Here is a 57,671-nt window from a genome sequence, read left to right as displayed (position 1 = left end):
CCGTTTCTTTGAAGAGGTTAAGAAGCATGATATCAGCGGACTGATTATCCCGGATTTGCCGGTAGAAGAATCTGCCGAGCTGACGAGGCGGGCCGAGACGGCTGAGATTCATGTCATCCCTTTGGTGGCGCCGACATCCAATGAAAGAATCAAGAGCATCGTGGCGGGTGCCAAGGGCTTTGTATATTGCGTGTCCTCGCTGGGCGTTACGGGAGAACGTTCCAGCTTCTTTGTAGGCGTAGAAGAGTTTATTGGCCAGGTTAAGCAATATACGGACATCCCTGCTGTTGTAGGTTTTGGTATCTCGAACCGTGAGCAGGCTGAGAAGTTTGCCCGAATCTCCGACGGTGTTGTCGTAGGCAGCGCTATCGTAAGGCAGATTGAAGAAGCGATACCTCTTCTGCAAAATATGGACACCCGCCAAGAGGGGCTCTTGCAAATACGCAAGTTTGTGGCACAATTAAAATAGTTTGAACTAAGGCTATAACGATGATCACAACTACGCACTTTGCATTGCTTTAGTTCATTCTTTTTTAAAAGCATAAATTTGCCGAAAGTGAGTGGTTATCATGAAACCAAAATCCCATATTGTAAATCTTCCAGTATATCAACCGGGAAAACCAATCGAAGATGTGAAAAGAGAACTTGGGCTCGATGAAGTGATCAAACTGGCCTCCAATGAAAATCCGTACGGAGCCTCTCCCAAAGTGAGAGAAGCCATTTTGTCTGAGCTTGAGAATATCAGCATTTATCCCGATGGCGGAGCTGTTGAGCTCACGGCCGATCTTGCGAAGGCGCTTGGTGTAAGTTCCAACCAGATTATTTTTGGCTGCGGGTCTGATGAAATTATCGCGCTGCTTGCGCGTGCTTTCTTCGTACCGGGTGACGAAACCATCATGGCAGACCAAACGTTCTCCGTATACAAAAGCAATGCGGATATTGAAGGGGCCATCAGCATTGAAGTGCCACTTGTAAACGGAACCCATGATCTGGATGCCATGCTGGCTAAGGTCAACGACCATACGAAAATCATTTGGGTGTGTAATCCGAACAATCCAACTGGCACCATTTTGTCCGAGCAGGAGTTGACTGCATTTTTGGATAAGGTACCCGCAGATGTGATGGTTGTTCTAGACGAAGCTTATTGTGAGTATGTTACAGACCCTTCATATCCAAACAGCATTCCATATCTCGGGAAATATCCTAATGTTGTGATTTTGCGTACGTTCTCCAAAATTTACGGTCTTGCTTCACTGCGAATCGGTTACGGCGTCGGACAGCCTGATGTCATTAAATTGATAAACCAGGTTCGCGAGCCGTTTAATACGACTCGAGTTGCTCAGGCTGCGGCTAAAGCGGCTCTGAAGGACCAAGAATACATTGCAAACTGCCGTACGGCCAATGCAGCCGGAATCGTACAGCTCCAAGCAGAATTCGATCGACTTGGATTGAAATACTTCCCTGCACATGGCAACTTTATCATGGTGGATGTATGCAAACCGGCAGGTGAAATATTCGAAGCATTGCTTCGCAAAGGCATTATCATTAGAGCGGGTCACAGCAAATACCCAACGTTCATCCGGGTAACTGTAGGCTCGCAAGAACAAAATAAAGCATTTATTCATGCTCTTGAGCAGGTATTAGAAGAACAAAAAGCTCAAGTGTAATCGATGCGAACAATCAAGTGAGGTAACATGACTACGAAAATTGCTATTTTCGGAGTGGGACTCATCGGCGGTTCCCTGGCCCTTTGCTTTAAAGGCAAGCCGGGGATCACCGTCGTGGGCCATGCCCATCGTCCTGTCTCTGCAGAAAAATATATCAGCTGTGGCGTCGTTGATGAAGCCACACTGTCAATCGAGGAAGCGGCACTCGGTGCTGACTTTATTTTTTTATGCGTACCAGTAGGTAAATTGGATGAATACCTGACCAAGCTCAGCTCACTTCCATTAAAAAAGGGCTGCATCATTACAGATGTAGGCAGTACCAAAGCTAGCATTACAGCAGCGGCGGCCAAGCTGCAGCTTCAGGATGTACATTTCATTGGCGGACATCCGATGGCTGGTTCGGAGCGCTCCGGTGTTGAAGCGGCCACGCGTCTGCTGTTCGAGAACGCATATTATGTCCTGACGCCTCCGCATGGACTCCCGGATGAGGTATATGAATCGCTGGTACAACTTTTGGCATACACACGTGCACAGATTGTCAAAGTCGATCCAGTTGAGCACGACCGCATTGTCGGCGCAATTAGCCATCTTCCGCATATTATTGCGGTTGCGCTGGTTAATCAGGTGTGTGATTACAATGAAACCAACTCCCTGTACCGCAGTCTCGCAGCCGGTGGTTTCCGGGATATCACACGGATTGCTTCCAGTGATCCGGTTATTTGGCGTGATATTCTGCTGAACAACCGTGAGATTATGCTGCAGATGCTCTCAGATTGGAATGAGGGTATATCGTCGTTTGTTCAGATGCTTGAGGCTGAGGACGGTGAAGGGATCACGGAGGCCTTTGCCAAAGCGAATGACTTCCGCAGTGAGCTTCCTGAAAGACGCAAGGGTATGATCTCTTCGTCCTTTGATCTTTATATCGATGTACCGGACCATCCGGGTATCATTGGTAAAATTGCGACCGAGATTGGTATGAATAATATCAATCTGAGCAATATGCAGATTATTGAGAGCAGAGAAGATGTGCCTGGCATCATGAGATTGTCTTTCCGTCAGGAAACGGATATGGAGCGTGCTAAAGAACTGCTTAAAAATATGGACTACAACATTTCGGAGTAGCCCGTAAAACGTTTACAAATCAAGTTGGAAATATAGGGTTGACAAAATGAAAACGTATACATATAATAAAAGTACAGTATGGTTTCTCTCCACTCCTATCCAAATAAATGGCACTATGTGCAGCCACCCTTTAAGGGTGGTTTTTTTTTGTTTTTTTTAAAAATTCGCATACAAAAAAAATTTGAATATTCTAGTAACTTTTTTGAGTGTTGTTTCGTCTAATAGATGGTTGAGTATATTCATATATTGGCAAGGATCATCATACAGCAGTAAAATTCGGCAATTTGTGCAGTCATTAACTGACTATCAAACGTGAATATGTTACAATAAAAAAGGTATTTTCATAGAATCGCTGGAGAAAATTCCAATACATAGTGTTTAACGACAGGTACCAACGCAAATATTCAACCGCAACTTTTTATTAACTGTTCGGTACAAATATACAACCGAATCGAACGAGGATGTTTTTGGTACGGGCGAGGAGGCTACATAAAAATGACGGATTCCCAGATGATAAGGGAAATCAAGAAGGGCAACGTTGAGCTCTTCTCTGAATTAATGCGCCGTTATCAACGGAAAATTTTGGCTTTTGTTTATCATATGCTTAAAAGTTCACACATGGAGCTCATGGCTGAAGACCTATGCTCCGAGACATTCTATAAGGCTTTTCGCAGCTTGCACTCTTTCCGGGAAGTGGATGCATCGTTCTCGACCTGGTTGTATACAATCGCACGGAACACCGTGCTCAGCGAGCTGAGAAAGCAAAGGGGCGCTCATGTTCCGCTTGAGGAAAGCGGGGTTACCCCTGTGGCGCCTGACGAGATTGCCCCGGAACAAGCCATTCTGCGCAGTGAGAAGGTGGAGCTTGTCCGCGAGGCCATCAACAATTTGCCGGAGAAACAACGGTCTGCCTTAATCCTGAGGGAATATGACCAGTTAGATTATCAGGAAATAGCTGATATTTTGGGACAGACTGTTAGCTCGGTCAAATCCTTGCTGTTTAGAGCCCGATCCAGTGTCAAAGTACAGCTGGAACCGTATTTTTATGAGAATAACTATGAACAATACGAAGGGATGAAAAGCAGATGACTTGTGATGAGGCTCAAGAAATATTCGGACTAGTCCCGGATATGAAAGAGCATGATCCAAGACGGCGGCTGCTTGAGGAGCATTTGTCTACATGCAGCGATTGTACGGCCGAGTACGAGTTATGGGTGGAGAGCCACAGCTTTATGATGAGCATGCAGGAAGAAGTCTCCGAAGAACAAGCTGAGGAGATTAACCGGAATGTCATGGACCGGATTTATCGTGAATCCCCATGGTTGATCCCGGATCAAAGCAAGCCTTTTGAAGTACCGGCTGCGACCAGAAGACATTTATCACTGTGGATAGCGGGCTTTGTTATGGTTTTTCTATGCAGCGTTCTCTATGTTGTGTTTATGGACAAGCCGCATGTAAAAGAAACTGCGGAAGCGGCAACAGGTATTTTGCCAACTGGAATTGCCGGGAATGCAAACCTGGTATCGGATCAATTCAGTTACGATATTCCTGCTGTAAACAGCGGGATCATTGAACCCTTTGTTGTGGGCATAGGACCATCCCATCCACAGTATTGGATGATATTATCAGTGCTTGGTGTTGCGATGGCACTATTTTCACTAAGAAGATTGAGCCATATGCGGAAATAGAACGAATCTTCCTTGAACTTCAGACAGAAAGTGGGTTCGAACATGAGAATTGGCTTAATCCGGCATGGTTTAACGGACTGGAACATGCTTAGCAAAATTCAAGGCCAAAGTGACATTCCGCTGAATGATGAAGGGCGAAAGCAGGCGGAACTTTTGGGAGATCGTCTCCTGAACGAGGAGTATAGATGGGATTTTGTCATCAGCAGCAGACTGTCCCGAGCGGAGGAGACCGGGCGGATCATTGCCTCCAAGCTTAATATCCCTATGCTTGAGCCTGATCCGAGACTGAATGAGCGTTCCTATGGACAGGTGGAAGGCCTGACGCTAGCTGAGAGGGAGAGCAAATGGGGACGCGATTGGCATAAGCAAGAGCTAGGTCAGGAAAAGGATGACGAAATTCAGGCCCGTGGTCTCGCTTTTTTGGAAGATATGTGGAATACACACCCGAATAGTAATATGCTTGTCATCACACATGGCGGATTCTTAGCCCAGCTGTACCGTTCATTGTACAAAGATCGATACACTGAAAGGATAGGCAATTTGTCCTTAACCATACTTGAGAAAAAGGATCTGGATTGGGTCCCGCTTCTTTACAACTGCACACGGCATCTCTTGGAAAACAAGGCATAACCCGAATTCGTTCGGGTTATTTTTTTGTTTTTACCGAATAAAAATTGTAATAATTCCCATAATGGTATTAAAACGGCGAGGCGATCAGAGATGAATTTAGCGGATATGCTGACATACGCGGATATCGGCCAGCTGACTACCATTGCGGAACATTACGAGTGCGAGTGCAAACGGAATTCCAAGCATGAACTGATTCAGAGCATTCTGGTTATGCTAAGCCGCAGGGAATTCATTGAACAACAGGTGAACCGCTGTTCGGCAAAGGATTTACGGTTTCTGAACACGCTTTTGTTTGACAACCGCACTTCCTACAGCTTGGAAGAGCTCCAGGCCATGATTGGTCAGACGGCGTTTGATACTGAGCAGCAGGACATGGTGAAAAGTGAGAGCCCGAGAGAAGCTATAGCCAGGTATAAGCGGAGCGGGTGGTTGTTTAACGGAATGACGCAAAACACAAAATTTTTGTTCCAGATGCCGAGTGATCTGAAGGAAAGATTCAGGCAAGAGCTGGGAATGACGCTCCGCAAGCCGATTTGCCGGACAAGCGAACCTCCGGTTTACAGAGAGGAGCAGAAACTTTGTGCAGAGGATTTGTTGTTGTTTCTTCGGTATCTGCGTGATCAGGACATCGAGCTTAACCAGGAACTTGTCATGTACCGCCGTCAACAACAGCAAGTTATGGAGCTGCTTCATGTAAGCGAGCCTTTGGTTGTAAAGGGCGGCTGGCGCTTTGGCTATGGCCGAACCTTCAGCTCCTATCCAAGCCGGTTTGCGCTGCTATACGATTTTGCTTATTACCATGAATACATTGCCGAAGATGGGTTGAAGCTGCGATTAACGAGCAAGGGAGCAGAAATTCTCGAAGGCGGAATGAACGAGAGCATGGTACAGATTTTCCGCTTCTGGTTAAGGCTTTATAAACAAGCCGTGCCGAACCTTTCATCATTGGTTTATTGGACAAGCGAGTGCGCAAAGGATTGGATAACCGTCGCATCACTGCATGAGGCTATTGTGTGGTTGATTAAGCCATACTACTATGATACAGCAGAATCCATTTTGAATGAGCGCATTCTCGGGATGATGCTTCATTTGGGAATGCTGCGGATCGGGGAGAGTCCGGAGTACGGAAAGGTTGTCCAGATGACTGCTTGGGGTCAAAAAGTTGCAGGCAAAAGCTCTGTCTTGGGTGGTGGCACGCTGCATGCGTCCATTGACAAGACCTAAGCGGTGTTGCTAAAATCACTCCCAAAGTAAGGAGTGATGAGAATTGTTATTGAGATATGGTCAACATATGCCCAAGCTCCATCCTTCAGTTTATGTAGGAGAGGGTGCGAAAATTATCGGGGACGTTTCAATTGGAATGGACTCAAGCGTTTGGTTCAATGCCGTACTTCGGGGTGATATGGCACCGATTATCATTGGTGACCGCTGTAATATTCAGGACGGAACTGTGGGGCATGTGAATACAGGTGAGCCGCTCTTCCTTGCAGATGACGTATCCGTTGGACATTCGGCAATCATTCACGGATGTACGATAGGTAAGGGTACATTAATCGGCATGGGGGCTATTGTATTGAACGGGGCCGATATTGGAGAATATGCTTTAATAGGAGCAGGTTCAATCGTTACTGAAAATAAAAAAATTCCACCCTATACACTTTCCTTGGGTTCTCCCGCAAGAGTGGTCCGTGAATTAACGGAAGCAGATTTGCAAAGAATGTACCGAACTACTCAAAATTACGTGGAGAAGGGGAAGGAGTACAGGATGTTCTAAACAAAAGCTTGGAGGTGCATCCTATGGATAAAATGAAAGTTACGTATGAAGTCATGTTGGGGCTGGCGGCTGAAATGGTATGGGACGAAGCGTTGCGCAAACACCGGAGCGAGGAGTTATACCGAGAAATAGATCGGGCGCTTGCCTCCGGAGACGAATCGGCTTTCCGCAATCTTACGGATGAACTGAGGTTGCTGAACTGAAGATTAAATGAAAGAATATGCAGTTTTTGCACGCTGCATATTCTTTTATGAATAAATAAGAGAAAGGAAATGCAGAAAATCACTGCATTTCTTTTTTTGCTTCATTCTTGGCATAATTTGAAATATAATGGAGAAAAATGATGGAAGGATGAAACATATGAAATTCAGTGAGGTGGACGAGGCTACCTGGGAAGAGTTGCAGCCTTATTTTGACACCTGCCTCATCCCCTATACCGGGCTGACCGGCAAGGAAAATCCGATGCAGGCCACGGCAGCTCTGGAGCGGCTGCGAGATTTTATGGATCTGGTAGAGATTCCATTCAAGGGAAGAATCATTACATATCCCGCATTCCAATATGGATTGCAGCAAGATTTATCTCTTTTCAATGAAATATGTAAGCACGTGAAAAGTACGGGTTTTAAGCATGTGGTGGTGATGTCTGCTGACAGCATTCTTCGGGAAGCGGATTTACCAGATGTTGATTTAATATTATTGCGGTCAGAGATGAACGAACAGGAGGGGAAGGAGCTTTCCACTGCAGTGCAGGCGAAAATCCAAAATGTATGGAATTCGGCACACTGATGTAAATGTGACAGAATTTCAACATTTTAATTGGATAAATCTTCTTGAATTTATAAAAAGATCTGGATATTCTTGACGGTCTTATGAGGCTAATATATTATTAGAATGTCCTAGTAAGTCCTGTGATAATAATCATTGAAAGCACTTTAAGAATTGGTTGACAAAGGGGGTTGAAGACATTATGAGCAACCAAAATGACCACCATGATCCATCTGGCAAACCGCCTGGGCGTAAAGAAATGTCCCGTCGACAATTTCTGGCTTATACTTTAGGTGGTTCAACTGCATTCTTGGCAATGGGACCTGTCCTGCCAATGTTGCGATTTGCCGTTGATCCTATTCTGCATAAAAAAGGTGAAGGCGAATTCATTAAGGTCGTGGAAACAAGCAAAATTACGGATGAACCTCAGGAATTCACTTTTGAACTCGCACAGCAGGATGGATGGTATGCGAGCAAGGCGACATTAACAGCATGGATTCGTAAGGATGAAAAAGGGAAAATCTACGCGCTGTCTCCGATCTGTAAGCACTTGGGCTGTACAATCGGTTGGAACAATGATAAAAATTTCCCGGATGAGTACCACTGCCCATGTCACGGCGCACGTTACAACAAACTCGGCAAGAACTTGGCCGTAGCTCCTAAGCCACTCGACACGTACAAATTGCAAGAAAAAGACGGTTGGGTATACTTGGGACAGCTTGAGCCAAACACTGAAGTGAAATAGGGGGCGTAAATTCGGATGTTTAAGAATGTCTACAACTGGATTGATGAACGTCTTGATGTCACGCCGATTTGGAGAGACGTTGCTGACCACGAAGTGCCTGAGCATGTTAACCCGGCTCATCATTTCTCCGCATTCGTATACTGCTTTGGCGGATTGACGTTTTTTATCACGGTCATTCAAATCCTGTCAGGGATGTTCCTGACCATGTATTATGTACCGGACATCATCAACGCTTACAACAGTGTTGAATACCTGCAAACGCAAGTTGCCTTTGGTCAAATCGTTCGCGGTATGCACCACTGGGGCGCAAGCTTAGTTATCGTTATGATGTTCCTGCACACCATGCGCGTGTTCTTCACAGGTTCTTACAAAGCACCTCGTGAAATGAACTGGGTCGTTGGTATGCTTCTGTTCTTTGTTATGCTGGGTCTGGGCCTCACAGGTTACCTGCTCCCTTGGGATAACAAAGCTTACTTTGCAACAAAAGTTACCCTGGAAATTGCGAATTCCGTTCCTTGGATCGGGCCAATTATTAAGGAATTCCTACAGGGCGGAACCATTGTAGGTGCAGAGACGCTGACACGCTTCTTCGCACTCCATGTATTCTTCCTCCCGGCCGTTTTGCTCTTACTGATGGTGGGACACTTTATCATGATCCGCAGACAGGGCATTTCCGGTCCATTATAATAAGAAGGGAGGAATATCGATGGCACACGGAAAAGATTCGAAAGAAAAAGTTGTATTTGTTGGCGATTCCCGTGTTAAAAGAGGCAGCGGATTTATTACGCCTCCTGACTACACTGCGTATCCGGGTAAATCGGAAGCGTTTATCCCTAACTTCCTATTGAAAGAATGGATGGTTGGTGTTGTCGTACTCGTAGGTTTCCTAGTACTGACCATCGCTGAGCCTGCTCCACTGTGGTTCCCGGCGAATCCAAGCGCGTCCATTATTCCGATGCCGGACTGGTACTTCCTGTTCCTGTATCAATATTTGAAGCTTCCGTATGCATCCGGAGATTATATCGTTCTTGGTACGATCGGCGTCACAGGTGTAGCTTTCGGTTCTCTGCTTCTCGCTCCGTTCCTTGATACCGGTAAAGAACGTCGTTTCTATCGCAGACCGATTGCTTCATCCCTGATGATTCTTTCATTGCTAGCTATTGTGTACTTGACAAACACTGCTTGGCATCATTATAAGGTGGAAATGGCTGACTCCGGTCAAATCCCTGAGAACGTTCAGCGTGAAGAAAAAGCGGCTGAAAACCGGGCTAAGGGCCTTCCAACAACAAGCGGCAATCAACAAAAAGAAGTCGCTATTGTGGACAAAGAGAATCCAGCTATGGAATCCTTTAAGAAAGCGGGCTGTGTTTCCTGTCACGCTGCTGATTTGAAGGGTGCCAGCGGACCATCGCTTCGCGGTGTCGGCGACAAACATAATAAGGATGACATTCTGAAAATTATCAAAGAAGGCTTTAACGGTAGAATGCCAGCGCAGTACGACAGTGCAATTGCAGCAGGCTTGACTGACAAAGACATTGATAATTTGGCAGATTGGCTGTCCAAACAAAAGGCTGAAGCAAAATAAGCCGAAAATACTTATCCAAAAACCTGGTCGTGAAAGCGATCAGGTTTTTTAAGATTATAGAATTTATTATACAATCTATGATCATCAGGTTCAAATCTCTCAGATTCGTTACTAGGAGGGACAAGTGTGTCCATTTCTTTTTTTTGGAGCCGTGCATTTTTGACTAACCGGTTCATGCTGTGGCTCCTGTTCTGGTGCAACCTAGTCGGAACGATTTACGGCTATAAGTGGTACGGCGATCAGATCGAATATACCATTGCCCATAATCTCATATGGCAGGTCATCTTTGTTCCTGATAGTCCAACGGCAAGCCTGTTTTTCACGATCAGTGTTCTTTTCCTGTTATATCCTCCCAAGACGCCAGCTTTAACAGGTTTCAGTTACTTAATGGAATCTTTGGCGGTGGTCACTTCCGTTAAATATGGAATATGGGCGGTTAGCATCATATTTGCTGGAGCAGCGCAGGGAGATCATCTGGTGTGGCAGGATTGGATGTTAGTGGCATCGCATCTGATCATGGCTGTTGAAGCACTGTTGTTTGTTCGTTTCTTCCGATTTGGAGCCTTCATGCTGATTCCAGCAGCGGCGTGGACTTTTTTTAATGATATCGTAGACTATACCTTTGGCGTCTATCCGTGGCTTCCGGATGAACTGCAAGATCATCTCTTAGGTGTTGAATATTTCACAATAGGGTTGACGGCATTCAGCGTATTATTAGCGTGGCTCTTTCTGCGGCTTGCCAAACGCAAAACCATATAGCTTGTTCTACTCGCATCCCTTCTGCCATACATTTACGGTAGGAGGGATGTCCTATGCGGCGGAGTATTTTATTAAGGAAGAGAATTCAATGGTTATTTGGTTTGCTAATGGCCATATGTTTCACAATACACCCCCTTCAGATACATGCTCTTGGAGCAATCCAGGATTCCGGAAAATCCGCAGAGGCGGTGGAGCAGGCTAAAGCGCTGTATTCGACCGTAGAGCAGATGTATCAGCATGTGCTTGAAGGGAATACCAACCTGGTGAATCAGGACCTGAAGCAGGTTACTTCCATATTTGAGAATTCTGCACTGCAAAAACTGACTACAGTTGAAGGTATACACGCACTTTCAGAAAGTATTATTGAAATGAAGGCAGCCGTTGCTAGGGTGCAGGTGGATCCCGAAGATTGGCTTACTGCATCCGCGAAGCTGAGAATGGCAGCTGACAGCCTGTACAACCAGAAGAAGCCTTTATGGCTTCAGTATTACAAGCTGATTCGTGAAGAGCTTAGCGAGATGAAATCAAACATAGAAAGAGGAGATTTACTGGCCGTAAAACTGGCATACGAGCAACTTCATAATCATTATGAGATTATCCGCCCGGCCGTCATCATTCAGCGCAAGCCAGCTGACGTGACGATGGTGGATTCCTGGCTTTCCTATACGGGTGGCTTGGTCAATGCTGTGTCACCAAAACCGGAACAACTACAAAACATGATCAAACAAGGTGAAGAAATGTTTAACGGCCTGTTTGGGAAGAGAAAGGATTATCCGGCTCTCGCTCCACTGAACCAGGTAAATGGTTCATGGCCTTGGGTACTGTGGGCTGCAGCATTCATTTTCGTTATGCTTGCATATACGGCTTTCCGGAAATATAGGGGAGAGCGGGATAGCATTAAGAAAATAACACCAAAATGAATCAATTAATTGATTCAAATGGTAAAATAATAAAAGCTCCCTGAACGTTAGGTTCAGCGGAGCTTTTTGCTTTTATATGCAGCTTACCCTAGGATTCCTTGAAGCCTTCGCCGAGTACATCATGGACATCATTAATAATGACAAACGCGCGCGGATCGATGGACTTGACGATCTCATTTAATCGCCGGATTTCTTGCCTTGCGACTACGCAATAGGCCATATGCTTGGCCTGCTTGGAGTATGCCCCGATCGCAGGGATGAGTGTTACTCCCCGATCCATCTCTACGGTTATCAAGTCGGCAATTTCCGGAGCATGATCACTGATGATAGTAAAGGCTTTGGCCGCATAGGCACCTTCCTGAATGAAATCAATGACCTTGGATGAAATGAAAACAGCGACGAGGGTATAAAGTATTCGTTCTCTAGGGATGAAGAAAAGGGAAGCCGCGATGATAATGACATCAATAGCCAGGATAATTTGTCCCATGCTCCAGCCGAATCTCCGGTTGCAAATCCGCGCTACAATATCCGACCCACCTGTGGTTCCGCCAAAACGAAAAACGATACCAAGTCCGGTACCGAGCGTCACACCTGCATAAAGAGCGGCGAGTATGTAATCACGTTCCGTTTGAAAAGGGATAATCCAGCCAGCGTTGATTAATTTTTCGAAAAGCCACAGAAAAAAAGTCAGTGATGCGATGCCCACACCTGTATATATCATCTGCTTCCCGCCAAGAATCTTCCATCCGAGCATAAAGAGCGGAATGTTAAGCAGCAGTGTTGAGAGAGCCGGAGGTATGGCAAATGCGTAATTCAGAAGGACTGTGATGCCAGTCACGCCGCCTTCCATTAACTGATTGGGAATAATAAAATACAGCAGTCCAAAAGCATAAATCGCAGCGCCGAGTATGATCGGCAAAACCATTTTCATTGGTGCTAACCATTTAAATGAACTCATGAGACCCCTCGCATAGCTAAAAGTAGGAAGAATTTGTTCTTCGCTCCAATCTTAGTATACCTTTTTCCATGTCGAATTAAAAAAGATTTGTTTTCAAATCTGCTTTACGATAACATATGTAGTAAACAAATACCCGGTTTGACCGGTAAACAAATCATACTTAAAAGGGGGGTCAGGTCATCGAGATGGAGAAGTCTTTGGCAGATATGCAAAGGGAAGTTGACCAGTATATCTCCCAGTTCAAAGAAGGGTATTTTAGTCCGCTGTCCATGTTGGCAAGAATGTCGGAAGAAGTCGGCGAGCTTGCGCGAGAGGTAAACCACAGCTTTGGAGAAAAGCCGAAAAAGGCATCCGAGGAAGAAAACTCAATTGAGCTTGAGCTTGGGGATATTTTGTTCATTACGATCTGCTTTGCGAATTCACTTGGAATTGATCTGACCGAGGCACATGACAAGGTCATGCATAAATTTAATACACGTGACGCGAATCGGTGGACCAAAAAGAACACCGAATAAGCCCGTCATACATATGCTGTACAATAGCCCGTAATAAGAGGGGGGAGTACAGCAGAATGAAATCCGAACAATTTGTCCGGAATGCTTATTACTGCATATTGCAAAATGATTTTGAAGGAGCGTTGCAATGGTTTGAAGCAGCTGTCTTGGAAGATCCGGAATCCGCAGAAATTCACTACCGCTGCTCTGTGACCTATGCAAGAAGCAACAGGCTTGAAAAGGCGCTTGAGCATGCCCATAAAGCCTGCGCGCTCGCCCCTGATAAATCGGAATATTTGCTTAATCTGCAGCATTTGCAGTCTATGAAGCTGGTGCAGGATGTAAAAAAAATCATTGATTCCGGAAATGCAGTGCCTGCAAGCGAGTTATACCAGGCGGTATCTATGCTGAAGGAAGCTGTGCGGCTCGATCCATTGTACGGAGAGGCGTACATTTGGCTTGCATTGACGTACAGCCAGCTGAATGAACATGCGCTCGCTATATCTTCATTAAAGGAGGCTATTGCGCTTCAGCCGCAGGATCATGGACTGCATGATATGCTTGATCAGCTTAAACACAGGCTCAGCACATATTTGCATGATTGATGAATTCAAGCTTTAGGAAAGCGGGGAGAAGCTGATGTCAAATCAGATTAAAGTTGCAGTTGCCGGTGCGGCTGGAAGAATGGGAAGAGAAGTCGTGAAGCTGGTATTGGAGGATGCGGATCTGGAGCTAGTGGCTGCCGTAAATCGCTCGCAGGAGGGGACGGATGCGGGAACGCTTGTGGGCTTGCCTGCTTGTGGAGTCAAGCTGACAAGCGATCTGGAGATGGCCCTGGTGGAAACCAAACCGGATGTACTGGTTGATTTTACGACGCCTCAATTTGCTTATCCCAACACGGCGCTTGCGATTTCTCATGGCGTTCGGCCGGTTGTAGGTACAACCGGGTTCACTCCAGAACAAATCGAAGAGTTGGACAAGCAGTGCCAAAGCAAGGAGCTTGGCGGCTTGATTGCACCAAACTTTTCCATCGGCGCCATTCTTATGATGAAATTCGCGGCTCAGGCCGCTAAATACTTCCCGCATCTGGAGATCATGGAGTTTCATGGCGACCAGAAGCTGGATGCTCCATCCGGAACGGCTATCAAAACAGCCGAGTTGATCGCACAGAACCGCGAAGAAATTCGTCAGGGCAATCCCGAGGAAGAAGAGACCATCGAGGGTGCTCGCGGCGGTTATTATAATGGCTTCCGCATTCATAGCGTCCGGCTTCCCGGCGTGTTTGCGCAGCAGGAGGTTATTTTCGGAGGATTCGGTCAGACCTTGAAAATCCGCCATGATTCGTACGAGCGGGCAGGGTATATGCCAGGCGTTAAAATGGCAATTGAAAAAGTGATGACCTATTCCGGCATGATTTATGGATTTGATCATTTTATAGAGTAGCTTCTAAAGGAGTGGAACGTAAATGAAAATCGCATTTATCGCACATGACCGCAAAAAAGACGAAATGGTCAATTTTGTAACGGCATATGAAAAAGTGTTTGAAGGACATGAGCTGTACTCTACCGGAACGACAGGTAAACGGATCATGGAAAATACAGATTTGAAAATCCATCGTTTTATGTCAGGGCCGCTAGGCGGCGACCAGCAGATCGGAGCACTTGTCGCCCAAAACGAGATGGATCTGATCATATTCCTGCGCGACCCACTGATGGCCCAGCCGCATGAGCCGGACATTAATGCGCTTCTGAGACTTTGTGACGTGCAAGGGATTCCGCTTGGAACCAATATTGCAACGGCCGAAATTTTAGTGAAAGCACTGGACCGCGGCGATTTCGCATGGCGTGAGCTGGTACATAAATACAAGCCTGGTGCTGAAGAATGAGTGAATCTCTAGATATTCTAGTATTCGGAGCACATGCAGATGATGCCGAAATCGGAATGGGCGGTACGATCATCAAACATGTGGAAGCCGGATACCGTGTAGGTATTTGCGATTTAACCTTTGCCGAGATGTCTTCTAATGGTACGGTTGACCGTCGCCGGCAGGAGGCGGAAGCAGCCGCAGACGTTCTTGGACTAACCATGCGAAGCAACCTTGGACTCCCGGATCGTGGTCTGTATATGACGCCAGAGCATGTGGAAGCCATCACGGCCGAAATTCGTAAAGTTTCTCCGCAAATCGTGTTTGCTCCTTACTGGGAGGACAGGCATCCGGATCATGTCGCATGCAGCAAGCTGGTTGAGGAAGCTGTCTTTAATGCCAAGCTTCGCCGTTATATGCCGGACAAGCCTGCGGTGCTTGTGAATCAGCTGTATTTTTACTTCATTAATGATATGGGCAGGGCTGATTTGATGGTGGACATTACCGCGCAGCAGGGGAAGAAGGAACAGGCGCTTCTTTGCTACCGTTCACAGTTTGAGAGCGCGATGAATGGCGAGGATGCCGTTTCGACACCGCTGAATCAAGGGTATATTGAACGTGTGCGTTCTAGAGACAAGCTTACCGGACAGCGTAGGCTGGTTCCTTACGCGGAAGGCTTTGCCACTCGTTCGCCTTATCTTGTGGATAAATTTATGAAGGATTCCCATTAAAAAGTCAGGGCTGATCTTTATTACTTAGTAGAGATCAGTTCTGGCTATTTAACGCTTTTGGGAACAATATGATAAACATATAGTGATAATCAGTAAGGAGGAGGGTTACGCTTGAGCCAACCATTAAAAATCGGCATCACATGCTATCCGTCTTTGGGCGGGTCAGGTGTTGTGGCAACCGAGCTTGGAAAGCTGCTGGCTGAAAAAGGACATCAGGTTCATTTCATTGCACACAGCATACCGTTTCGCCTGGGCGGAACGTTTCATAAAAATATTTTTTATCATGAGGTGGAAGTCAGCGACTATTATGTGTTCCGCTATCCCCCTTATGATATGTCACTTGCTACGAAGATGGCTCAGGTCGCAAAAATGCAGCAACTCGATATTCTCCATGTCCATTATGCGGTTCCGCATGCGGTATGTGCTTTTCTTGCCAAACAAATGGTGGGGGATAACTTAAAAGTGGTTACGACTCTCCATGGTACGGATATTACGGTGCTTGGGCAGGACGAATCCTTGAAGGATTTGATCCGGCTGGCAATTAATGAGAGCGATGCGGTGACTGCCGTATCTCAGGATTTGATCCAGGAAACCCGCGACGTGCTGGAGATCAGCAGAGATATTGATTTGACCTATAACTTCGTAGATAAAAGAATCTATTATCCGCGTGATACAACCTCACTCCGCAGCGATTTTGCCGAACCTAATGAAAAAATACTGATGCATATTTCCAATTTCCGTCCCGTGAAGAGGGTAGTAGATGTTGTTGAGATTTTTGCAAAAGTGAACGAGAAGGTACCTTCCAAATTGCTGTTTGTCGGAGAGGGGCCAGATCTGCCAAAGGTGCAATGTAAAATCATGGAACTCGGGCTTCAGGATAAAGTCTTTTTCCTTGGAAAGCAGGATGAAATTGCACAGGTCATTTCCTTAGCGGACGTGCTGCTGCTTCCATCGGAGAAGGAGAGCTTTGGACTGGTTGCGCTTGAGGCCATGGCCTGCGGCGTACCAACGGTCGGATCACTTGCGGGAGGCATTCCGGAGCTTGTGGTTCACGGGGAAACCGGATTTTTGGCTCCCATCGGAGATACAAAGCGCATGGCAGATTACACGAAACAGCTGCTGTCCAACGATGCACTCGCTGCGAATTTCAGGGAAGCATGTCTGAAGAGAGCATGCCGTGATTTTGCAGACGGGCTGATTACACAGCAGTACGAACAAATTTATTACCGCGTATTGGGACAAGAGGTTCCAAAGCTTAATCCGGTTTGCGGCTGATGCCAAGCGGGAAATGCTATAGGCGGGAGGTGATATCATTTGGTACGTTGGAAACAAGCGGACACTGCAATGGCGCTGCATAGCGAAGAAGTGATCATCAAGCTGCTTGAGCATGGATTTGAAGCCTACTGGGTGGGCGGATGTGTGCGCGATGAACTCATGGGTAGACCGGTACATGACATGGATATCACCACTTCCGCACTGCCGGAAGAAGTCGTATCCGTGTTTGAAAGAACGGTTCCGACGGGGATTCAGCATGGGACCGTTACGGTGCTTTGCAGATCATATGCATATGAAGTAACTACATACCGTGTGGAAGGTGCCTATGAAAATCACAGAAGACCTGCAGAAGTTGAATTTGTACGTGATTTGAAAGAGGATCTGAGGCGGAGGGATTTTACGATCAATGCCATTGCCAAGGCGGTAGATGGAATGATTGTTGATCCGTATCATGGAATGGAAGATTTGGAGAAAGGCATCGTCCGCTGCGTAGGTAATGCCAGAAGCCGGTTTCAAGAGGATGCGCTGCGGATGGTCCGCTGTATCCGGTTTGCCTCGGTGTTCGGATTCCGTATAGCCTATCGCACCTGGAAAGGGCTGCTGGAAGAGCGGGATAACATAAGCTTTGTGGCCATGGAGCGGTTTCGGGTGGAGCTCGAGAAGCTGATGGAAGGCCGAAGACCTTCCAGAGGACTGCGTTTGCTTCACCGGAGTGGTCTGCCGGCAAATGCGAAAATTCCTTTTATATATAAACCGGACACCGATTTGATTCCGATTGTGGATGAAATTCCTATGGAACAGGTGGTCATCCGTTGGGCACTGCTTCTATACGCTTGCGGACTGAGCGCCGAAGAGGCACACCGAGTGCTGCGCCAATGGACTTTCGCCAATATTATACGGGAGCAAATCGCGGATATCTTAAGCGTAGGTGAAGAGGTCGCAGCCTTAAATATACATTCCCCTTACAAGGAACAATGGATTTCGATCGTCCTGAAGTACGGCAGGGAGGCCGCTGAACGGTGGCTTAGCATGGCTGGTTATATTTCCTCGAAACAATCGGGTGTCTGCCCTGTTGAACTGTTAAGCAATGGGTATACATGGACCGAAGAGATGCGCATTTACCGTTTATCGGAGCTTTCTGTTTCAGGAAAGGATTTGCTTAAGCTGACAGGCCGCAAGGGCGGACCTTGGATCGGAGAAATCATGAACAAGCTGCTTGTAAAGGTGGCATCCCAAACTCTGCCGAATGATAATGAGACATTAATTGATGAAGTGAAACGGGTGATAAGCTCAAATGAGTGAAAAGGAAACACTTTTGGATGTGCTGCTAGCGAGCTCCCAGGAGTTCGTATCGGGTGAAGAGATCAGCCGCAGGCTGTCGATCAGCCGGGCAGCAGTTTGGAAACAGATCAATAAGCTGCGGGAAGCCGGGTACGAGTTCGAGGCTGTTCCGAATAGAGGCTACCGGATTTTGCGCAAGCCTGAACGTTTGGAAGCATTATCTTTGCTTAAAGCATTGAAGACATCCGCCATCGGCCGCAAGGTGAAGATGATTGAATCTACTGTGTCCACGCAGGAGGAAGCCAGAATGCTGGCTGAAGAAGGTGCACCGGAAGGGACTCTCGTCATCGCAGAGGAACAGACCGGCGGCAAAGGAAGAATGGGACGCAAATGGTATTCGCCTAAAGGTAAAGGGATCTGGATGAGCCTTGTGCTCAGACCCGAACAGCCCATGCATTATATGCCGCAGCTGACACTATTGACAGGAGTAGCAGTATGCCGGGCGGTTCGCAAGGTCTCTAGTGTTGAGGCAGGCCTGAAATGGCCAAATGATCTGCTTGTTAACGGACGTAAAATCTGTGGCATATTATTGGAGTCGGCGGCCGAAGACGAGTATGTCCGCTACTGCATCGCCGGAATCGGGATCAGTGTGAACCTGGATCCTGAGGACTATCCGGAAGAGCTTGCCGGAGTGGCTACTTCGCTTAAAATCGAATCTGGAGAGCAGGTTGAAAGGGCTACGCTTATAGCGTCTGTTCTCGAGGAATTCGAGAACCTGTATGGATTGTATCAACAGGAAGGCTTCGGACCGATCGCATCCCTGTGGGAAGCTCTGTCCGTTACGCTCGGCAAGCCCGTGACCGTGAATACGGCCCGCGGCCTTGTCGAAGGAACAGCGGCGAAGCTGGATCAGACAGGCGCTTTGCTGATGGACATAGGCGATGGACAACTCGTGCCTATTTTTTCCGGAGATGTCGAACTTAGACGATGAAATCATGCACAGGATTTGTTATACTGACATGTAGAGGCGGTATCGGCATTAGACCGAACTGCACTCTGCCTGTGCAAGTACAATTCATGTAGCATTCATAACCGTAAATGCCGCATACGTTGGATTCTGCTCTGAGCCGAAGGGACCGAGACAGAAGGGACGATCGCAAGTGACTCTTTTTTGCCCTTTCGGAACTTTTTAGTGACAAACTAAAAGGTTTTTTTGTTTTTTTCTTACAAAATACTCCGAAATGGAAGGGGCTGCAAAAATGGCAGTGAAACATCCGCTTAATATCGTAAAAATGAAAAAAATGAAACAGGAAGGCATCGCGCTCAGCATGGTGACTGCTTATGATTTCCCAACTGCGCGTCTTGCTGAAGAAGCAGGCGTGGATATGATCCTGGTTGGTGATTCACTTGGAAATGTCGTGCTTGGATACGACTCAACTTTGCCGGTGACGATCGAGGATATGGTATATCATACACGCTCCGTTGTTCGCGGGGCAGGGAACACTTTTGTTGTCGCGGACATGCCGTTCATGACATATCACGGGAGCATCGATGAAACACTGAGCAATGTACGCAAGTTGATGCAGGAAGGCAATGCCCAGGCCGTCAAAATGGAGGGTGGAAAGGAAATCTCTGCAACCGTGGAAACTATTGTTCAGGCCGGTGTGCCTGTCCTAGGCCACATTGGGCTGACACCACAGTCGGTGAATCAGATCGGCGGCTACCGCATCCAAGGGAAGGACGAGAAGGATGCGCAGCGACTGCTGGAAGATGCTAAAGCCTTGGAGAAGGCTGGTGCATTCGGCGTCGTGTTGGAGCTCGTAACCGAACAGGTAGCCCAGTATATTTCATCCCAGCTCTCGATCCCAACCATTGGAATCGGTGCAGGCCGCGGAGTTGACGGTCAAGTACTCGTATTCCATGATATTTTTCAATATGCTTCTCCTTACCGCAGCAAGAAATTTGTAAAAACATTTGGTGATGCCGGAACCTTAATCCGCGAAGGGCTTGCTCAATATGTGAAAGAAGTCAAAGAACGTTCTTTTCCAGATGAAAGCCATGTGTTTAGTGCGGAAGATCAGGTTGTTGATAACTTATATGGCAGAGGCCGGGAAAAGGTGAATAACGCATGAAAGCTGTAAGAACCATTGCAGAGCTTAGAGAACATATACAGGAATTAAAATCCTCTTCAGATAAAAAAACAGTCGGACTGGTTCCTACGATGGGATATCTCCATCAAGGCCATGCCAGCTTGATTCGTGCGGCCAAAGAAAAATCAGATATCGTTGTGGTCAGCATTTTCGTCAATCCGATCCAGTTTGGACCAGGAGAAGATTTCGAAACCTATCCGCGGGATGAACAAAGAGATCTGGCTGCAGCTGAAGGAGCGGGGGCCGATCTGGTATTCCTTCCTTCGGTGCCTGTGATGTACCCTAAACCGACCAAGACTAAAATTGCTGTAAGTGATGTGACGTCCGGACTTTGCGGTGCTTCACGTCCAGGCCATTTTGACGGTGTAACGACCGTCGTCAGCAAGCTGTTTAATATCGTTCAGCCGGACTACGCTTTCTTCGGCATGAAGGATGCGCAGCAGGTGGCTGTGATCCAGCAGATGGTTTTTGACTTGAATATTAATGTTCAAATTATTCCTTGTCCGATCATCCGTGAGGAAGACGGTCTTGCTCTTAGCTCTCGCAACGTGTATCTGAGCCAGGAAGAACGTTCACAAGCCCTCGTTCTGTCACGTTCGCTCCGGGAAACGAAGGATGCATTGGAGCAAGGAAGAATCCGGACGGCAGGCCAAGCGAGAGATCTCTTGGTGAGTACGATCAGCGAGTCAAAGGTGGCTGTCATCGATTACGTTGAAGTTGTTTCTTTTCCAGAGCTTACGTCTTTGGAAAATGAAGCGCGCATCATGGAGCAAGATGAATCTGTATTGATGGCGCTAGCCGTCAAATTTGGCAAAACCCGTTTGATTGATAATTGTCTGATTCAGCTGAAGGGAGAATAAAACCCATGTTTAGAACAATGATGAAATCAAAAATACACCGCGCCACTGTAACTGAGGCGAATCTGAATTATGTAGGCAGCATTACCATCGATGAAGATTTGATGGAAGCCGCTGACCTGCTCGAGAATGAAAAAGTGCAAATTGTGGATAATAACAACGGAGCCCGCCTTGAAACTTATGTTATTCCAGGACCCCGCGGCAGCGGCGTCATCTGCCTGAACGGAGCTGCGGCTCGCATGGTGCAGCCAGGAGATACCGTCATTATTATTTCATATGCTGTGATGTCTAATGAGGAGATTAAAAATCATAAGCCTACCGTTGTGTTCGTCAATGAGTCCAATCAACCGCTCACAACGATGGACAAAGAAGTGCACGCGACCATTATTTAATGGATGATGCGATCAGGCTAAGACAAGGAATGGCAGGCTATTCGGGGAATGAAAACGGCCGTATCAACAAAAAATGAATGCAGGTGACCGCACTGATTTCATTTTTGTTTAAGGGTGGGATGCAGCCATGTTCCAGCATGTATTCGCGGAAATGAACCACATGTTAGATGAAATCATGAAACATTATCCGACGGCGCAGGAGACCCAAAAACAACAGCTGCTTCAAAAGTGGAATATGCTCAAAACCATGAGTGACGGAATTATTGATGAATGGTTGTCCTTTGAAGAGAAGATGGGCGAATTCCGCCAGCATACCGAGGCGCAGTCCACCTTGTTTTCCGAGCAGACGCCTGAAATGGAATTAAGTGATTTTGTGCGCGGGCAGGGATATTTCCGGCTGCTGATGTATAGGCAAGCCGCGCAGCAGTTTTCCCAGGTTATAAGGCAATATCCAGACAGTCTTCTGGCACGGATGTATCTAGCCATGACGCATTTGTATCTAGAGGAGACTCAGGAGGCGCATAAGCATTTCCTGTGGATTCTTCCTCTGGCCAAGAGCCAGAAGCTGAAGGCGATGGTTTACAATGCTTTAGGATGTATTGCAGTTAAGCATGGGAATGCAGTCAAGGCTCAGGATTATTTCACATTGGCTCTCCAATGTGATCCAACACTTCCTGATCCTTTGATTAACCTGAAGGTTTGCCAGCAAAACCGCGGTCAGCTTCAATTTGGCAGCCAGCTGATTTCATTGATGTAGATGAATGCAAAAGGACGATGCATCAAGCGCAAAAATGCGCCTTGGGCATCGCTTTTTTGTTGTCACTTAATTTTCAAATGTGAAATCTTCTGTTATGCTGGTAAAGAGACTGGAATGAAAGGATTAACATTATCATGAAATTCGCCGTACTGGATTTTGAAACGACAGGCAACCAGTCCGCCGATGAAATTATTCAAGTTGGACTTGCCATTATAGAAGAAGATTTGACAATTTCCCGTGTGTACAGATCCTATGTGAAGCCCGGTGTAGAAATTCCGCCTTTTATTACCCAGCTGACAGGCATTACCGAAGAGGATGTGGCAGATGCTCCTTCGCTGGAAGAAATGTTGATGGAGCTTGTTCCGATGCTGGATGATGTGGTTCTCGTGGGACATAATGTCGCGTTTGACTTCAATTTTCTGCAAAACGCACTGGACCGGAGCGGATATTTGCCATTTTCAGGCCGGATTCTGGACACGCTGGATTTTCTAAAAATATGTTTTCCGTCCTTGACATCATATCAGCTCAGTCAGGTGACAGCTCATTTTGAAATCAAGCACGACCGTCCGCATCAGGCCGACAGTGATGCACTCGCCACAGCTTATGTATTAATCAAGTGCCTCGATGAGCTGAATGCTCTACCGCTTATTACCCTGCAGCGCCTTAGCGAATTGTTTGCCGAGGAAGACAGCGATTTGGGGTGGTTTTTCGAGGGTTTATGCGAGCAGAAGGAACAGGAGCCAATTCAGGATCTGAACAGCCACTCCTTCTACCGTCAGCTGGCGCTTGCCGTGGAAGATTGGACCGAAATGAAGCCCCCGAGAGATGAGTCGGACGACAATCCGCTTACTGGAGTGGATTTTCAAGCTTACCTGGATGAAATTCAAAAACGGCTAAAAAGTATCATGCCCCAATACGAGGAGCGTGAACCGCAGTCGATTATGTTCGATGAAGTGATGAATGCCCTGGATCAGGACAAGCATCTATTGATTGAAGCAGGTACGGGTACAGGCAAGTCTTTGGGCTATCTGATCCCTTCCATATATCAAAGCGTCAAACAGCAGCAAAAAGTAATGGTCAGCACGCATACCATCAACCTTCAGGAGCAGCTCCGTGAACGAGATGTGCCGCTTTTAACACAGGTTGTTCCCTTTCCCTTCAAAGCAGCTGTTTTTAAGGGTAGACAGCATTATTTGTGTTTGAGAAAATTTGAACATAAAATAAACAGAAGAGACTTTTTTAATCCCAAGGATGACACGATTACTGCTGCGCAGATGATTGTCTGGTTGGCCCAAACGGAAAGTGGAGATGATGAAGAGCTGAACCTCGGCGGACGAGGCGGTGACTTCTGGGAAACCGTGAGCAGCGATTCGGATTCTTGCCTCGGAAGGGGCTGCCCATGGTTCCGTAAATGCTATTACCACCGGGCCAAGCATGAAGCGGGTATTGCGGATGTCGTCATTACCAATCACTCCAAGCTCTTCACGGATGTGAAAGCGGGACATCAGCTTCTTCCAGCTTATGAACGCCTTGTGATCGACGAGGCCCATCATTTGGAGGATGTGGCAGGAAAACACCTTGGACTTCATATGAAGTACTTCAGTGTGGTTCATACGCTGACCCGTTTATATAAGGATGGACGCAGCGGGCAGCTGATAGCTCTTCGTCAGCAGCTGCAAACATCGGGGCAGGAACGAGCCGGGGACTGGATCGCAGCGATCGACCGGATTAGTGAGGACCTGGTCGATGTCAAGGAAGATTGGGATAAGCTGAGCGAATCGCTTTTTAGTCTCCTTCCGGAACGAAACGATGCCTCTCCGGGCGATGCCGGCCAGTATGTGCTGAGGCTTCAGCCATCGAAAAGGCCTGAGGAATGGGAGGCGCTGAAAGAGCTGGAAAATCGGATTCACGTCAAGATCAGCGAGAGTGTACGACGCGGGGAGAAAATGCTTGCGGAGTACAAGGAGGATGAAGATGATTACAGCGCGGACAGCCTAATTACGGATCTTAGTGGATTGTTCAAGGATCTGGCTTCCGAACGGGATGATCTCAGAACCTTTATGAATCTCAATGACGAAACGACCGTGTATTGGATGGAGGCCAGCGGCCATTTTCGGAGCAAGTCACTTCAGCTATACGCGGTTCCGGTTGATGTCAGCAAGCAGCTGAAGGATCTATTCTTTGATAAGAAAAAGAGCGTTATATTGACGTCGGCCACATTGTCTGTGGATAAATCATTCCAATATATGATTGATAATCTGGGGCTGCAGGAAGATCAGGAAAGCGGTCGGCTGGTTTCGGTTCAGCTTCCATCTCCATTCAATTACCGGGATCAGGCTTTACTTGTAATTCCGCGCGACTTCCCAAGTGTGAAAGGCAGCGTTGGAGATGCGGTGTTTGTAAATACACTGGTACAGTCTTTAGCCGATGCTGCGGTTGCGACGCATGGGCGCATGCTGGTGCTGTTTACGTCCTACCGCATGCTGCGGCAGGTACATGAACCGCTTAAAGCCGCCCTTGCGAGCAGTGATATTACCGTACTTGGCCAAGGCGTGGACAGCGGTAGCCGCACCAAGCTAATCCGTAGATTCCAGGACAGCAGCGCCTCCGTTCTGCTCGGTACGAGCAGCTTCTGGGAGGGCGTGGACATTCCTGGTGAAGCTCTGACCTGCCTGGCGATTGTAAGACTGCCGTTCCAACCTCCAAACCATCCGATGGTTGAAGCCAAAAGCGAGCTACTGCAGCGACAAAAGAAAAATCCGTTCATGAAGCTTTCGGTGCCTCAGGCGGTGATCCGCTTCAAGCAGGGTTTTGGCCGGCTGGTCCGTACGGCAAGCGACCGCGGAATTGTTATCGTGTATGATACGCGGGTTATTGAATCCTACTATGGGAAATACTTCCTGTATTCTCTTCCTGGACCGAAGATGGAGCATATGAATACGGAAAAAATGGTTCCGCGCATATCCGAATGGCTTCATGAAAGGTAAAGGATTCTGAAGCTGGTATATTGAATCTGTTATATAAACTACGCTGTTAAAATTAGGGGGAGCATGCATGAAATCGGAGAGAATATCCGAAGCGGTCGTCCGCAGACTGCCTGTGTATTTGAGATACTTAAATGATTTGAATAAACGGGAAGTATCCACGGTATCTTCGCAGGAGCTTGGACTCAAGCTGGATCTGAATCCTGCTCAGATCCGTAAGGATCTGGCTTATTTCGGGGATTTTGGTCGGAAGGGTATCGGTTATGATGTGTCATACCTGATCGAAAAAATCCGCCACATCCTGAACCTGGATCAGCAAATCAATGCCGTGCTCGTCGGTGCAGGTAATTTGGGACAAGCGCTTTCCAACTATAATTTTTACCTTAGAGAAAATATTAAAATTGTCGCAGTGTTTGATGAAAATCCTAAAAAAGCGGGTAAACACATCAATACACTAACCGTTCAGCCGATGGATGAATTGAGCGATACAATCAAAAACCAGAATATCCGTATTGGTATCATCACGGTTCCTGATGTGGAAGCTCAGAACGTAGCGGACCGTTTGATTGCCGCAGGCATCGAGGCTATCCTCAATTTTGCGCCGACTATCCTGAAGGCGCCGGCAAATATTCGGATTCATGCGGCGGATTTCACGACAGACCTGCTGAGTCTGGCTTATTATTTGGATAATGGAAAGGACGATTCTGCTGATGACGGGGAACACGAAGACCAATAAATGGGTAATTAAAAACGGCATGTTCGCCGTACCTAACGAGAACAAGCCTGTAATTAAGGGCTGTATGGTCATTGAAGATGATCTAATCACTTATATAGGTGAAGAAATGCCTGAACTTGAGAATGACATTCCTGTCGTAGACGGGACTCACTTGTTCTTTATGCCAGGTCTGGTCAATACACATGGCCATGCGGCGATGTCGCTGCTCCGAGGATATGGGGATGATCTTGCTCTTCAAATCTGGCTGGAAGAAAAAATGTGGCCGATGGAAGCCAAATTCACATCATCCGATGTGTATTGGGGAACCTCCCTCTCCGTGCTGGAGATGCTAAAAGGCGGTACCACCACATTCCTGGATATGTATGACCATATGGACCAGGTTGCAGCAGTGGTTAAGGAATCAGGCATTCGTGCCTCGCTTATGCGCGGCGTTATAGGTCTTTGCCCGGAGGAAGTACAGCGTCACAAGCTGAATGAGGCGATCGCATTTGCCCGTGACTGGAATGGCCAGGCGGACGGCCGGATCACGACTATGATTTCTCCGCATGCTCCATATACCTGTCCTCCGGACTTTATCGAGAAGTTCGTACAGGCAGCTCACGACATGGATTTGCCGATGCATACCCATATGTCAGAAACCATAGCCGAAGTGGAGCAAAATGTCCGTGATTACGGACTTCGTCCGGTCGCTCATCTGGAGAAGCTCGGTATGTTCTCACGTCCTACCCAAGTAGCTCATGCAGTACATTTGACGGATGAGGAAATCGAAATTCTTGCAGCGAACCATGTGACTGTATCCCACAATCCTGGCAGCAATCTGAAGCTTGCTAGCGGCGTGGCGCGGGTCACCGACCTGAAGAAGGCTGGCGTGACGGTATCTCTTGGTACGGATGGAGCGGCAAGTAATAATAACCTCGATATGTTTGAAGAGATGCGGCTTGCGGCATTGATTCATAAAGGGGTATCCGGTGATCCGACAGCGGTTCCGGCTACCGAAGCTCTTAAAATGGGTACCATTTACGGTGCACAATCGATCTTCCTGAACAATGTGGGTACTCTATCCCCTGGGATGAAAGCTGATTTCATCGCCCTGAATACGGATCAGGCACATTTTCTTCCGCATACCGACCTGATCTCCCATGCGATTTATTCAGCTTGTGGCAAGGACGTGGAACATGTTTGGGTGGATGGCAAGCAAATCGTGAAGCATGGCGTCTGCCTGACACTGGACGAGGAGCGGATCCGCCGGGAATCCCAAGCCGCTTTTGACGGTCTTTTATCCCGATAGGGAATAGAAAGGTAGCTTATGTTGAAGAGAAAAAAGTTATGGATTTTTCTTGCTGTAGTGATTCTTTTGCTGCTTGGATTTGGTCTTTATCGCTACTACATATATGTAACGCAGGACATGCGTGCGGATGAGACGACAGCTGTTCTCGCAGCCAAACAGGAGACAAGTCTGGTGACAGTGACGGACACACAAAAATCAGTCTGGGATACCATCTGTTGGACTATAGAAGGCCTCGATAAAGAAAATCGGCCGGTTATGGTATGGGTCACGATGGATGAGAACGGAAAGGTCAAGCACGGGAAAGAGGCAGTTCACGAGGAATTACTTTCAAACGGAGTGTCTGAGACTCAGGTCAAGCAGAAAATTCAAAAGGAAGTACCGGATGTGGCAGAATTAAGAATTCAGCCAGGGATGTACAACGGTGAATATGCTTGGCAGTTGTATTATCGTTCCCAAGACCATTATTTCTATCAATTCTACCGATTCAGCGATGGACAAAGTATTGGTGGACCATTCACACTGCCGAACAGATAACCTAAACTGCCTAAATAATGGAAAGAACCTCATTGAAAAATGGGGTTCTTTGTCGTGCAAAGGATAAAATTTATAATATTTTCACACTTTACCTTCGAAATAGTATATACGATGTGATATACTCATATATGCATTCCAGTGATATATCTTAGCTGCGTGTTTCAGCTGTTTCCATTGTTGATAGAAGAAAAGTTTTTCATTTTTGAAAGGAGGACAAAGGTTTGAAACTGCGTCCAATACCCATTGTGCTTACTGTCGTTATTTCTGCAGCACTGCTGTTTGGTGGCTGGTTCCTTTACCGGCAGACCACTATGCAGGGGCCGCTCCAAAATATCGCTAAAGATTATAAAGGCGTAAACAACGCCCAATTTGATATAAATCACAATCAGATCAATGTGAAGCTTGATTTGAAGCCTGATACGAATGTATCCGGTCTTGTCAACGACATTACAACAGAAGGAAAATCGGTTGTCGGAAACCGTACACTGAATTTCGAATTTGTGGATCATTCTTCCGACAAGCTGAACCATTTCTGGGATACCGCGATGTTCTCTGTCGCCGAAGCGATGGATCATAAGAAATACACTGATATTCCGGTCAAGCTTCAGGAACTTGCCAAGGATACAGGGATTAAGGTCCAAACGGAGATGGACTCGAAAAACGTCTATATCAGCCTGAGCGATGGATCAGCAAGCAAGTACATCGTACTGCCTAGAGATCCCGGCAAGGTAGGGGTGTGGGAATAATGCCCAGATATTTAAAAGAGATACTCATCGGTTTTGTACCGGTACTGTTCATTTTTCTGGCCTTCATCGGCGTGAATATTATTCCACTTTTGCTTGCAACTCTGTTGATTGGCAGTCTGCTGTTCTTAGCCAATATGCGGGGTGGGCTGGCGGTTGGAGCCGGTACGGATCGTAAACGTAAGAAAACCAGTCCGCAAAAGCTGACCTTTGAACAGATCGGCGGGCAGGATAACGCGAAGCAGGAACTGATGGAAGCCCTCGATTTTCTGATTAAGCATGAGGAAATCCGTGAGCTCGGTATCCGTCCTCTGAAAGGGATTCTGCTGACAGGCCCTCCGGGAACAGGTAAAACGCTATTGGCGAAGGCTGCGGCGCATTATACGGATTCCGTGTTTGTCGGTTCATCGGGCAGTGAGTTTGTGGAAATGTATGTCGGTGTCGGTGCCGGACGTATTCGCGAGCTTTTTCGCGACGCACGGAGCCGTGCAGCGAAGGAAAACAAACAAAGTGCCATTATCTTTATTGATGAAATTGACGTAATCGGCGGCAAACGTGAAGGCGGCCAGCAGCGTGAGTACGATCAGACGCTGAACCAGCTGCTTACGGAAATGGACGGAATTTATTCTTCCGACAGTCCACGCATTCTGCTGATTGCAGCGACCAACCGAAAAGAAATGCTGGACAGTGCACTCTTGCGTCCGGGACGTTTTGACCGGCACATTCAAGTGGATTTGCCTGACAAGAAAGGCCGCAAGCATATTCTTGAGCTTCATGCCAAGAACAAACCGCTGCACGATGAGGCTGATCTTGGGAAGATCGCAGAGGAATCCTACGGGTTCTCAGGAGCACAGCTTGAAAGTGTGATGAATGAAGCAGCCATTTATGCGATGCGAGATGGTTTAAAAGAAATTGAACAGAGACATCTGTCGATGTCCATTGATAAGGTAATGATGGGTGAACGCACCGACCGTGAATCGACGCTCGAAGAGAAAAAACGCGTGGCGATCCACGAACTCGGACATGCGATCATGGCAGAGCTCGTGCGTCCTGGCAGTGTAAAGCAGGTTGCACTCAGCCCGCGTGGCAAAGCGCTGGGATATGTTCGTCATAACCCTCAGGAGGAGCAGTATCTGTACACCAAGTCGTTCCTGGAAGAGCAGATTATGATCGCCTTAGGTGGCGCCGCTTCTGAAGAAATTTTTTACGGCGGGCGGAGCACTGGCTCAAGTAATGACTTTGAGCAGGCGCTGAACATTGTACAGACCATGATGAGATCCGGTCTTACATCCCTTGGCATTGTAGATTTGGATATGGTTACGAAAGTAGAGCTGATGAAAGAAAATCATCTTATCCTTGAAGATCTAATGAAACGGACACGGACCATGCTCGAAGAACGCCGAACGATCTATGAACAATCACTGGATATATTGCTTAAGGAAGAGACATTGTCAGGCGAACAATTTCGTTGTCTATTTCGTGAACATTCCCTTTTACCAGCATAAATTGTGATGCTGGTTCTTTTTTTTTACTTTTTTCGTGTGCTAAGTTATTATTATAAGTTGGGTCACAATGTACTCTCTTATAACCAAATTTGATTCGGGTACAATATAAACACAGTATAGGTGACCATAGGAAGGTGGAAGAGAAACATGTACTTTAAGAAAATTGGTGTAATCGGCGGAGGCACGATGGGCCAAGGGATCGCAGAGATGCTGGCTGCGCGTGGTCTCGATGTTCTTCTGGTTGAGAAAACACCGGAGAGACTGGAATATTCCTATTCTTTAATTGAGACAAGTCTGGACAAGCAGCTCGAAAAATGGGCCATTACCCAGGCAGAAAAAAAATTGATTTTGGGCAGAATTCAAAAAGTCGTGCATCTTGCTGAACTGGGCTCTTGCGATATGGTTATTGAAACCATCTCTGAGGACTTGGATGCGAAAAAGCAGGTGTTCGCCCAGCTGGATCAGGTTTGTCCTAACCATATTATTCTTGCCAGCAACACGTCTTCACTCAGTTTGACCGAGCTTGCCAGCTCAACGATGTATCCGGAGCGCGTCATCGGTATGCACTTTATTCATCCGGTAGGCAAAGTGGATCTCGTCGAAATTATCCGCGGACTAAAAACTTCAGATACAACCTTTTCGGAAACCAAACGCTTTGTGGAAGAAGTTGTTCACAAAAAAGGCGTCATGGTATATGAATCTCCTGGTTTTGTAACCAGCCGCATGATTTGCTTAATGATCAACGAAGCGTTACATATTCTTCAGGAGGGTGTAGCGTCTGCAGAAGATATCGACGATGCTATGCGTATTGGTTATCAGTTCCAATATGGACCTTTGGAGATGGCTGACCGCTTCGGACTTGATTCCATATTGGCAGCTCTTGATCGGATGTTCCGTGAATTCGGCGAGCTGAAATACCGCCCATCGATCGTATTAAAGAAAATGGTGCGGGCAGGACATTTGGGTGTCAAAACGGGCGAAGGCTTCTTCAAGTACGACAAGGATGGTGACCGGATATGAAAATTTTAGTCATTAACGCAGGAAGTTCCTCTGTGAAATACCAGCTTTACAATATGAAGGATGAGTCTGTACTGGCCAAAGGTTTGGTGGAGCGGATCGGAATGGATTCTTCCATTGTAACGCATAAGCCAACTGGCCGCTCCGAAGTGACTGAAGTCAGCGAGATTCTGGAGCATACGGCAGCGATCCGCAAAGTGCTGGGTCTGCTTACGGATTCGGAGCATGGGGTCATTGGCTCGATTGACGAAATTGAAGCTGTAGGACACCGTGTCGTTCATGGCGGTGAATTCTTTAGCGAATCCGCGCTGGTAGATGGAGACGCAAAAACCAAGATCCGTCAGCTGTTCGATCTCGCTCCGCTTCATAATCCTGCATCCATGATGGGGATTAAGGCCGCTGAGGCGAATATGCCGAATGTACCTCAGGTTGTCGTATTCGATACCGCATTCCATCAAACGATGCCGGAACACGCATATCTGTACGCCATTCCAAGAGTCCTCTACCATAAGCATAAGGTAAGACGTTATGGTGCGCATGGTACTTCGCATGATTTCGTCAGCAAGGCTGCAGCGGAATTCCTGAACCGTCCGATCGAGGATCTCAAGATCATCTCCTGCCATATCGGCAACGGAGCCAGCATTACAGCAGTAAAAGATGGTCATTCGATCGATACATCCATGGGAATGACTCCGCTTGAAGGCTTGATGATGGGTACGCGTAGCGGTGACTTGGATCCGGCGATTGTCCCTTATGTCATGAATAAGGAAGACCTGACGGTCAATGAAGTGAACTCTATGCTGAACAAGCACAGCGGACTTCTCGCGATTTCGGGTATCAGCAGCGATATGCGGGAGATTACCGACGGCGTGGCGCAAGGCGACGCCAATTCAACACTGGCCTTTGAAATGTACACATATCGTCTCCGTAAATACATTGGTTCGTACGCAGCTGCCTTGAACGGCGTCGATGTGATCACATTCACAGCAGGCGCTGGAGAGAATTCGGTTGTTTTACGGAAAAAAGTATGCGAAAATTTGACTTATCTGGGCGTTGAATTGGACGAGAAGCTTAATGAGATTCGTTCCGGTGAACCGCGCCGCATTTCTTCGGCTAATTCCAAGGTGGAGGTTCTGGTGATTCCGACCAATGAAGAGCTTGTCATTGCGCGGGATACGTTCCGCATCGTTCAGGGATTAGAGTCGTAGACTTTAGAACTGAGTTTATGCAAGTATTGCAAAGGGAGAGATTTAGGCATGGCCACCAAAAGTATGATTCGTAATGTGAATCAGCATGTAGGAGAAACGGTTACTATCGGCAGCTGGATTAACAACAAGCGTTCGAGCGGTAAAATTCAGTTTCTGCAGCTGCGAGACGGCAGTGGATATATTCAAGGCGTCGTCGTAAAAAGTGAAGTATCCGAACAGGTATGGAATGACGCGAAAAGCCTGACCCAGGAAAGCTCCGTATACGTTACGGGCGTCATTCGTGAAGAGCCCCGCAGCCAATCCGGTTATGAGATGACGGTTACGGGACTTGAGATCATTCATTTAACCGAGAACTATCCGATTACACCGAAGGAGCATGGGGTCGATTTCCTGATGGATCACCGGCATTTGTGGCTGCGTGCGCCGAAGCAGCGTGCCATTATGGTTATCCGCGGTGAAATTATCCGTGCCGTACAGGAGTTTTTCGATCAAAACGACTTTACGCTGGTCGATCCTCCAATCCTGACACCAACTTCTGCTGAAGGAACGACAAATTTATTCCATACGAAATATTTTGAAGAGGATGCCTATTTGACGCAAAGTGGACAACTGTACATGGAAGCGGCAGCGATGGCTCTCGGAAAAGTATATTCATTTGGCCCAACGTTCCGCGCTGAAAAATCCAAAACCCGCCGTCACCTGATCGAGTTCTGGATGATCGAGCCGGAAATGGCCTTTACTGATCATGAGGAGAGCCTTCAGGTTCAGGAGCAGTTCATCTCTCACGTAGTTCAGTCCGTCGTGAAAAACTGCAAAACCGAGCTGGAAGCGGTAGGACGCGACATTTCCAAGCTGGAAAATATCAAAGCTCCATTCCCTCGTATTACCTATGATGATGCCATCACATTCCTGCAAGGAGAAGGCTTTGATATTCCTTGGGGCGAGGACTTCGGTGCTCCGCATGAAACAGCCATTGCCGAAAAATACGACAAGCCTGTATTCATCACGCATTATCCTGCCGGTATTAAGGCATTCTATATGAAGCCAGATCCGAACCGTCCAGATGTTGTACTGTGTGCGGATATGATCGCACCGGAAGGCTACGGTGAAATCATCGGCGGCTCGCAGCGTATCGATGATCCGGTATTACTGGAGCAGCGCTTCAAGGAGCATGAGCTGTCCATGGAAACCTATCAATGGTACATGGATCTGCGCACCTACGGAACCGTTCCTCATTCCGGCTTCGGTCTTGGACTGGAACGTACGGTAGCATGGATTTGCGGCCTGGATCACGTTCGTGAAACCATTCCTTTCCCTCGTACCTTGTATCGTCTTTACCCATAAGATAAGGAGAGGTGAAGCTCATGGACAGCGCAGGATGGAAAACATGGGCCGAGGGAGCTTCATCCGGTTTGGGAGCGGGTATGGCGGTTATTCCGTATGTTCTGCTCCAACATTACCGCAAGCTGAAGCTTAGCGATCAGGAGACGCTTCTCCTGATCCATCTGATCTCCTTTAAACAAGTGGAGCAAAAGGACTTTCCAACACTTGAGGAGCTGCAGGATGTTACTGGAGCTTCGACCCAGTCGATCGCGCAAAGTTTGCAAAAACTGTTAAAAGCAGGCTTGATCAGCATCGATGAAGAGCTTGACGCATTGCAGAATATACAATATGAACGTTACAATCTGTCCGGTCTGTATGAGAAGTTAGGACGCTGCCTGGCTGCCCAGGAGAAGAGGAAACCTGTCCAGCATATCCGTCAGAAGCATCAGGAGGCTCCCGATCAGGAGGAAGGACACAATCTGTTCATCATCTTCGAGAAGGAGTTTGGCCGGCCTTTGTCGCCGATGGAATGCGAAACGATTTCTAACTGGATCGACCAGGACAGGTATCCTGAAGAGCTGATCCGAATGGCGCTGAAAGAAGCGGTGTTCGCCGGAAAAGTTCATCTCAGGTACATTGACCGGATTCTGCTCGAATGGAGTAGGAACCGCGTAAAAACGGTGAACGACGCCAAAGCCTATACACAAAAATTCCGCAGCAGCGGACGATCATAATATTTCCACAAGAGCGTGTCTTTCCGGGAGCATTCGGAAGACACGCTTTTTGTGGTAAAATACGAAGAGAATTTGAAATAGGCTATTTTGTTATGAAGATTAGGGAGGATCATATATGAAGAACATACTTATTTTGGGCGGAACCCGTTTTTTCGGCAAAAGGCTTGTCCAGCTTCTGCTGGAAGAAGGGCATAAAGTAACCATTGCAACCCGTGGCACCACCGAGGATGAATTTGGCGATCAGATCGGGCGGATTCAGCTCGACCGTGAAGATAAAGAATCGCTGGCCAAAGCGGTTGAGGGGGGACGGGAATGGGATACCGTGTACGACAATATTTGTTACTCTCCTCAGGCTGCACAGGATGCATGTGATGTGTTTAACGGCAAAGTGAAAAGATACATACTGACTTCCACGCTGGCAGTCTATGAACCGGCTCCCGGATCGCATGAAGAAAAAGACGTAAACCCGTATATTTACCCGGTTACCATGGGCGGCCGTAATGACTTCCCTTATGGAGAGGGTAAACGCCTAGCCGAAGCGGTATTTTTCCAAAATGCTGATTTCCCGGTTGTTGCTGTGCGGTTTCCGATCGTACTTGGCGAGGATGATTATACGGGACGGCTTGAATTCCACATTGATCATGTGAAAAAAGAGCAGCCGATCGGGATCCCGAACCTTCAGGCGAAAATGTGCTTTATTTCCTCCGGTGAAGCGGCAGCCTTCCTGAGCTGGCTCAAAAATCAGCGGGTTGAAGGTGCGATCAACGCCCGCTCACAGGGGGATGTGAAATTATCCGAGCTGATGGGATGGATCGAGAAGGAAACAGGCAAGAAAGCCATGATATCCAAGCAGGCCAAAGATGAGGATCAATCTCCGTTCGGCGTGCCGGACTCCTGGGTGATGGATACGAACAAGGCGGAACGATTGGGCTATCCATTCCAGCCGCTACGTTCCTGGCTTCCGGCTTTGATTCGCCAGCTGGCGGTGCAAGAAAGGTAGGACGGTAATGTGAAGAAACCGACAGCCTTTTTCCTCAGGGAATGAGGCTGTTTTCTTTTGTGAAAATTTTTTTTGAAAAAGATGCAGGGTTAGCGAAAATCTTGTCGTCTATTGATACGGGGAAGGGGGAGAGAAAGATTGACGAAGAACGATTGATCGATCAAATCAGGCGCGGCGACCAGGCTGCATTCCGGAAGCTTGTGGAGCAATACGGGCAGCATGTGTTCCAAACGGCCTATTCTGTGCTCAAAAATACGAAAGAAGCGGAAGACGCGGCACAGGAAGTTTTTTTGCAAGTGTATAAATCTCTCCCGGATTACCGTTCCCAAGGGTTCAAGACATGGATTACCCGCATCGCGGTACATAAAGCCATTGATGCCAAACGCAAGCTGAACAGACGACGGGAAGATCAAATGGTCGATGGCGAGCTGATCCAGTATCTGCCGTCATCGGAAGAGGATGTGCTGGGGCAGCTGGTCCGCAAAGAGAAAAAGATGCTGTTCGAGAAAAAAATGAATCTCCTGCCTTCCCAGCACAGGGACATTTTAATTCAATTTTATATACAAGAAAAAAGTTATGACCAAATTGCCACAGAACAGGATATTGCGGTGAAAACGGTAGAGTCAAGGCTGTACCGGGCGAGAAACTGGATTCGTACACACTGGAAGGAGGAAGAATGGAATGAGTGACAACAGGCAGGTTCCGCTCTTAGAGGACTGGGCGGCGTATATCCGTGGTGAACTCTCACCCGAGCGGGCTGAGTGGATGGAATCGCTCCTTCTGGAGGATGAGCAGGCATTTGCAATATATATGCAGGCCTTGGATATGGAAGCGCAAGGATTACCTGTTCTCGAAGATCCAGAGCATTTTGTAGAGCATGTCATGAATCAGCTTGAAACATCACACACGTCCATGGTACATCTGGAGCCAAAAGGCAGCAGGCCACGCTGGTATGAGCACCGGTTATTCCATTATGTAGTAGCAGCCAGCCTAACCTTGGTCTTCCTCTCGGCAGGTTGGTTCGACAAGCTTACGCCAGAGCCGCAGAAGGCTGATACACATATGAACAAGTCATCCTACAGCGAGGAGCTGGTTAAAGTGACGACAGACTGGCTCGACAAGATGAAGCCTTAGGCATTAGCAGATGACTTGATGTCGATGAATAATAATCCTTGGAAAGGAAAGATGAATTTGGAACAGAACCGCAATAAAATGTCAGCCTTTATCCTCAATTTCATCCCTGGGCTGGGGCACTATTATATGGGGAGAAAAGGGAGAGGATTTATCTATCCGCTTCTGTTTTTTGGAGGCATCTTGCTTGGGTTCATGCTGATGGTTGCGTCGAATGATAAAGTCTTTTTTGGTTTAACCGCTTTTTGCGCAGCCGTGTTGTGGATTTTTTGCATGCTGGATCTGATTATTTATCTGCTGCGCATGCCCCCGGCGCCTTATCCGCCTCACGGCTACCAGCCTAACGGGTATCAAGCGGGTGGTTATCAGGCATATGCCAATCCTGGAAATCCGCCTTCGGGCATGGGGCTCTATCCGGAGCAAGAGAACAACTTTGAGGCGCCGAATATGCACTTTGAGCCCTATCCACCCCAAACTGGCTCTTCACAGAGTCCAGAGAGTGAACGGTTCTACACGATTCTGCTGTCCTTTGTACCGGGGCTTGGCCATTTGCACATGGGACTGATGCAGCGCGGGCTATCATTTTTGATCGCATTTTTCGGGCTGGGTACGATTATGTTTTTCCTAACCGGCTTGACGAGTCATTCGGTATTCCTGTTGTTCCTGGGCGTGCTTCCGATCATTTGGCTGTACTGCATGTTTGATGCCGTTCAGCTCATTCACCGCAGACAGGCGGGGGAAATTCTTCTAGACCGTAGTCTTTTCGACGATATGGAAGCCGGGCGCGAGGAAGGCAAACGGAGCAAGGTGCTTGCTACGCTGCTGTCGGCCTTTCCCGGTGCAGGTCACATGTATCTCGGACTTCAAAAAAGAGGGCTTCAGCTCATGATTTTTTTTCTGGGCAGCGTGTATGTGCTTGATGTACTGCATCTGTCGCTGTTTCTCTTTTTGATCCCGCTGATCTGGTTCTTCTCGTTCTTCGACGGGCTGCAGCAAACGAGCCGGTATGGGCGTGAGCCTCTGATCGACCGTCCGATTGTTGAAGGCATATCTAATCATCAGCGCTGGCTGGGCGTTGGACTGATGATACTGGGAATTTATTATGTGGGTACGAGTATTCTGGTACCGGCCATGAACAACTGGTTCCCGAATATGTACATCGACTACAAAATCAGCCATTATCTGAAGCCGATTATCGTTGCGGTGCTCCTGATCGCGGGCGGCATCAAGCTGATGCTGGGAACAGGGAAGAGTCGTGCGGACAAGGAACGGAAGTTTCACGGGAAGTGACCGTGGTTCGATAACAATTGCAAGCTGCGTCGTTTTAGAAGCGAATCGTAGAATAATAAAAATAGAAGGTACGACGCATTCAAAATATTAAATTGAGAAGGGGGAGCAAAATGCTGCTCCTTTTTTGTTTTATTTCATCGAAGGTCCGATCCCCTAAGTCGGAAGCTTTAGTATTTTTTGATTTAAACTAAATATTCGTTTGTGATCCTTTAGACGATCTGCTAAGATGTTGAGTTTGAAGTACTATCGGATGATCTCAAATAAAACTACCGAATTGTGAGTGTGATGCAGCATGGCAGCGATTGAAGACTTTTTGAAGCTGGATATTCGAATTGGAACGATTACGAAGGCAGAACCTTTTACAAAGGCCCGCAAACCCGCGATCAAACTTGAAATCGATTTCGGTGATCTGGGAATCAAGCGTTCTTCGGCCCAAATTACGAAGAGATATACGCCCAATCAGCTTGTAGGCAGACAGGTGGCTGCTGTGGTGAACTTTCCTCCCCGGAGAATCGCGGGTTTTGACTCGGAAGTTCTGGTACTAGGCGGTGTACCGGAAGAAGGCGATGTGGTGCTTCTGAAGCCGGATATGGTAGTACCCAATGGAACCCCGATCGCATGATAAGAGAACAACCCTTTGGGGATCAGGCTCCGCTGTGATATAGTGTAAGAATGAATTTATGAAGAAACGGAGCGAGGTTGAGGATGGCTGAGAAAACACACAACAAGGCGAAGGGGACCATGGCAGGCGGTGGAACAGACAAGCGGTCGGCCAAACCTGCGGGTGCTCCTTCTGCCCGGACGAAGACTGCCCATCCAAAGCAGCAACATCATCAGGGTAAAACGCAATCAACGCAAAGGAATCAAAAGGCGCCGTACCGTCCACAGCATACTGCGAATAAGCCGGCTGCTTCTGCGGAGGACGTGAAAATAGGAGACCGGATCATCGTTACGATCAAGCGAATCGGTATCAATGGAGAAGGTGTCGGGTATTACCGCCGGAAGGCTGTGTTTATAGATGGAGCATTAACGAATGAAGTAGTTAAGGCCAAAGTGACCAAGGTGGAACAAGGATTCCTAAACGGAGAGATTATTGAGATCGAGAAACGCTCACCGCATAGGCAGGAGCCGCCTTGTCCTGTGTACGGGGAATGCGGAGGCTGCCAGCTTCAGCATATGACATACGAGGCGCAGCTGCAGGCCAAAGAAGAAATCGTACGGGAATCCTTCCAACGTTATGCCCGAATACAAGAGATTCCGCTTCGACCGATTATCAGCATGGACAACCCGTGGGGCTACCGGAACAAAGCGCAGCTTCAGGCTGGTCGTGAAGGAAAAGATATTATCGCAGGACTGTATGCGGCGGGATCGCATCGCCTGATCGATATCAGTGGCTGTCCGATTCAGCATCCGGTCGTCAACCGCGTCATCGATCAGGTGAAGGAAGTCATGGAGGAGCTCCAAATACCCGTCTACAATGAGCGAACGCGTGAAGGAGCGGTCCGGACCATCGTAGCCCGTGTAGGCCAAGCCAGCGGCAAGGTGCAGCTGACGTTCATCACTGCAGTGGACCGCTTGCCGGATTCGAGACAGCTGGTCGAGAAGATCCGCGAGCGGCTGCCGATGGTGATTACCATCGCGCAAAACATCCATAAGGGCAAATCGCCACTTGTTTTTGGCAGCAAAACAAACATTCTTTGGGGTGCCGAGCAGCTCGAAGAGTCCTTAGGCGATGTTCGATTCGCTTTGTCTCCGCGGGCATTTTTCCAGCTGAATCCGGAGCAGACGGTCAAGCTGTACAATGCGGTACAGGAGGCTGCAGGACTCAGTGGCTCGGAGCTTGTGGTGGATGCATACTGCGGTACCGGCACGATCGGACTTTGGCTGGCTCCATTTGCGCAGGAGGTTCGCGGGATTGAACTGATCCCTGAGGCGGTACTGGATGCCCGCGACAATGCGAAATCTTCGGGCGTAGACAACGCTCATTTCTACGAGGGCCGCGCTGAGCAGCTGCTGCCCGATTGGGTCAACCGCGGCATCCATCCCGACGTCGTCGTGGTCGATCCGCCGCGGACCGGCTGCGAGCGTCCGCTACTTGACGCAATCGTGAAGTCCAAGCCGAAACGGCTGGTGTACGTATCATGCAACCCGGCAACGCTGGCGAAGGACTGCCAGGTATTGCTAAGCGGCGGGTACCGCATCGAATGGGTGCAGCCGGTGGATATGTTCCCACAGACGGCGCATGTGGAATGTTGCTCACTATTAGTTTGGAACGGAAATAACGAATGAGAAGTTAATGTGGGATTGCCCTCTCTTCATTGAGAGGGTATTTTTTTGCCTTCATAAGGTAAGCGGGAGTTTGTCATACGATACTCGGGGATGGTTGGGATGGTTTAACAGCTAAATGAATGTCTCTGTTATCAATATCGGGCAGTACACATTTACACAGCAACCAGACGTAAAAATTATAACGATACGAAAAGAAAAATACTAACATATGGTACAATAGGTTTAGGTCATTGTTCAGATGAAAGTTATTTGGGGGTTAGATAGATGGAACGAGAAGTATTATGGAAGTCGTTGATGATGAATGGTTCTATCGTTATGTTTTGGAGACAAAGCATACTAGAAAAGTATGTTGAAAATATAAAAGAAGAAGGATTTGACGTATATCTCTTCGATTGTGAGTCATGGGATAAGAATGCTTGTCTATTGGAATTAGGCAAAACTCTTGAGTTCCCCAATTACTACGGAAAAAACCTAGATGCTTTTAATGATTGCCTTTCTGATATTGTTCCTAGCAATGAAGGTTTCGTATTAGTCTTCAAGAACTTCGACAAATTCAATGCACGAGATAAAGACACTACGTACCATGTGTTAGACATTATCCAAAATAATTCTTGGAGATTACTTGTAGAAAATCAAAAAAAGTTGATCGCTTTTGTGCATTCAAACGACCCACAGTTACATATTCAATCGGTAGGAGCAATGCCTGTACTGTGGAATAACGAAGAGTGGCTTAATAAGAATAGAGGTCTATAGGGAATGGGACAAGACGAAGATTGTAAAGTGCGGTGATAAGATGGAAAAATATACTTGTCCGTGCTGTGGATACATGACTTTAGATGAACAGCCAACTGGTACTTATGAAATATGTAAAATTTGTTTTTGGGAAGATGATGGTGTACAGTTTGATGATCCAGACTATGAGGGTGGGGCAAATGAAGTATCTTTAAGACAAGGGCAGAAAAATTTTATAGAGTTCGGGGCATGCGAAGAACGGTGCGTAAAATTTGTTAGGAAACCAACTGACGATGATGTGCGTGACCCCAATTGGAATCCTTTTAGCGAATGTGTGTAAGGTCAATTTTGAAGAGGAGTAATGCGTGAGAATAGGACTCCATCATAGTGATATTGATTTTCTGTTTTCAAAGGACGAAAAGTTGAAGATGTTCTCCCCGTTGGACAAGAACTGTAGTGTTTATGACAAGGAGAGAATTTTATAAGACTGACAAAACATTGAAGCCACCCAAAGTATCATTTCTTATAGCTGGACTTCTCAAGTGCATGAGGACTGGGTAACTAGAGTTAGCCATTAGGCTACGAGATAACTACGCTGAAGTGGTATTGGACAAATGGGACTTGAAGGAAGGGCATGACATTAATGCCTTTATGGAGAGTATGGTTCGTTCCGAAGAGATAGAAAAGGTTTTAGTTATCTGTGATAGAGGATACAAAACAAAGGCAGAGGAATACAAATGGCGTTGTACGCACGCAGTGATATCGAGTGGGTTTAACAGACATTCTCTTTTATCAGAATCCATTTTGTAGTAAATTTAGAGGGATTAAATTTATAAATGTTTGAATAAAATTGTTTATTGAATTAAACAGGGAGGGGAATTACTTTTGATACAGAAAAATTTAAACGATATTGCAAAGATGGTATCAGGAGAAGTATTACTTCCCGATTCTCAAACCATTTTAATCAAGGGTGTGTCCATTGATTCTAGAACAACTAAACAAGGTAATCTTTTCATTCCTATTATAAGAAATGATGATGGTCATAAATATGCATTAAATGCGGTAGATAATGGTGCAGTTGCTTCGCTGTGGCAAAAAAATCATCCGAACCCTCCCCTAAATATCCCCTTAATTATTGTCGAGGATACTTTTGTTGCACTACAAGCATTAGCTAAAGCATACCGAACTGAATTGCACGCTATCATTATAGGAATAACTGGAAGTAACGGGAAAACAACAACTAAAGATATGATTAGTTCGATACTTAGCACCACTTTTAAAGTACATAAGACACAAGGTAACCTAAATGGACAATACGGATTACCGATAACTTTACTTGAAACTAATAAAGACACCGAAGTAGTCGTATTAGAAATGGGAATAAGTTACCTTGGAGAAATGGAACGATTAGCGAGTATCGCCCAACCAAACGTTGCAGTGTTGACTATGATAGGTGAATCCCATATATCCAATTTTGGGTTAAGGGAAAACATTGCTCAGGCGAAATTACAAATCACAAATGGATTACCCGAAAATAGTGTAATTGTCATCAATGGTGACGAGGAGTTATTGGAAGAAGGCATAAAAAAACTTAACTTGCATGAATCTGTTAAGATTATTCGTTTTGGATTATCCAATCAAAATGATTATTTTACAACTTCAATTTCCGCTTTATCTGACAGTACAACCTTCGTTTTAAATGGTCATTCTTATAGTTTTCCTCTTATTGGTGCACATAATGTAAATAATGCACTTGCATCTATTGCAGTAGCTGAACATCTAGGAGTGACCAAAGAAAATATAACAAAGGGTTTAAAAAAACTTGAAATAACTGGAATGAGAATGGAAAAGTCTAAATCAAAATCTGGCTTCATTGTTATAAATGACGCATGGAATGCTAGTCCTACTTCCATGAAAAGTGCAATTGAAACATTTCAGGAACTTTCCGAATATAATCAAAAAATCATAGTTCTAGGTGACATGTTTGAATTAGGGGAAAACGAAATCCTATTCCATCAAGAGATTGGACGTTTATTAGACCCAAGATATGTAAATTACGTTTTCACGGTAGGAAAACTTGCTGAATACATAGCATTGGAGGCTATGGGAGTTTTCCCACAAGGACATGTAATAGCATTCCATCAGAAAGAAGAGATTGTTAAAGCAGTAGAATCGATAATACAAACAAATTCAGTTGTTTTAGTCAAGGGTTCTAGGGGAATGAAACTTGAGGAAGTAGTTGAACAGCTTAAGGAAATTTAGGAAGACAAAGTGTACTCTTCCTTCAAATCGCTCATTAGAGCAAACACCAATCTGATGAGGACACAATATAGAATTGTTTTCACTGTCTACTCAACACATGTGGAGTGTACAGTGTTACTAAAATTGAAAGGGGTATCAAATTAAGCCCCTCGAAGCTATATGCTTTTTAACGGCATGGATTTGATCGTCAGTGTCTTTTTCTGTTAAAAACGTTTCGCAACGTTTTTCATTCAATGCACCGTTTGTTTCATTTAATCAATATCCGCAAAATTATCTAACAATGTTTCAGAAATTTCAATTCATGTAAACGAGCAATTTCTAAATGGCCCGCGTCAGTGGGATGTACATTAGGGGGAAGTTCACAGAAATGTGTCCAAGTACAAACCTTGCAACGCCCATCAGTGAATGTTCCTCGAAAATCACGATGGACATTAACAACCTTATATTGATATTTTGAACGGTTTTCGCGCTTCTTTATCACTTGGTTAATTTGTTGGATAAAGAAATCGATTGAGTTGTAATTGGGATCATCACATTTCAGCGGATTGTAAACAGTCATAACAAGAATTTTAGCTCGAGATCTTATGGATTTACGAATTTCTTTTAAAATTCGGGGCCAGTCTTCAACAAAAGTTAGCACTCCATTTTCAAAACATGCAGGCGTAGGAGTAGCTAAACAATTGAATAGGTTTCCTCCACCAATACTAATGGTAATTAGATTAGCTTTTTTTATTGCTTGTCGAGCGGTAGAATCCTGTTGAAGTTGATGGAGCAAATCAGTACTTGTGAAACCTGGAACAGCCCGATTTGTTAAATTTACACGATGGCATACAGTAGCCAAAAAATCTCGAAAATAATTAACGTACCCATAATGATCAGTGCCTCCAACACCAAATGCAATGGAATCACCGAGAGCTGTATATTGAAGAGTGTGATGCTGGTGTTGATCAGATTTGTGCCCATGTTTATCGGACAAAGAAAACACCTCCTTCTAGTAGTTTATTCCTATCCTATTAATCGAAGTAACATTTCGAAACGGCGGTTAATCGGCTCTGATTATTTTTTCCGCTAAATGCATTCAACACATGTGGAGTGCTGTGCACTGTTGGTGCGGAAAGTGTGAATATAGGTGGGAAAGACAATTGAATTAAGATGTTTTGACGGACATCAGTGAAGAGGGGGAAATAGCCCCTCTTTTGTTTTAAAATTAATATCTAGGAGCGAACACTATCTTATGGAGATTAGAAAACCAAACATTGTGGAACTTGAAAACATTTTGAAACTCTCGCCACAAGCTTTATTTGAAGGGACACTGGGTGGAGTTAGACCAACAGACGAAAAAATGAAGCAACTCGTTGAGCCACTTTTGGGGAAGGGGTGTTATTACTTAATTGCTACGGAAGAAGATGAGCTGATGGGGTGGATTCTAATAGGGTCAAGCAAAGACCAATTCACCGATGAGATAATTGGCTTTATATACGAACTATACGTGCTTCAAGATTTCAGGGGAAAAGGCATCTCTAAGCACCTAATGAAAAACGCCATTGAGCACCTGGAATCTGAGGGATACTCTGAGATTCGTCTGGGAGTTTTTGCAGAAAATCATGCGGTTCAACTTTATAAGCAAATGGGGTTCTCTGAAAGAAACATTACTATGAGTCTGTTAGTCAATCGGTGAAGGTTCGGTTGCGGGATGGGCCATGCCACGTGTTACCGGGATAAAAAGTCCTATGATATACGTGCTGATCTATATTTTTTGATAGTAATTGAAGAGTTTCTCTACCCGATCTTGGATCATTTGTTTTAATGATTGAGGTTTCACAGATATAACATGATAACCATATCTCATAAAATAGTTAGCTATAAACTCCTCTTCTCCTGGATTATAGAATCCCCTGATGACGGTTTTATTACCATTTTCTATTTTCATAGAAGGATAATGTTCTTTATAAAAAATATCCTTTGCTTGTTCAGAAATTTCAACTTCAAAGTCAATTCTCTCCTCAGATTGATAAATTTCTAATGAACGACTAAGGAGTTCATCTATAGAACAGTGAGATGTGGTTTCCACTTCTTCAATAAAGGTTATTCGATCACATCTGAAAACTCTATATTGATTGGTATTTAGCTCTATCCCAGTAGCATACCATTGACCAAACTTAGCGGAAATTTTGAAAAATTGAACATGGTAACTTTTTTCCTGATTATTTTTTGCGTATTGAATCCTACAGCTGCTCTCATTAAGAATGCTTTTTAGAATTTTATCTAGAAAACGACTCACATGATGATGCTGATACATTTCAAATTGCAGGACTTTTTTCATGTTGTGAATCTGTCTGATTTGTTCTTTAGAAAGACAGTTTTCAAACTTCTCATTTAGTTGGTTGACACTTAAATGAAATGGCGTTGACTGATAAGCTTCTAAAGTCAACATGGCAAAGTACAGAGCATACACTTCATCCATCGTAAAAATAATGGGTGATAACAATCTATTTTTTAAGATCCCATATCGTCCATGTCGGCCATGTTCCGAAAAAATAGGCATACCTAATTGTTCTAATGAACTAATATCACGTAGAGCTGTGCTTTTTGAAATATTGTATTTCTCCATGAGGTCATTTAAATTAAAGAACTCCCGACCGTTTAAGTATCTGATCATGTCATTTAATCTTTCTGATTTCTTCATATAAATCTCCTTATAAAGGTGTCATGTTTTGATACCTTTATCAATTATGATAAGTTCAAGGTCATATATCAACATGATAAGATATCCACCTGAAATCATTATACAAAAGGAGTCTGATATAATGAGTGCAACACTAGAAGTAGCTATTTTCTTATCGATGAACGGAAAAGCAAAAGAAGCTGTCGATTTTTACAAAAAGCATTTTGACGCTAAGGAATTGTTGCTCGTTACCTATGAAGACATGGCAAAACGCGACAGCTCACTGCAGCTTACGGATGAAAATAAGCATTATATTACTCACTCCGTCTTATCCATCGGAAAAACAAAAGTCATGCTGGCAGAAAATCCAATGGATCCCAAAGAAAAATACACAGTTGGCAACAACACCTCATTGTGTATTCAAAGTGCGGACTTAGAAGAAATTGAGCGTTTCTACAAGAGCTTAACTACAGATGATAGGGTACGAATCATTGTTCCTTTAGCTAAGAATGTATTTAGCAAAGCATACGGCATTATTGAGGACCCGTTCGGCATTCAAATTCAATTAATGTATGATGATCGACTAAAATAAAGACTACAAAAGCCCCTAAATGGGGCTTTTATTCATAATCTGGATTGTACAACATATCGGCTAATAAGGACGGTAACTAGTCTCTGGACCGGGAGGTAATGCCTTTATTTCATCTTCATCTGCTCTTCTCTTGTAGGACCGATAACACCTGGGACAGTCAAGCCTGCTTGACGCAGAAGAACCGTCATCTGACCACGATGATGTGTCTGGTGATCGATAAGCATGCGAAGCACAGCACCGCGTGGAGTCGGTCCCGCAAATGTATCAACGCTTTCCACCATTTGTTCATCGGTCAACGTCTCTGCAGCATTTTTTAAGCGTTCAGCCATGGTCTTATAGCCTGTAACAATCTCGCTAGCTTGAGTAGGTATCGCCTTAGGGTCGCCAACGGGTTCCATACTTAGTCCCGCCATACCTGCAAAGAACATTGGAGAGGTGGTTAAGTGCCAGCCCAACCATCCAAGGGAGCTATGGCCTTCCACGATAGATTGCCCCAGCTTTTCATCTGACATTGCTTCAAGAACCTTGATCGTTCCAACTGCTGCATGTGACCATTCATTTACAAAATCTTGAACCGTTCTATACATCTTAACACTCCTCTTTGATATTGTTCTGTACCTGTCCAAGTTCATCATAGTATTAATTTGGATACTTTTCAAACGGAGTGCAAATCGGATCAAAAATTATAAGCGGGTGAACCCCGCTTCATATCGAATTCCAATACTTTACAATTCATAGAATATCTATAATAATTAGCAATATATAAAACTTACGAGGTGTTCTATGAATCCGGTCTATATTACTAGTATGGGTAAGTTTCTTCCTGGCTCTCCGGTTGAAAATGATGAAATCGAGGATTATCTCGGCAAAATCGGAGGCAAATCTTCCAAAACCAAGCGGATCATACTAGAGAAAAATCAAATCAAGCAGCGATATTATGCCATGGATAAAGAGCAAAAGAGTCTATACACGAACGCGGAGATGGCTTCCCTAGCTATTCGCGAAGCATTGGAACGTAATGGGAATCTACCGGATCATGAAATCGGGTTCCTAGCGACAGGCACGACTAGAGGCGACATGCTTCTACCCGGCTTCGCCAGTATGGTGCATGCGGAGACCGGTTTGCCCGTTATGGAAATATCATCACATGCCGGGTTATGCGCTAGCGGGATGCAAGCTTTGAAGAATGCTTATTTACATATAAAAGCAGGTGAACATGAAGCAGCAATAGCTTGTTCCAGTGAGTTTCTGAGCCGTGAATTTAAGCATACGAAATTCGAAGCCCAGGGAATTTATAGCAACAGCCGAGTACCATTCGATACGGACTTTTTACGATTTATGCTTTCCGATGGAGCAGGTGCAGCGATTTTGCAAAATACGCCTTCCACACAGGGACAATCGCTGCGTATTGAATGGATCGATAACAAGTCGTATGCGAATCAATACGATGTCTGCATGTATTCAGGGATGAGTAAAGAAGACGGAAACCGTTCCTGGCTTGATTATTCATCCATTCATGAAGCGGCGGATCATGGAGCTCTGAATCTAAAGCAGGACGTAAGGCTTGTCAATGAAATTACCAAGGTAGGAACCCATCGGTTTTTGGAGCTTGTGGAGGAGGGGCGGATCGACCCTGAGGCCATTGATTGGATGGTCTGCCATTATTCATCGCATTTTTTCAGGGATGAAATTTTCAAGTTGCTGGAGCTTGGCGGGGTGAATATCCCGGAAGAGAAATGGTTCACCAATTTATATACGAAGGGGAACACGGCTGCGGCTTCGATATATATTATGCTAGAGGAACTACTGTACTCCGGGCGTCTATCTGAAGGTGAGCAAGTAGTGTGCGTCGTTCCTGAAAGCGGCAGATTCCAATCTTCTATTATGATGTTGACTGTAGTGGGAGCTTCTACTGAAGTGCATGAATAAATTGCATTGATTGACACTTTTTCTACAGACTCATACATATTAGTTTTAACAGCCACCTTGGCCATGTGGATAGCTGTTCACTTCTCGTGTAGAAAGAATTATAATTAGATGTATCGGTGTCAAGACCCTTCCCAAGTGGAAGGGTTGTTCCTTTTTGAAGTGGAATTATCTGAGAAGCAATACTGATCTGATTTAGCCTGGCGAGAGGGGAATTGTACCATCCTACAAAAACTTAAGCAAATTGCAAAGCAATTGAAGTCCAATCTGATTGCCCTGTATCTTTCTTATAGAGACCCTAGAGTCAAGTGGTACGCGAAACTATTTACTATGTGTGTTGTGGCTTATGCGTTCAGTCCCATCGACCTAATTCCTGATTTTATCCCGATTCTAGGCTATCTTGACGATTTAATCATAGTCCCGTTAGGTATCGTTCTTGCCTTGAAAATGATTCCCAAAGATGTTATTGAAGAAAACAGAGAAAAGGCGCAGGAGTTTCAAAAAAAGCCTAAGAACTGGTTCACGGCAACCTTGTTCATCATTGTTTGGGTACTTTTTGCCATCTGGATTTCCATAATGATCTATAAAAAGTTCGGCCATTAGTTCATTCAAGTCATTGCGGAAACGTAAACGTAAAGTGAAAAAGAAGAAATAAAAAAAGCCGATAACCACAGAAAAACGAAGCGTCTCGGCCTATTTTAAATACCTTATATAATTACACTTGCAATCCGGTTCCGGCCTCCCCTTTTGGCTTGATACAGAACCTGGTCCACCGATTGGAACATGTCATTCAGCGTATCCCTCGAATTCAGAGGATTCTCCTCCGGGAATTGATGGATAGATAACAGTCCAATACTGATCGTAATAGATAAAGATTGTATAATATGAGGAACTTTGATAGCATTCGATTCCACGGTATTCAGAATTTGCTCAGCCAATTGGTTGGCTTCAGACGATGTGGTATTTGGCAGATAGATGATAAATTCTTCTCCACCAAAACGGGCCAGGATGTCTGACGGACGAAGGATTTGTTTGATCATGCTCACCGTACCGCAAATGACCTCGTCACCGACCATATGCCCGTAATTATCGTTAATAAGCTTGAAAAAGTCGATGTCCAGCAGCAGAATGGAGAAAGGTATTTGATATTCCATATTTTTGTTTACTTCACGTTCCAACTGCTGTGTTAAATAATGTCGATTATAGCAGCCAGTCAAACCATCGGTAACCGCCATTTCCTGCAGCTTCTGGTTGGTTAGATGTAGTTCCTGCTGAATCGAAATAAGCGATTGGTTTCGCTCTTGCAGAATTTCATTTTGCAATGTGGTCTCATCAATGAGACGGCGAATCTCGGTCATATCCTGAAAAGTAATAATCCGTCCAGCTCTTGTGCCGCTAACCATGATCGGAGAGACATGAATATAGACAAAACAGGGTTCATTAAACAGGTATAGCACATCGACTTCAATTCGATTCAAAGGATTTTCACGGTAAGTATTGATGAATTTCTCCTTTTTGTCCACGGACTCATGCTGAGGTATGATCATAGAAATATCGAAACGGTCACCAATTTTAAGGTCAAGAAATGGAGACAGCGATCGGTTGATTTCGATAATCGTTTCATTATCGTCAAGCACCAGGATTCCGTTTGTAATCGTATTAATAATATCTTGATGAGCGATGCTCAGGAGATCAAGTACCTTGTCACGGTGAATGGCAATTACAAAAAAGACAGCGGAAAATAAAATGCCAAGCGATGTCAATCCTGGCGTAACCTTTTGAGGTAAGGGAAAGACCACATTGACCAATATATCCGCGCAGATGAATATAATCATGACCATAATCCCGCGTAATACCTGCTTCACTTGCTTTTTGATCCGCGGAGCATTATCTGACACCAACGTCTTATAGATCATGTACAGCGAAACGATCCCGTATCCGAGCAGGAGGGGAGCCGTAATCCAGAAAATGGGTCCATAGATTCGCTCGTAGTACCCACCGTTCACGGGCTCAACGAATAAGGAATTCGGATTGCAAATGGCCGCGATAGCTCCAAGCAGTGCAGGTAGCGGAATCAGAAATGATTTTTTCTTGGAAGGTAGAGAATCCCTTGTTAGCAGAAACGTGAAAAATAGCCATCCGACAGCCAAAAGACCCAAATCCACAAAGGCGAGCATCACATAAAATAATTGGACCTTTGGATTTTCCGTTACTTTTATGGCAAACTGGCAGAATGGCCAAAACATCATGAAAAAGTGGAAAGTCAAATAAGCCTTGTGCAATTTGGTTATCGAAACGGAAGCGAATACATAAACCAATAAAGCAAATAAAAGGAGAAATACCACGAAGTCTATCCATGCCATCACGCTTAATGCACACCTCTTATGTAATAGTGGATTCTACCAAATATCGGAACAAAATAACACATATAGCAAACATACTCTACTAACATACAAAATGTAAAGAAATTTAAAATATATAGTAGAATTGATACATAAAAAGGAGAAAAAAATATGGGAAGTACAAATCTATGGGATGCGGAATGGGATTTGCCTCTAGAAATGGCGTCTGCATTGATATATAGTCAGTTCCCGCAGCTGTCATCCAAGCGGATTCGAAGATTAGATCATGGCTGGGACAATACCGTTTATCTTGTTGGAAATGAATACGTTTTTCGGTTTCCGAGGAGACAAGTCGCTGTTTCGTTATTGGAAATGGAAGGCAGGATCCTGCCGAAGCTTGCGGACAGGATTTCAATTCCGTATTCAAAACCGGTATTTCACGGAGTGGGAAATCAGGAGTATCCGTCACCTTTTCTGGGTTACACGTATTTACCGGGGAAGTTCCCGATCGGATTAACGGATGAGCATCGCTGCTTATCCATTTCGGCCCTTGCGCGTTTCCTAAAAGGATTGCATGCATTTCCAGTACAAGATGCCGAAGAAAATGGGGCTCCACATGATCACAGAAATCTCACCGACATCGCCTCCAGAAAGGAAAAAATGCTGACGTTCTTGTCGGACCTGAGGGGACATATTCGGGAGGAAGATTACCGTCAAATCGAAGCGTATTTGCAGTCACTGACAATCGACCGGGTAGAACCCAAAGAGGTTTTCCTCCACGGTGATCTTCATTTTAAAAATATGCTGGTGGATGAGTCAGGGCAAATTGCTGGAATTATCGACTGGGGCGATATGAATATCGGTCATCCTGCATGTGATCTGAGTGTTGCATACAACTTCGTACCTCCGGGTGGACGTGAGGCCTTTTTTAAAGAATATGGAGAGGTTGACGAAGAGACTCATATCCTTGCCCGTTTGATTGCCGTTTATATTCCCATGTTAATCCTGCTGCAAGCCGTAACTGATCATAATGCCGAAATCGCTGAAGAGGCAAAAGCAAATATTAGACGTGCTCTAGTCGATGAATAAGTAAGGGAGAGGATTAAACAATGAATATTCATATAGACCAGAGAGAAAACTCTAAAGTTGCCGTTATTTCAAGCGAAGAAATTATCATTCAAAACTTGAACGATGCACTCGATCTCATGGCTAACGTCCGATACAATGGCTACGACAAAATGCTGCTGCGGAAAGAACAGATCACAGAGGATTTTTTCGAGTTAAAAACAAGACTGGCGGGCGAAATTTTGCAAAAATACACGAATTATGAGATGAGAATTGCCATTGTAGGTGATTTTAGCGGCTATAACAGCAAAAGCCTGAACGATTTTATTTACGAATGCAATCAGGGCAGCAGGGTGTTCTTTAAGAGCACAGAAGCGGGAGCGCTGGATGCACTTCATCGGATTCATACCTGAAACTAGAGACAGAGCAGATTGAAACAGGTGCCTTCCATTTTGAATGGGAGGTTTTTTTACGTTCGTAATACACGGCATCAGCGGCAGTTCTACTTTCGACAAAACCATTTTTTATCATATTATTGGATTCTTGATTCTAGTAATCTCTGAACGAAAATCTGCATAGGATAAGAAGTAGCAGGCTCGTTTTGAAACTACGACTCTGCCTTTTAAAGCAGGGTAGTGAATGTCCAAGCCAAGAGTTCTTTTTCACAATAACATGACGACGATTTCTTTTTGTGTTTACGTATTCCTTCAATGAACCAAGGCTGATGAGATGAAAATCTTTATTAGAGGAGGCTGTTCTTTTATGGTATATGCTGAACCGGGACAGAATGGATCGAAAGTAACTTTTAAGAAGCGTTATGAAAATTATATCGGCGGCAAGTGGGTTGCCCCCCTTCAAGGTCAATATTTTGAAAATGTATCGCCTGTTAACAACAAAGCTTTTTGCGAGGTCCCGCGCTCGACCGCGGATGATATTGAGCTGGCGCTCGATGCGGCACATGAGGCTAAAAATGCCTGGGGACGCACATCTGTGGCAGAGCGGGCAGTCATTCTGAACCGGATTGCGGACCGGATTGAAAGCAACCTGGAAATGCTCGCTGTCGCAGAGACATGGGACAACGGCAAGCCGATCCGGGAAACGATGGCAGCGGATTTGCCGCTTGCGATCGATCATTTCCGCTATTTTGCCGGGTGCATACGGGCACAGGAAGGATCTTTGAGTCAAATTGACGATGACACCGTGGCATATCATTTTCATGAGCCGCTTGGGGTTGTGGGTCAGATCATTCCTTGGAACTTCCCGATCCTCATGGCGACATGGAAGCTGGCTCCTGCGCTTGCGGCAGGCAACTGCGTTGTGCTTAAGCCAGCGGAGCAAACGCCTGCGTCAATCCTCGTTCTGATGGAGCTCATCGAAAATCTGCTTCCTCCGGGCGTGGTAAACATCGTGAACGGTTTTGGATTAGAGGCAGGCAAGCCGCTTGCTTCCAGCAGCAGGGTAGCCAAGGTAGCCTTCACGGGAGAGACGACCACGGGACGCCTGATTATGCAGTACGCTTCTCAAAACCTAATTCCGGTTACGCTGGAGCTCGGCGGTAAATCGCCGAATATTTTCTTCGAAGATATCATGGCTAAGGACGATGCCTTTTTCGATAAAGCGCTGGAAGGTTTCACACTGTTTGCGCTCAACCAAGGCGAGGTCTGCACATGTCCTTCCCGTGCACTAATCCAAGAATCCATCTATGACGAGTTTATGGAGCGGGCTTTGAAGCGCGTCGGTGCCATTAAGCAGGGAAATCCGCTGGATCCATCCACCATGATCGGTGCCCAGGTATCCACGGAGCAGATGGAGAAGATCCTCAGCTATATCGACATCGGAAAACAGGAAGGCGCCGAGTGCCTGATCGGTGGGGGCAGAGCCTCAATTGACGGAGACTTTTCAGACGGCTATTACATACAGCCAACCGTTCTAAAAGGGCAAAATAACATGAGAATCTTCCAAGAGGAAATTTTTGGACCGGTGGTTTCCGTAACGACCTTCAGAGATCAGGAAGAGGCGCTTGCCATTGCCAATGATACACTGTATGGCCTGGGTGCCGGAGTGTGGACACGCGACGTGAACACGGCTTATCGGGTGGGACGCCAGATTCAAGCTGGGCGCGTGTGGACCAACTGCTATCATGCCTATCCTGCGCATGCAGCGTTTGGAGGGTATAAATCCTCCGGTATTGGCCGCGAGAACCACCTGATGATGCTATCCCATTACCAGCAAACGAAAAATCTGCTCATTAACTACAGTCCGAACAAGCTGGGCTTCTTCTAAAATGGTAACATCCATATGACCATAGAAGACAGTGAGGTTCGGAAGGTCATCGCTACGGATGCGGCACTCGAGCTGATTGAGCTTTTGAGATCGAAGCATGGACCGGTTATGTTTCATCAATCGGGAGGCTGCTGTGACGGAAGCTCCCCGATGTGTTTCCCTCTGGGAGAATTACTTGTTGGGGATAGTGACGTGTTGATGGGAGAGATCGGCGGAGCCCCCTTTTACATGAGTAAAGCCCAATACGAGTACTGGAAATACACGCAGTTAATCATCGACGTAGTTCCCGGCCGGGGAGGTATGTTCTCTCTGGAAGGGCCTGAAGGTAAAAGGTTTCTGACGCGCTCGCGAGTTTTTAGTGAAGAGGAGCTACAGCAACTGAATCTGAAGTAAGGGACGGAAATGTTGTAATAACGTATTAGCCTGTTGAACTTGTTCAGCAGGCTTTTTTGCGGGCATTATGGCTTCAATATTACAAAACAGGAATAAAAATGAATAAACATTAAAATAAAATCGTTGAAAAACGGAAAAAACATGCATATAATGGAAATATCTTCATTGATATAAATTTCCAATTAAGGAGGATGTCAATGTTTACTCAAGAAAGGCGTGACAAAATTCTGGAGCTGCTCGGCAGGGAAGGAAGGGTTTTGGCTAAGGATTTGGCGGATCAGTTTGAGGTTTCTATCGATTCGATTCGGCGGGACTTGTCCATTATGGAGGAAGAGAAGCTTCTGAAAAGAACGCATGGTGGAGCCATCCCGCTCCCGAATGTAAGAAAGCTGCCGCATCCGCCTTCCGAGAGATATGGAGAGGGGAACGTATATCAAAACGCTATTGCCAAACAGGCTGCAGCCTATATTTCGGAGAATGAGACCGTCTTTATTGGCGGAGCCGCAATTCATTTTGTCCTGTTGAAATACCTGCCCAAGCACTTTCATTTTACAGTGGTCACCAACTCTTTAAAGATTGCGGATACTTTGAAGGATGCTGAGCATATCCAAACGTATCTGATTGGAGGCAAAATTAAACCTTCCGGCAACATGACCGATGCATTGGCTAACTCTCTGGCAAGTCAATTCACGATCGATCTCTCTTTTGCAACAGGAGGGGGATTGTCTGTAAAAGGTTTAAGCACAGCGACGCCGGAAGTCGCTAGTTTTAGCCGGACCATTGCTGAAAATTCCCGCAGAAACATTTGCCTGGCCGAGCATTATCAATTTGGCATTGATTTCTTCGCGAGAATGTATCCCCTTAAAGCTTTGAACATGATCATTACCGATGAAGAAACATCGAAGGAAGAAATCGCGAAGATCGAAGCATGCGGCGTGAAAGTCATCGTTGCCGAATCAAAATGACCTCCTGGGGTGACGTTTTGAAATATAACGATTTTCAAAATAAAATGAAGGCGCGGGGGCGCGCTCGTTAGCAAGGAACCATCCCCGCGTGCTCTACGGGAGGATTCGTTGCATTGATGAATTTAAAGACCATGGCGAAGGTCACGGCCACGGACCACATCGCGAGTAGCCTGCTGCAGCGCTGGGAGCATGATGAAGGAAGCCTGCAGTTTTGGCGGGCGAGTACGAATTTTGTATATGCTTTTCAGCGAAAACAGGAGAGATTCTTTCTGCGGTTTAGTACAGAGCAGGATCATGACGTGGACCAGATCGAGGCCGAATTGGAGTTCATGCAGTATCTTATTGCACATCAATACACGTGTGTGTCGCCAATTTTATCGAGTCAAGGTCGGATCGTTGAAACGGTGGGCACTTCGTACGGAAAGTTTTTTGGGGTCGTGTTTGAAGCGGCGAAGGGAAACAGACTGGACGGAACCTTGTCTGCATCGCAGTGCGTGGTATGGGGAAGCTCGCTCGCGGCTTTGCATGTGCTGTCAAAAGACTATGAGCCCGTTCAGAAGCACAGAAGAAGCTGGAGGGACGTGCTGACAGAGATCGGTGCGGTACTGCACAATCATCCGGAGGAACAAGCAGCGGCTGAGGAACTGGAGCGGATCACATGTTGGCTTGAGTCCCTGCCTGTTTCCAAGGAAACGTACGGGCTGATTCATTACGATTTTCAACCGGACAACGTGTTTTATAATTGCGACCGGGATTCTCTCAACATTATCGATTTCGATGATGCTTTCTACGGATGGTATGAGTTAGACGTGATTTCCGCGGTTTCCGATCTGTTTGATTCTGCGGATGATCTTCTCTCGAGTACAGCCGTACAGTCATTTTTACAAGGTTACCGCAGTGTCGCGGATTTGAATGAAGGGTTCATAGACCGGCTTCCCTTTTTCAAAAGATTCGAAAACCTGTACGGATTCTCCAGATTATTATGGTCGCTCGAAGACAGTGAGATGGAGGATGGTCCAGACTGGCTCCCCGGCCTCCGGGAGAAACTTCAGCGGAGCAGGAATCGTTTGAGAGAAGGATTCAAAGTGAAGACAGAGAGCGTTTAACGGAAGTCTTTCTTACGATATAAGGGTGTGGAATCCTCGAAGTTCATGCTTTCGTATATCAATAAAAACAAGGTACGGAAGACGCATGCCTGACCTGAAAAATGACCGTACTGCGTTCCGTACCTTTTTTTTGCTTTCTCGATCGGATGATCCGCCAAAAACTGCAGAATACGGTCATTTACCTGCACGGGCTGCTCTCTAACCATATGCGGTCTGTGGCTGCCTCCCCATACCACCATGGCCTCCGAGTCCCGAATAAGGGAGCTTAAATAACGTATTTTCTCTTCGCCGGCAAAGGGATCATGTTCGCCTGTAATCAGCAGGGCAGGACAGGATATGCTCTTCAGCTGATCTTCCGATAGCTTGGGATACAACCGCCAATCCTGTGCAGACTGCCGCATATGCTCCTGCCAGTTACCCCGGTGCGCCTCCTCATGGCGTTCCGTCATTTGGTTAATGGTATCTTGCTTATCATGCTCAATGAGCCATTCTGGCTCAAATTCCTCCACACCTGTAGGATCAGCGAAGCCGCTCGTACCGATGGTCGTGAGTGTTGCTACCCTTTTGGGATGTGAGACCGCACAGTACAAGCCAACATTGGCTCCTAAGCTGTAACCGATTAGATGTGCCTTTGGAAGCTCCAGAGCATCCATCAACGTGATCGTATCCTTGGCAAGTTGCGGCGTGCTCCATTCCAGGCTTTCGCAGCGCGTCCGGCCATGACCTCGGAAATCGGGATAATAGCAGGTGTAATTCTTTTGAAAATCGAGCAGTTGGCCAGCAAAAGCAAGGATTCCCCTCGAATATCCGCTGTGCAAAAACAGAACGGGTTCACCGCATCCCATTTTTTCGTAAAAGACTTCCAGATCCTGAAGCTGTATGTACGTCATTCTTTCTTTACCTCCCGCGACATGGATTTAACCCCATTGTAAGCTAAATTCCATTTTCTGTCACAACTAAAGCGGCTTCCTATCATTCTCGGATATTCTCTTCAAAAAACAAAAAAGGAACCGACATTGAAGTGACCCCAAAAAGTTAGACATTATATAGTTAGGCCACCTCTAACGCATGAGTTCGGTACTGTACCGGGCTCATGCGTTTTAGTTTTGCCTTTATTCGTTTGTGGTTGTAATAGTGGATATAT

General features: G+C 46.0%; 64 protein-coding genes (1 of these 64 running past the window's edge). 57 read left to right on the top strand and 7 right to left on the bottom strand.

Annotation, left to right across the window (positions count from 1 at the left end; genetic code table 11):
* The 15 genes from trpA to MUG84_RS04795 form a co-directional block, all read left to right on the top strand.
* On the top strand, positions 1-469 hold the 3' portion of the coding sequence (gene trpA / locus MUG84_RS04865; RefSeq protein ID WP_244721170.1) for a tryptophan synthase subunit alpha. Its footprint begins 335 nt before the window's first position; 469 of the gene's 804 nt are visible here — the last part of the coding sequence; its start codon lies beyond the left edge, outside the window; its stop codon occupies positions 467-469.
* A gap of 100 nt (positions 470-569) precedes the next feature.
* A complete protein-coding gene (gene hisC, locus MUG84_RS04860; RefSeq protein WP_244721157.1) occupies positions 570-1,667 on the top strand; it encodes a histidinol-phosphate transaminase in 1,098 nt (365 codons plus the stop codon).
* Between the two features lie 27 nt (positions 1,668-1,694).
* A complete protein-coding gene (locus MUG84_RS04855; protein WP_244721154.1) occupies positions 1,695-2,789 on the top strand; it encodes a prephenate dehydrogenase in 1,095 nt (364 codons plus the stop codon).
* Between the two features lie 495 nt (positions 2,790-3,284).
* Positions 3,285-3,878, top strand: a complete 594-nt coding sequence (locus tag MUG84_RS04850) for an RNA polymerase sigma factor (RefSeq protein ID WP_244721152.1) — start codon at positions 3,285-3,287, stop codon at positions 3,876-3,878.
* The gene (locus tag MUG84_RS04845) at positions 3,875-4,477 is read left to right on the top strand and encodes an anti-sigma factor (protein WP_244721150.1); all 603 of its coding nucleotides are present in this window, start codon (positions 3,875-3,877) and stop codon (positions 4,475-4,477) included. Before MUG84_RS04850 ends, MUG84_RS04845 begins: the two co-directional genes overlap by 4 nt.
* A 42-nt stretch (positions 4,478-4,519) precedes the next feature.
* The gene (locus tag MUG84_RS04840; RefSeq protein ID WP_244721148.1) at positions 4,520-5,107 is read left to right on the top strand and encodes a histidine phosphatase family protein; all 588 of its coding nucleotides are present in this window, start codon (positions 4,520-4,522) and stop codon (positions 5,105-5,107) included.
* A gap of 90 nt (positions 5,108-5,197) precedes the next feature.
* Positions 5,198-6,331 carry a hypothetical protein gene (locus MUG84_RS04835; RefSeq protein ID WP_244721145.1) on the top strand — a complete coding sequence of 378 codons (1,134 nt, stop codon included), beginning with the start codon at positions 5,198-5,200 and terminating at the stop codon, positions 6,329-6,331.
* Between the two features lie 67 nt (positions 6,332-6,398).
* On the top strand, positions 6,399-6,881 hold the full coding sequence (locus MUG84_RS04830) for a gamma carbonic anhydrase family protein (RefSeq protein ID WP_425313178.1): 483 nt from the start codon (positions 6,399-6,401) through the stop codon (positions 6,879-6,881).
* Positions 6,882-6,904: 23 nt separating this feature from the next.
* Positions 6,905-7,084, top strand: a complete 180-nt coding sequence (locus tag MUG84_RS04825) for an IDEAL domain-containing protein (protein ID WP_136606170.1) — start codon at positions 6,905-6,907, stop codon at positions 7,082-7,084.
* Between the two features lie 157 nt (positions 7,085-7,241).
* Positions 7,242-7,667, top strand: coding sequence for a DUF2487 family protein (locus MUG84_RS04820; protein WP_244721141.1), 426 nt, complete (start codon positions 7,242-7,244; stop codon positions 7,665-7,667).
* A gap of 181 nt (positions 7,668-7,848) precedes the next feature.
* Positions 7,849-8,391 (top strand): Rieske (2Fe-2S) protein, encoded by a 543-nt coding sequence (locus tag MUG84_RS04815; protein WP_244721138.1) that lies wholly within the window; start codon positions 7,849-7,851, stop codon positions 8,389-8,391.
* Between the two features lie 15 nt (positions 8,392-8,406).
* Positions 8,407-9,078 carry a menaquinol-cytochrome c reductase cytochrome b subunit gene (qcrB, locus tag MUG84_RS04810; RefSeq protein WP_244721135.1) on the top strand — a complete coding sequence of 224 codons (672 nt, stop codon included), beginning with the start codon at positions 8,407-8,409 and terminating at the stop codon, positions 9,076-9,078.
* 19 nt (positions 9,079-9,097) lie between these two features.
* Positions 9,098-9,976 carry a menaquinol-cytochrome c reductase cytochrome b/c subunit gene (locus MUG84_RS04805; RefSeq protein WP_244721132.1) on the top strand — a complete coding sequence of 293 codons (879 nt, stop codon included), beginning with the start codon at positions 9,098-9,100 and terminating at the stop codon, positions 9,974-9,976.
* Between the two features lie 126 nt (positions 9,977-10,102).
* Complete coding sequence (locus MUG84_RS04800) at positions 10,103-10,735, top strand: DUF1405 domain-containing protein (RefSeq protein ID WP_244721127.1); 633 nt, start codon at positions 10,103-10,105, stop codon at positions 10,733-10,735.
* 53 nt (positions 10,736-10,788) lie between these two features.
* Positions 10,789-11,655 carry a sporulation protein YpjB gene (locus tag MUG84_RS04795; protein ID WP_244721124.1) on the top strand — a complete coding sequence of 289 codons (867 nt, stop codon included), beginning with the start codon at positions 10,789-10,791 and terminating at the stop codon, positions 11,653-11,655.
* 88 nt (positions 11,656-11,743) lie between these two features.
* Here MUG84_RS04795 and MUG84_RS04790 read toward each other — a convergent pair whose 3' ends face one another.
* Positions 11,744-12,613 (bottom strand): YitT family protein, encoded by an 870-nt coding sequence (locus MUG84_RS04790; protein WP_244721121.1) that lies wholly within the window; start codon positions 12,611-12,613, stop codon positions 11,744-11,746.
* Positions 12,614-12,798: 185 nt separating this feature from the next.
* Here MUG84_RS04790 and MUG84_RS04785 point away from each other — a divergent pair, with 185 nt between their 5' ends.
* The 32 genes from MUG84_RS04785 to MUG84_RS04630 all read left to right on the top strand — a co-directional run bounded on the left by MUG84_RS04785 (position 12,799) and on the right by MUG84_RS04630 (position 43,190).
* A complete protein-coding gene (locus tag MUG84_RS04785) occupies positions 12,799-13,128 on the top strand; it encodes a nucleotide pyrophosphohydrolase (RefSeq protein ID WP_244721120.1) in 330 nt (109 codons plus the stop codon).
* Positions 13,129-13,184: 56 nt separating this feature from the next.
* Entirely contained in the window at positions 13,185-13,712 is a 528-nt protein-coding gene (locus MUG84_RS04780) for a tetratricopeptide repeat protein (protein WP_244721119.1), read from the top strand.
* Positions 13,713-13,746: 34 nt separating this feature from the next.
* On the top strand, positions 13,747-14,550 hold the full coding sequence (gene dapB / locus MUG84_RS04775) for a 4-hydroxy-tetrahydrodipicolinate reductase (protein WP_244721118.1): 804 nt from the start codon (positions 13,747-13,749) through the stop codon (positions 14,548-14,550).
* A gap of 22 nt (positions 14,551-14,572) precedes the next feature.
* A complete protein-coding gene (mgsA, locus tag MUG84_RS04770; RefSeq protein ID WP_244721117.1) occupies positions 14,573-14,992 on the top strand; it encodes a methylglyoxal synthase in 420 nt (139 codons plus the stop codon).
* A complete protein-coding gene (gene bshB1, locus MUG84_RS04765) occupies positions 14,989-15,702 on the top strand; it encodes a bacillithiol biosynthesis deacetylase BshB1 (RefSeq protein WP_244721114.1) in 714 nt (237 codons plus the stop codon). The genes mgsA and bshB1 overlap by 4 nt, the downstream gene beginning before the upstream one ends.
* A gap of 111 nt (positions 15,703-15,813) precedes the next feature.
* Positions 15,814-16,977, top strand: coding sequence for an N-acetyl-alpha-D-glucosaminyl L-malate synthase BshA (gene bshA, locus MUG84_RS04760; protein WP_244721110.1), 1,164 nt, complete (start codon positions 15,814-15,816; stop codon positions 16,975-16,977).
* 39 nt (positions 16,978-17,016) lie between these two features.
* The gene (locus MUG84_RS04755; RefSeq protein WP_244721109.1) at positions 17,017-18,279 is read left to right on the top strand and encodes a CCA tRNA nucleotidyltransferase; all 1,263 of its coding nucleotides are present in this window, start codon (positions 17,017-17,019) and stop codon (positions 18,277-18,279) included.
* The gene (locus tag MUG84_RS04750) at positions 18,272-19,249 is read left to right on the top strand and encodes a biotin--[acetyl-CoA-carboxylase] ligase (RefSeq protein ID WP_244721108.1); all 978 of its coding nucleotides are present in this window, start codon (positions 18,272-18,274) and stop codon (positions 19,247-19,249) included. Before MUG84_RS04755 ends, MUG84_RS04750 begins: the two co-directional genes overlap by 8 nt.
* A 268-nt stretch (positions 19,250-19,517) precedes the next feature.
* A complete protein-coding gene (gene panB, locus MUG84_RS04745) occupies positions 19,518-20,390 on the top strand; it encodes a 3-methyl-2-oxobutanoate hydroxymethyltransferase (protein ID WP_244721107.1) in 873 nt (290 codons plus the stop codon).
* Positions 20,387-21,268 (top strand): pantoate--beta-alanine ligase, encoded by an 882-nt coding sequence (panC, locus tag MUG84_RS04740; RefSeq protein WP_244721105.1) that lies wholly within the window; start codon positions 20,387-20,389, stop codon positions 21,266-21,268. Before panB ends, panC begins: the two co-directional genes overlap by 4 nt.
* A gap of 5 nt (positions 21,269-21,273) precedes the next feature.
* Positions 21,274-21,657: an aspartate 1-decarboxylase gene (gene panD, locus MUG84_RS04735; RefSeq protein ID WP_244721102.1), complete on the top strand. Its 384-nt coding sequence runs from the start codon at positions 21,274-21,276 to the stop codon at positions 21,655-21,657.
* 127 nt (positions 21,658-21,784) lie between these two features.
* Positions 21,785-22,414, top strand: a complete 630-nt coding sequence (locus MUG84_RS04730; protein WP_244721097.1) for a tetratricopeptide repeat protein — start codon at positions 21,785-21,787, stop codon at positions 22,412-22,414.
* A gap of 134 nt (positions 22,415-22,548) precedes the next feature.
* On the top strand, positions 22,549-25,401 hold the full coding sequence (gene dinG / locus MUG84_RS04725; RefSeq protein WP_244721094.1) for an ATP-dependent DNA helicase DinG: 2,853 nt from the start codon (positions 22,549-22,551) through the stop codon (positions 25,399-25,401).
* A gap of 67 nt (positions 25,402-25,468) precedes the next feature.
* A complete protein-coding gene (locus MUG84_RS04720; RefSeq protein ID WP_244721091.1) occupies positions 25,469-26,134 on the top strand; it encodes a redox-sensing transcriptional repressor Rex in 666 nt (221 codons plus the stop codon).
* On the top strand, positions 26,109-27,422 hold the full coding sequence (locus tag MUG84_RS04715) for an amidohydrolase (RefSeq protein WP_244721088.1): 1,314 nt from the start codon (positions 26,109-26,111) through the stop codon (positions 27,420-27,422). The genes MUG84_RS04720 and MUG84_RS04715 overlap by 26 nt, the downstream gene beginning before the upstream one ends.
* An 18-nt stretch (positions 27,423-27,440) precedes the next feature.
* Positions 27,441-27,956 carry a cell wall elongation regulator TseB-like domain-containing protein gene (locus tag MUG84_RS04710; RefSeq protein WP_244721085.1) on the top strand — a complete coding sequence of 172 codons (516 nt, stop codon included), beginning with the start codon at positions 27,441-27,443 and terminating at the stop codon, positions 27,954-27,956.
* Positions 27,957-28,177: 221 nt separating this feature from the next.
* On the top strand, positions 28,178-28,702 hold the full coding sequence (locus MUG84_RS04705) for a hypothetical protein (RefSeq protein ID WP_244721082.1): 525 nt from the start codon (positions 28,178-28,180) through the stop codon (positions 28,700-28,702).
* Positions 28,702-30,204 (top strand): AAA family ATPase, encoded by a 1,503-nt coding sequence (locus MUG84_RS04700; protein WP_244721079.1) that lies wholly within the window; start codon positions 28,702-28,704, stop codon positions 30,202-30,204. The genes MUG84_RS04705 and MUG84_RS04700 overlap by 1 nt, the downstream gene beginning before the upstream one ends.
* Positions 30,205-30,351: 147 nt before the next feature.
* A complete protein-coding gene (locus MUG84_RS04695; protein WP_244721076.1) occupies positions 30,352-31,224 on the top strand; it encodes a 3-hydroxyacyl-CoA dehydrogenase family protein in 873 nt (290 codons plus the stop codon).
* On the top strand, positions 31,221-32,429 hold the full coding sequence (locus MUG84_RS04690; RefSeq protein WP_244721073.1) for an acetate/propionate family kinase: 1,209 nt from the start codon (positions 31,221-31,223) through the stop codon (positions 32,427-32,429). The genes MUG84_RS04695 and MUG84_RS04690 overlap by 4 nt, the downstream gene beginning before the upstream one ends.
* Before the next feature lie 48 nt (positions 32,430-32,477).
* Positions 32,478-33,773, top strand: coding sequence for an asparagine--tRNA ligase (gene asnS / locus MUG84_RS04685; protein ID WP_244721068.1), 1,296 nt, complete (start codon positions 32,478-32,480; stop codon positions 33,771-33,773).
* Between the two features lie 20 nt (positions 33,774-33,793).
* Positions 33,794-34,486, top strand: coding sequence for a DnaD domain-containing protein (locus MUG84_RS04680; protein ID WP_244721065.1), 693 nt, complete (start codon positions 33,794-33,796; stop codon positions 34,484-34,486).
* 115 nt (positions 34,487-34,601) lie between these two features.
* Entirely contained in the window at positions 34,602-35,486 is an 885-nt protein-coding gene (locus tag MUG84_RS04675) for an NAD-dependent epimerase/dehydratase family protein (protein WP_244721061.1), read from the top strand.
* Between the two features lie 59 nt (positions 35,487-35,545).
* Positions 35,546-36,175: an RNA polymerase sigma factor gene (locus MUG84_RS04670; RefSeq protein WP_342346092.1), complete on the top strand. Its 630-nt coding sequence runs from the start codon at positions 35,546-35,548 to the stop codon at positions 36,173-36,175.
* Positions 36,168-36,620: an anti-sigma factor gene (locus MUG84_RS04665; RefSeq protein WP_244721057.1), complete on the top strand. Its 453-nt coding sequence runs from the start codon at positions 36,168-36,170 to the stop codon at positions 36,618-36,620. The genes MUG84_RS04670 and MUG84_RS04665 overlap by 8 nt, the downstream gene beginning before the upstream one ends.
* A gap of 18 nt (positions 36,621-36,638) precedes the next feature.
* Positions 36,639-37,907: a DUF3824 domain-containing protein gene (locus tag MUG84_RS04660; RefSeq protein WP_244721054.1), complete on the top strand. Its 1,269-nt coding sequence runs from the start codon at positions 36,639-36,641 to the stop codon at positions 37,905-37,907.
* Positions 37,908-38,199: 292 nt separating this feature from the next.
* On the top strand, positions 38,200-38,529 hold the full coding sequence (gene csaA, locus MUG84_RS04655; RefSeq protein WP_244721051.1) for a chaperone CsaA: 330 nt from the start codon (positions 38,200-38,202) through the stop codon (positions 38,527-38,529).
* 83 nt (positions 38,530-38,612) lie between these two features.
* Positions 38,613-40,196: a 23S rRNA (uracil(1939)-C(5))-methyltransferase RlmD gene (gene rlmD / locus MUG84_RS04650; protein WP_244721047.1), complete on the top strand. Its 1,584-nt coding sequence runs from the start codon at positions 38,613-38,615 to the stop codon at positions 40,194-40,196.
* 264 nt (positions 40,197-40,460) lie between these two features.
* Positions 40,461-40,949, top strand: coding sequence for a barstar family protein (locus tag MUG84_RS04645; RefSeq protein ID WP_244721043.1), 489 nt, complete (start codon positions 40,461-40,463; stop codon positions 40,947-40,949).
* A gap of 40 nt (positions 40,950-40,989) precedes the next feature.
* Entirely contained in the window at positions 40,990-41,268 is a 279-nt protein-coding gene (locus tag MUG84_RS04640) for a CPCC family cysteine-rich protein (protein ID WP_244721039.1), read from the top strand.
* 233 nt (positions 41,269-41,501) lie between these two features.
* Positions 41,502-41,738 (top strand): SEFIR domain-containing protein, encoded by a 237-nt coding sequence (locus tag MUG84_RS27605; protein WP_425313177.1) that lies wholly within the window; start codon positions 41,502-41,504, stop codon positions 41,736-41,738.
* Positions 41,739-41,813: 75 nt separating this feature from the next.
* Positions 41,814-43,190, top strand: coding sequence for a UDP-N-acetylmuramoyl-tripeptide--D-alanyl-D-alanine ligase (locus MUG84_RS04630; RefSeq protein WP_244721033.1), 1,377 nt, complete (start codon positions 41,814-41,816; stop codon positions 43,188-43,190).
* Between the two features lie 274 nt (positions 43,191-43,464).
* Here MUG84_RS04630 and MUG84_RS04625 read toward each other — a convergent pair whose 3' ends face one another.
* A complete protein-coding gene (locus MUG84_RS04625) occupies positions 43,465-44,166 on the bottom strand; it encodes a GDSL-type esterase/lipase family protein (RefSeq protein WP_244721030.1) in 702 nt (233 codons plus the stop codon).
* Between the two features lie 258 nt (positions 44,167-44,424).
* On the opposite strand from MUG84_RS04625, the gene MUG84_RS04620 reads away from it, so the two are divergent.
* Positions 44,425-44,868 (top strand): GNAT family N-acetyltransferase, encoded by a 444-nt coding sequence (locus tag MUG84_RS04620; RefSeq protein ID WP_244721027.1) that lies wholly within the window; start codon positions 44,425-44,427, stop codon positions 44,866-44,868.
* Between the two features lie 69 nt (positions 44,869-44,937).
* Here MUG84_RS04620 and MUG84_RS04615 read toward each other — a convergent pair whose 3' ends face one another.
* Positions 44,938-45,876 (bottom strand): helix-turn-helix transcriptional regulator, encoded by a 939-nt coding sequence (locus tag MUG84_RS04615; protein WP_244721024.1) that lies wholly within the window; start codon positions 45,874-45,876, stop codon positions 44,938-44,940.
* A gap of 121 nt (positions 45,877-45,997) precedes the next feature.
* Between MUG84_RS04615 and MUG84_RS04610 the strand changes: the two genes are divergently transcribed.
* Entirely contained in the window at positions 45,998-46,447 is a 450-nt protein-coding gene (locus MUG84_RS04610; protein ID WP_244721022.1) for a VOC family protein, read from the top strand.
* 104 nt (positions 46,448-46,551) lie between these two features.
* Here MUG84_RS04610 and MUG84_RS04605 read toward each other — a convergent pair whose 3' ends face one another.
* Complete coding sequence (locus MUG84_RS04605) at positions 46,552-47,034, bottom strand: DinB family protein (RefSeq protein ID WP_244721019.1); 483 nt, start codon at positions 47,032-47,034, stop codon at positions 46,552-46,554.
* Between the two features lie 196 nt (positions 47,035-47,230).
* Between MUG84_RS04605 and MUG84_RS04600 the strand changes: the two genes are divergently transcribed.
* Positions 47,231-48,376 (top strand): beta-ketoacyl-ACP synthase III, encoded by a 1,146-nt coding sequence (locus MUG84_RS04600; protein WP_244721017.1) that lies wholly within the window; start codon positions 47,231-47,233, stop codon positions 48,374-48,376.
* A gap of 219 nt (positions 48,377-48,595) precedes the next feature.
* The gene (locus tag MUG84_RS04595; protein WP_244723208.1) at positions 48,596-48,976 is read left to right on the top strand and encodes a YkvA family protein; all 381 of its coding nucleotides are present in this window, start codon (positions 48,596-48,598) and stop codon (positions 48,974-48,976) included.
* A gap of 104 nt (positions 48,977-49,080) precedes the next feature.
* Here MUG84_RS04595 and MUG84_RS04590 read toward each other — a convergent pair whose 3' ends face one another.
* Positions 49,081-50,736: a histidine kinase N-terminal 7TM domain-containing diguanylate cyclase gene (locus tag MUG84_RS04590; RefSeq protein ID WP_244723203.1), complete on the bottom strand. Its 1,656-nt coding sequence runs from the start codon at positions 50,734-50,736 to the stop codon at positions 49,081-49,083.
* Between the two features lie 150 nt (positions 50,737-50,886).
* On the opposite strand from MUG84_RS04590, the gene MUG84_RS04585 reads away from it, so the two are divergent.
* From MUG84_RS04585 to MUG84_RS04560, 6 genes are all read left to right on the top strand, one after another.
* Complete coding sequence (locus MUG84_RS04585) at positions 50,887-51,804, top strand: aminoglycoside phosphotransferase family protein (protein ID WP_244721015.1); 918 nt, start codon at positions 50,887-50,889, stop codon at positions 51,802-51,804.
* A 20-nt stretch (positions 51,805-51,824) separates the two neighbouring features.
* Positions 51,825-52,193, top strand: coding sequence for a DUF4180 domain-containing protein (locus MUG84_RS04580; RefSeq protein ID WP_244721013.1), 369 nt, complete (start codon positions 51,825-51,827; stop codon positions 52,191-52,193).
* A 349-nt stretch (positions 52,194-52,542) separates the two neighbouring features.
* The gene (gene adh / locus MUG84_RS04575; protein WP_244721009.1) at positions 52,543-54,063 is read left to right on the top strand and encodes an aldehyde dehydrogenase; all 1,521 of its coding nucleotides are present in this window, start codon (positions 52,543-52,545) and stop codon (positions 54,061-54,063) included.
* Between the two features lie 15 nt (positions 54,064-54,078).
* On the top strand, positions 54,079-54,456 hold the full coding sequence (locus tag MUG84_RS04570) for a DUF779 domain-containing protein (RefSeq protein WP_244721006.1): 378 nt from the start codon (positions 54,079-54,081) through the stop codon (positions 54,454-54,456).
* 197 nt (positions 54,457-54,653) lie between these two features.
* Positions 54,654-55,421 (top strand): DeoR/GlpR family DNA-binding transcription regulator, encoded by a 768-nt coding sequence (locus MUG84_RS04565; protein ID WP_244721004.1) that lies wholly within the window; start codon positions 54,654-54,656, stop codon positions 55,419-55,421.
* A gap of 116 nt (positions 55,422-55,537) precedes the next feature.
* Complete coding sequence (locus MUG84_RS04560; RefSeq protein ID WP_244723198.1) at positions 55,538-56,527, top strand: phosphotransferase enzyme family protein; 990 nt, start codon at positions 55,538-55,540, stop codon at positions 56,525-56,527.
* Here the strand turns inward: MUG84_RS04560 and MUG84_RS04555 are convergent.
* Both MUG84_RS04555 and MUG84_RS04550 read right to left on the bottom strand, forming a co-directional pair.
* Entirely contained in the window at positions 56,524-57,417 is an 894-nt protein-coding gene (locus MUG84_RS04555) for an alpha/beta fold hydrolase (RefSeq protein ID WP_244721002.1), read from the bottom strand. The genes MUG84_RS04560 and MUG84_RS04555 overlap by 4 nt on opposite strands.
* 160 nt (positions 57,418-57,577) lie before the next feature.
* A partial coding sequence (locus MUG84_RS04550) for an IS3 family transposase (RefSeq protein ID WP_244723193.1) occupies positions 57,578-57,671 on the bottom strand: 94 nt, incomplete at its 5' end.

Source organism: Paenibacillus mangrovi (genome assembly GCF_022898935.1).
GTDB classification, from domain to species: Bacteria; Bacillota; Bacilli; order Paenibacillales; family Paenibacillaceae; genus Paenibacillus_AQ; species Paenibacillus_AQ mangrovi.
The sequence above is the reverse complement of the archived record's forward strand: the minus strand, read 5'-3'. Positions and strand labels throughout refer to the sequence as shown.

Bases quoted from the DNA above. Each gene is read 5' to 3' on its own strand.
- MUG84_RS04795 (WP_244721124.1), top strand. From the start codon at position 10,789: ATGCGGCGGAGTATTTTATTAAGGAAGAGAATTCAATGGTTATTTGGT.
- MUG84_RS04600 (WP_244721017.1), top strand. From the start codon at position 47,231: ATGAATCCGGTCTATATTACTAGTATGGGTAAGTTTCTTCCTGGCTCT.
- MUG84_RS04835 (WP_244721145.1), top strand. From the start codon at position 5,198: ATGAATTTAGCGGATATGCTGACATACGCGGATATCGGCCAGCTGACT.
- panB (WP_244721107.1), top strand. From the start codon at position 19,518: ATGGCAGTGAAACATCCGCTTAATATCGTAAAAATGAAAAAAATGAAA.
- qcrB (WP_244721135.1), top strand. From the start codon at position 8,407: ATGTTTAAGAATGTCTACAACTGGATTGATGAACGTCTTGATGTCACG.
- MUG84_RS04690 (WP_244721073.1), top strand. From the start codon at position 31,221: ATGAAAATTTTAGTCATTAACGCAGGAAGTTCCTCTGTGAAATACCAG.
- dinG (WP_244721094.1), top strand. From the start codon at position 22,549: ATGAAATTCGCCGTACTGGATTTTGAAACGACAGGCAACCAGTCCGCC.
- MUG84_RS04695 (WP_244721076.1), top strand. From the start codon at position 30,352: ATGTACTTTAAGAAAATTGGTGTAATCGGCGGAGGCACGATGGGCCAA.
- bshB1 (WP_244721114.1), top strand. From the start codon at position 14,989: ATGAGTGAATCTCTAGATATTCTAGTATTCGGAGCACATGCAGATGAT.
- asnS (WP_244721068.1), top strand. From the start codon at position 32,478: ATGGCCACCAAAAGTATGATTCGTAATGTGAATCAGCATGTAGGAGAA.
- MUG84_RS04715 (WP_244721088.1), top strand. From the start codon at position 26,109: ATGACGGGGAACACGAAGACCAATAAATGGGTAATTAAAAACGGCATG.
- MUG84_RS04710 (WP_244721085.1), top strand. From the start codon at position 27,441: ATGTTGAAGAGAAAAAAGTTATGGATTTTTCTTGCTGTAGTGATTCTT.
- adh (WP_244721009.1), top strand. From the start codon at position 52,543: ATGGTATATGCTGAACCGGGACAGAATGGATCGAAAGTAACTTTTAAG.
- MUG84_RS04730 (WP_244721097.1), top strand. From the start codon at position 21,785: ATGTTCCAGCATGTATTCGCGGAAATGAACCACATGTTAGATGAAATC.
- MUG84_RS04845 (WP_244721150.1), top strand. From the start codon at position 3,875: ATGACTTGTGATGAGGCTCAAGAAATATTCGGACTAGTCCCGGATATG.
- panD (WP_244721102.1), top strand. From the start codon at position 21,274: ATGTTTAGAACAATGATGAAATCAAAAATACACCGCGCCACTGTAACT.
- MUG84_RS04610 (WP_244721022.1), top strand. From the start codon at position 45,998: ATGAGTGCAACACTAGAAGTAGCTATTTTCTTATCGATGAACGGAAAA.
- MUG84_RS04620 (WP_244721027.1), top strand. From the start codon at position 44,425: ATGGAGATTAGAAAACCAAACATTGTGGAACTTGAAAACATTTTGAAA.
- MUG84_RS04555 (WP_244721002.1), bottom strand. From the start codon at position 57,417: ATGACGTACATACAGCTTCAGGATCTGGAAGTCTTTTACGAAAAAATG.
- MUG84_RS04700 (WP_244721079.1), top strand. From the start codon at position 28,702: ATGCCCAGATATTTAAAAGAGATACTCATCGGTTTTGTACCGGTACTG.
- MUG84_RS04820 (WP_244721141.1), top strand. From the start codon at position 7,242: ATGAAATTCAGTGAGGTGGACGAGGCTACCTGGGAAGAGTTGCAGCCT.
- MUG84_RS04615 (WP_244721024.1), bottom strand. From the start codon at position 45,876: ATGAAGAAATCAGAAAGATTAAATGACATGATCAGATACTTAAACGGT.
- MUG84_RS04560 (WP_244723198.1), top strand. From the start codon at position 55,538: ATGAATTTAAAGACCATGGCGAAGGTCACGGCCACGGACCACATCGCG.
- MUG84_RS04675 (WP_244721061.1), top strand. From the start codon at position 34,602: ATGAAGAACATACTTATTTTGGGCGGAACCCGTTTTTTCGGCAAAAGG.
- MUG84_RS04850 (WP_244721152.1), top strand. From the start codon at position 3,285: ATGACGGATTCCCAGATGATAAGGGAAATCAAGAAGGGCAACGTTGAG.
- panC (WP_244721105.1), top strand. From the start codon at position 20,387: ATGAAAGCTGTAAGAACCATTGCAGAGCTTAGAGAACATATACAGGAA.
- MUG84_RS04790 (WP_244721121.1), bottom strand. From the start codon at position 12,613: ATGAGTTCATTTAAATGGTTAGCACCAATGAAAATGGTTTTGCCGATC.
- csaA (WP_244721051.1), top strand. From the start codon at position 38,200: ATGGCAGCGATTGAAGACTTTTTGAAGCTGGATATTCGAATTGGAACG.
- dapB (WP_244721118.1), top strand. From the start codon at position 13,747: ATGTCAAATCAGATTAAAGTTGCAGTTGCCGGTGCGGCTGGAAGAATG.
- MUG84_RS04840 (WP_244721148.1), top strand. From the start codon at position 4,520: ATGAGAATTGGCTTAATCCGGCATGGTTTAACGGACTGGAACATGCTT.
- MUG84_RS04570 (WP_244721006.1), top strand. From the start codon at position 54,079: ATGACCATAGAAGACAGTGAGGTTCGGAAGGTCATCGCTACGGATGCG.
- MUG84_RS04815 (WP_244721138.1), top strand. From the start codon at position 7,849: ATGAGCAACCAAAATGACCACCATGATCCATCTGGCAAACCGCCTGGG.
- MUG84_RS04660 (WP_244721054.1), top strand. From the start codon at position 36,639: ATGTCGATGAATAATAATCCTTGGAAAGGAAAGATGAATTTGGAACAG.
- MUG84_RS04720 (WP_244721091.1), top strand. From the start codon at position 25,469: ATGAAATCGGAGAGAATATCCGAAGCGGTCGTCCGCAGACTGCCTGTG.
- rlmD (WP_244721047.1), top strand. From the start codon at position 38,613: ATGGCTGAGAAAACACACAACAAGGCGAAGGGGACCATGGCAGGCGGT.
- MUG84_RS04680 (WP_244721065.1), top strand. From the start codon at position 33,794: ATGGACAGCGCAGGATGGAAAACATGGGCCGAGGGAGCTTCATCCGGT.
- MUG84_RS04565 (WP_244721004.1), top strand. From the start codon at position 54,654: ATGTTTACTCAAGAAAGGCGTGACAAAATTCTGGAGCTGCTCGGCAGG.
- MUG84_RS04825 (WP_136606170.1), top strand. From the start codon at position 6,905: ATGGATAAAATGAAAGTTACGTATGAAGTCATGTTGGGGCTGGCGGCT.
- MUG84_RS04805 (WP_244721132.1), top strand. From the start codon at position 9,098: ATGGCACACGGAAAAGATTCGAAAGAAAAAGTTGTATTTGTTGGCGAT.
- MUG84_RS04580 (WP_244721013.1), top strand. From the start codon at position 51,825: ATGAATATTCATATAGACCAGAGAGAAAACTCTAAAGTTGCCGTTATT.
- MUG84_RS04590 (WP_244723203.1), bottom strand. From the start codon at position 50,736: ATGGCATGGATAGACTTCGTGGTATTTCTCCTTTTATTTGCTTTATTG.
- MUG84_RS04830 (WP_425313178.1), top strand. From the start codon at position 6,399: ATGCCCAAGCTCCATCCTTCAGTTTATGTAGGAGAGGGTGCGAAAATT.
- MUG84_RS04640 (WP_244721039.1), top strand. From the start codon at position 40,990: ATGGAAAAATATACTTGTCCGTGCTGTGGATACATGACTTTAGATGAA.
- MUG84_RS04855 (WP_244721154.1), top strand. From the start codon at position 1,695: ATGACTACGAAAATTGCTATTTTCGGAGTGGGACTCATCGGCGGTTCC.
- MUG84_RS04605 (WP_244721019.1), bottom strand. From the start codon at position 47,034: ATGTATAGAACGGTTCAAGATTTTGTAAATGAATGGTCACATGCAGCA.
- MUG84_RS04780 (WP_244721119.1), top strand. From the start codon at position 13,185: ATGAAATCCGAACAATTTGTCCGGAATGCTTATTACTGCATATTGCAA.
- MUG84_RS04750 (WP_244721108.1), top strand. From the start codon at position 18,272: ATGAGTGAAAAGGAAACACTTTTGGATGTGCTGCTAGCGAGCTCCCAG.
- hisC (WP_244721157.1), top strand. From the start codon at position 570: ATGAAACCAAAATCCCATATTGTAAATCTTCCAGTATATCAACCGGGA.
- MUG84_RS04785 (WP_244721120.1), top strand. From the start codon at position 12,799: ATGGAGAAGTCTTTGGCAGATATGCAAAGGGAAGTTGACCAGTATATC.
- mgsA (WP_244721117.1), top strand. From the start codon at position 14,573: ATGAAAATCGCATTTATCGCACATGACCGCAAAAAAGACGAAATGGTC.
- MUG84_RS04645 (WP_244721043.1), top strand. From the start codon at position 40,461: ATGGAACGAGAAGTATTATGGAAGTCGTTGATGATGAATGGTTCTATC.
- MUG84_RS04665 (WP_244721057.1), top strand. From the start codon at position 36,168: ATGAGTGACAACAGGCAGGTTCCGCTCTTAGAGGACTGGGCGGCGTAT.
- MUG84_RS04585 (WP_244721015.1), top strand. From the start codon at position 50,887: ATGGGAAGTACAAATCTATGGGATGCGGAATGGGATTTGCCTCTAGAA.